This is a genomic window from Pseudomonas sp. FP603, from assembly GCF_030687415.1.
GTDB lineage: Bacteria > Pseudomonadota > Gammaproteobacteria > Pseudomonadales > Pseudomonadaceae > Aquipseudomonas > Aquipseudomonas wuhanensis.
In genome coordinates, this window is the sequence record NZ_CP117431.1 from 5,909,155 (window position 1) to 5,966,668 (window position 57,514).

Consider the following 57,514-nt stretch of genomic DNA (forward strand, 5'->3'; position numbering starts at 1 on the left):
TACATCGACCTGCTCGGCAGCCGCGACTACAGCCAGCTAATGCGCCGCATGAAGCTCAAGGAAGATGAGCTGCGCCAGGTCATCGAACTGGTCCAGAGCCTCAATCCGCGTCCGGGCTCGCAGATCGAGTCCACCGAAGCCGAATACGTTGTTCCGGACGTGATTGTGCGCAAGGACAACGAACGCTGGCTGGTGGAGCTGAATCAGGAGTCGGTGCCACGCCTGCGGGTCAACGCCCAGTACGCCGGTTTCGTGCGTCGTGCCGATACCAGCGCCGATAACACCTTCATGCGCAATCAACTGCAGGAAGCTCGCTGGTTCATCAAGAGTCTGCAAAGCCGCAATGAAACCTTGATGAAAGTCGCCACCCAAATCGTCGAGCATCAGCGCGGCTTTCTTGAATACGGTGACGAAGCCATGAAGCCGTTGGTGCTGCATGACATCGCCGAAGCGGTGGGCATGCATGAATCGACGATTTCACGGGTAACCACGCAAAAATTCATGCATACCCCACGGGGCATCTATGAACTGAAATACTTTTTTTCCAGCCACGTCAGTACCTCCGAAGGCGGTGAATGCTCGTCCACGGCGATCCGCGCGATCATCAAAAAACTGGTTGCCGCGGAAAATCAGAAAAAGCCGTTGAGTGACAGCAAGATCGCTGGTTTACTGGAGGCACAAGGCATTCAGGTGGCTCGCCGCACCGTCGCCAAGTACCGCGAATCCCTCGGGATCGCGCCTTCGAGCGAACGCAAGCGGTTGATGTAGAGCCACGCCACAGCGTTCCAGTGGTAGATCATCTGATCTACCGCTTTATGCACTGGCAACGAAGGAGAAGCTGTATGCAAGTCAACATCAGTGGACACCAACTGGAAGTGACCGAACCCCTGCGCACCTACATCGGCGAAAAACTCGACCGATTGGAGAGGCATTTCGACAAGATCACCAATGTGCAAGTCACGATGAACGTCGAAAAACTGCTGCAGAAGATCGAAGCCACGCTGCATATTCCCGGCGGAGAAGTGGTCGCCAATGCCGAGCATACGGACATGTATGCCGCCATCGACCTGCTGACCGACAAGCTGGATCGCCAACTCAAAAAGCATAAGGAAAAGACCCAGAGCCTCCTCCAGGGCGCGACCGGTCGTTAACATCCCCAACCCATGATCCGACTTGAAACCATCCTGACCCCCGGCCGTTCCCTCGTGAACGTGCCGGGCGGCAGTAAAAAGAAAGCCCTCGAACAGATTGCCAACCTTATCCACAAAGAAGTGCCGGATCTGGCCATGCAGGATGTATTCGAGAGCCTGGTTGCCCGTGAAAAACTCGGTTCCACCGGTTTTGGCAACGGCATCGCCATCCCCCACTGCCGCCTAAAGGGCTGCGACTCGCCCATCAGTGCCTTGATGCACCTGGACGCGCCTATCGATTTCGACGCCATCGACGGAGCCCCGGTTGACCTGCTGTTTGTGCTGCTGGTCCCGGAAGCCGCCACCGACGCACACCTGGAACTGCTGCGCCAGATCGCCAGCATGCTTGATCGCAAGGAAGTGCGCGAAAAACTGCGCAGCGCCCCGAGCAACGAAGCCTTGTACAAGGTTGTCCTGGACGAGCAGAACGGTCACTAATCATGCGCCTGATCATCGTCAGCGGCCGCTCCGGCTCAGGTAAAAGTACCGCCCTCGATGTGCTCGAGGACAACGGCTATTACTGCATCGACAACCTGCCTGCCGGTCTGCTGCCGGAGTTGGCCGAACGCGCGCTGATTCATACCGAACTGGCACAACCGCTGGTGGCCGTGTCCATCGATGCGCGTAACTTGCCAAGCCACCTGTCGCGGTTTCCCGAATTGCTGGAAGAAGTCCGCAGCCGGCATATCCAGTGCGATGTGCTGTACCTGGACGCCGACGAAGAAACCTTGCTCAAACGCTTTTCGGAAACTCGCCGTCGTCACCCGCTCAGTAGCGCCAATCGCTCATTGGCGGAGGCGATAGAGGACGAAACCAACCTGCTCGGGCCTATCGCCGATCTGGCCGACCTCAAGGTCAATACCACCAATCTGAACCTGTATCAGTTACGCGATACCATCAAGCTGCGCCTGCTGAATCAGCCGGAACCGGGCACTGCGTTCCTGGTGGAGTCTTTCGGGTTCAAACGTGGCATGCCGGTGGACGCCGATCTGGTGTTCGACGTGCGCTGCCTGCCCAACCCTTACTGGAAGCCGGAGCTACGGGCACAGTCCGGGCTCGATCAACCGGTGGCCGAGTACCTGGCGGCACAACCTGACGTCGAAGAGATGTTCCAGGACATTTCCTCCTACCTGCTCAAGTGGCTGCCCCGCTTTGCCGCCAGCAACCGCGCCTATGTCACCATTGCCATTGGCTGCACCGGCGGGCATCACCGCTCTGTCTACCTGACCGAACGTCTGGGTCAGGTCCTGCTAAAAACCCTGAAGAACGTCCAGGTCCGCCACCGCGACCTCAGCTAAAGGATTCACATCGCGATGCCTGCTCTGGAAATCGAAATCATCAACAAGCTGGGCCTGCATGCCCGCGCGTCTGCAAAATTCGTTGGCGTCGCCGGTGAGTTCAAGGATTGCACGATCAGGGTGGGACGCACCCCAGAATCCACGGTCGATGGCAAAAGCATCATGGCCATGATGATGCTCGCTGCAGGCAAGGGCACCAAAATCTATATCAGTACCGAAGGCGAAGACGAGCAGAGAGCACTGGATGCGCTGACAGACTTGATCAACCGTTACTTCGACGAAGGCGAATAAACAGCGCGGGCTCTTGTGGCGAGGGAGCTTGCTCCCGCTGGGCTGCGAAGCGGCCCCAAAATTGCCACCCGTGTACGCCAAACATAACCGCATTCGCTGATTTTACGACTGCTCCGCAGCCGAACGGGAGCAAGCTCCCTCGCCACAAAAGCACCTTTTCACTAAGCCTGCACACCTCAAGCAAGCGCGGTATCCATCACCATCATCAGACAAAACCCGATCAGCAGCCCAAGGCTGGCCAGTTTGTCGTGACCATGGCGGCGCGACTCGGGGATGACTTCGTGAGTCACCACCAGCAACATCGCACCAGCCGCCAGTGCCAGCCCCAAAGGCAACAGCAGTTCGGCCAGGCTCACCAGCCAAGCACACAACAGAGCAAAGACCGGCTCGACCAACCCTGACGCAGCACCGATCAGGAACGCCTTGACCCGCGACACCCCTGCTCCCGCCAACACCAACGCAATCACCAGCCCTTCCGGCACATCCTGCAAGGCGATGCCCATGGCCAGGCTGTCGGCGTCAGGCATGCCACCGCCGGCCGAGACGCCGACCGCCATGCCTTCGGGGATGTTGTGGGCGATGATGGCAAACACAAACAGCCAGATCCGCGGCGGAATAACCGGTCGCTCCAGTGTCCCCACGAGCATTTCGGGCGTAGCACCAGAGACCTTGCGATCCACCAGAAACAGCCCGAATGCACCCAGCATGATGCCGAAGCTGATCAGGCCGCTGGCCGCCCAAGGCGTCAGGCCGAGGTTTTCGGCCGCGGCAATGCCCGGCACAATCAGCGAAAACGCCGTCGCCGCGAGCATCACTCCGGCCCCGAAACCCAGCAGCGTATCGCTGACTGCCTGAGGCATCTGCCGAATCACCAGCACCGGCACTGCGCCCAAAGCTGTACCCAAGGCGCAAATCGCCCCGCCTTGCAGGGCACGCTGCAGTTTCGGTTCGAGGTCCAGCCAGCTCAGCCCCTGGGCAGCCAATAACGTCATTCCTGCCAGCAGTAACAGCGATCCCAGTGCGTAACGAAACATCCGTCCACTTCCGGCCGCCAGTGTTTCAGTGCCCATAGTCAGCCCTGGATTGTTTTTATAGAAGATTCAAACCAGCGCAGCCTGATAACGCGCGGCGACTTCAGGCCAATTGATCACGTTGTAGAACGCATTGATGTATTCCGGACGGCGGTTCTGATAGCGCAGGTAATAAGCGTGTTCCCAAACGTCCAGGCCGAGAATCGGCGTATTGCCATTCATCAATGGGCTATCCTGGTTGCCGCTGCTTTCAACGATCAAGGTCTTTTGCGGCGTCACGCTCAACCAGGCCCAACCGCTACCGAAACGGGTCAGCGCAGCTTTGGTGAAGGCTTCCTTGAAGTTGTCGAGACCACCCAGTTGTTCGTCGATCGCCTTGGCCAGCGCGCCTTCAGGCTGGCCACCGCCGTTGGGTGCCATGACTTCCCAGAACAACGAGTGGTTGGCATGCCCACCGCCCTGATTGATCACCGCCGCACGAAGTTTTTCCGGCAATTGCTGGGCAGCCGCCACCAGTTTTTCCACGGGCCATTCAGCAAATTCAGTGCCTTCTACCGCAGCGTTGAGGTTGTTGATGTAGGTCTGGTGATGTTTGGTGTAGTGGATTTCCATGGTCTGCGCATCGATGTGCGGTTCCAGGGCATCGTAGGCGTACGGCAAGGCAGGCAAGGTAAAAGCCATTTCAATGAACTCCATGTTGTAAGGGCGCAGGCTGATGCGAGGGCGACGCGGTGTCGGTGTGCAACAAACGGTGGGTGCGCGGATACTCGCCGTGATCGCTGATGAAATTCAGCAGTTCGACATAGGTTTTGCTGCTCTGGCGCAGCGCGGCCTCACGCAAAGCCGGCGCCAGTCGCGGGTTCTGCATGGTCTGCAACAGTCGTTGATGGATCGCGCACAAGTACTCGGCGCTCTCCTCCGGCTGGTTCAGACGCAAGTGCAGGTCCGCCAGGTTATGGTGGGAAATCACGCAAGCCGCCACCGCTTCGTCGGCATCCGCCCAGCGCTCGAACAACACTTGTGCCAGGGCCAATGCCTGCAAATAAGCCTCGCGGGCATCGACCAGCTCGCCCAGCATGAAACAGCGATTTGCTCTTTCGATCGTGCGTTTCCAGTGCTCCATGGTGAGCCTCCAAAGCGGTAGCAGTGATTAAACGCCGCCTGCGGTGAGCTTCTCTGGGTTGAGCAATTCTTCCAGTTGGCTACGCGTCAGGTCGGTGTGTTCCAGGGCGACATCGATCACCGGCCGGCCCTGCTGATAAGCCTTCTTGGCAATCTCAGCGGCTTTTTGGTAACCAATAATCGGATTGAGTGCAGTGACCAGAATCGGATTGCGCGACAGCGCTTCCTTGAGCCGGGCCTCGTTGACCTTGAAACTGGCGATAGCCTTGTCGCCCAGCAGACGGCTGACATTGGCCAGCAACTCGATACTGCTCAGCAGGTTCTGGGCGATGATCGGCAGCATGACATTCAGCTCGAAATTGCCCGACTGACCGGCAACGGTGATCACCGTATCGTTGCCGATCACCTGAGCGGCGACCATCGCGGCAGCTTCCGGGATCACCGGATTGACCTTGCCGGGCATGATCGACGAGCCCGGCTGCAAGGCTTCGAGTTCGATTTCACCGAGCCCGGCCAACGGGCCGGAATTCATCCAGCGCAGGTCGTTGGCGATTTTCATCAAGGAAACCGCTGTGGCCTTGAGCTGCCCTGAAACGCTGACCGCCGTGTCCTGCGAACCGATCAGCGCAAACAGGTCCTTGCCCGGCGTGAACTGAACCTGAGTCAGTTGGCTGAGTTGTTGGCTGAAACGCGCCGCAAACTCCGGATGGGCATTGATCCCGGTACCCACCGCCGTGCCGCCCTGGGCCAGGGATTGCAGGCTCGGCAGCAGATCCTGCAAGTGACCGATATTGGCCTTGAGCTGTTGCGCCCAACCATTGAGCACCTGACTCATGCGCACCGGCATGGCGTCCATCAAATGGGTACGCCCGGTTTTGACGAATGGATGAACCTGCTCGGCCTTGTGCTCGATCACCTGCACCAGATGCACCAGCGCCGGCAGCAACTGCTCATGCAAGCTCAATGCGGCGCTGACATGGATGGTGGTGGGGATGATGTCGTTGCTGCTTTGGCCGCAATTGACGTGATCGTTGGGATTCACCGGCTCGCCCAACAAGCGGCTGGCCAGGGTGGCGATCACTTCATTGGCGTTCATGTTGGAGCTGGTGCCGGAACCGGTCTGGAAGATATCCACCGGGAAGTGCTGCATGAAGTCGCCTTCGAGCAGGCCTTGAGCCGCGTCGACGATCGCCTTGCCCTGGGATTCGCTGATCTGTTTGAGCTCGACGTTGGCTCGGGCGGCAGCAGCCTTGGCCAGAATCAGCGCCCGGATGAACTGCATGGGCATCGGTTTGCCGCTGATCGGGAAGTTATCCACTGCGCGTTGGGTTTGCGCGCCGTAAAGCGCGTCTATCGGGACTTGCAACTCGCCCATACTGTCGCGTTCGATACGTGTGTTATTCATCAGGAGATCCTTGCACCAGTTCTATGAGAGGAATCGAAGGTTGCAACTCGCAGGTCGCCAGTTGCCAGGCGTAGCTTTGCCAGCGCTTGAGGCGGCAACCGCAGAGTGATTGCCGTTCGAGATCGCGCAACGGCCGCCAGGCCTGGTCGAGACACAGGCTGCGCCAGTGCCAGGGCAGTGCGACGTCGGTGGCAGTGTCGAGCAATAAACGGAAGGAGGTTTCGGCGATGGTCCAGGGAGAGGTGGCCGTGCAACACGCCAGATACCGGCCCTCGGCCAGGTAATGTTCGATCAGGCGCGGCTCGTCAGGGTCCATGGCGCAACGGATCTGGCGACTCATCCAACGCCAGCTTTCGAGGTAAGGCTGCTCGTGCAAGGCAGAACTCATGATCCGGGCTCATTCGGTAATGAGATTTATTATTAGATGATAATGAGAACCAAAACAAGCATGACAAGCCAGGGATCCCATTGTGGGAGCGGGCTTGCTCGCGAAAGCGGTGTACCAGCCGCCGCAGATGTCGAATGTGATGGCCTCTTCGCGAGCAAGCCCGCTCCCACAGGATCGGTGTTGCGGCCAATAAAAAAGGCGCGCCATCCGATGGATGGCGCACCTTTTTGTGCAGCGACCGGGGTTAGCTACCCGCCACTGTCATCCGCTCGATCAACACCGAACCGGTGCGAATGTTGCTGCGCAACTCCAGGTCATTACCGACCGCAATGATCTGCTTGAACATGTCGCGCATGTTGCCGGCGATGGTCACTTCCTGGACCGCGAACTGGATTTCGCCGTTCTCGACCCAGAAACCCGCCGCGCCACGGGAGTAATCGCCAGTGACCATGTTCAGGCCCTGCCCCATCAGTTCGGTGACCAGCAGGCCACGGCCCATGCGGCGCAGCAAGGCTGCCTGATCTTCATCGCCATGGGTGACGAACAGGTTGTGCACGCCGCCGGCGTTGGCGGTGCTCGGCATGCCTAGTTTGCGGCCGGAGTAGGTGCCGAGTATGTAGGACACCAACTCGCCCTTCTCCACGAATGGCTTGGCGTAAGTCGCCAGGCCATCGCCGTCGAAGGCCGAACTTCCCAGAGCGCGCATCAGGTGCGGACGTTCATCGATGGTCAACCATTCCGGGAACAATTTCTGCCCCAGAGTGCCTTCGAGGAACGACGATTTGCGATACAGGCTGCCGCCGGAGATCGCCGACAGGAAACTGCCGAACAAGCCACCGGCCAGTTCCGCGGAAAACAACACCGGCACTTCGCAGGTCGGTACCGGACGCGCGCCCAGACGGCTCGCCGCCCGTTGCGCGGCGCGTTGGCCGATGCTCTGCGCAGAGGCCAGCAAATTGCCCTGACGGTTCACGTCGTACCAGTAATCGCGCTGCATCTGGCCATCGGCTTCGGCGATCATCACGCAGCTGAGGCTGTGACGAGTCGACGCGTATCCGCCGATAAAACCGTGGCTATTACCGTAAACCCGACAGCCCTGGTGAGTGCTGAGGGTGGTGCCGTCGGCGTTCTTGATCCGGCTGTCGGTGGCAAACGCCGACGCTTCACAGGCCAGGGCCTGCTCGATGGCTTGCTCCGGGGTAATGCCCCATTCGTGGAACAGGTCGAAATCCTGCAGATCCTTGGCCATCAACGCGGCATCCGCCAGGCCCGAGGCTTCGTCTTCGGAGGTGTGCTTGGCAATGGCCAGCGCGGCGGCGACGGTTTCGCGAATCGCTTCCGAACCGCTGGCCGAGGTGCTGGCCGAGCCTTTGCGCTGCCCCACATACAAGGTGATACCAAAACCCTGATCGCGATTGAACTCAACGGTTTCGACTTCGCGCTGACGCACCGTGGTCGACAGGCCCTGCTCCAGCGACACGGCCACTTCACAGGCACTGGCGCCCTGGCGCTTGGCTTCAGCGATGATCTGCTCGACTTGTTCTTGCAGTGCCGGCAACGCTTGTGGGCCGACGCTTTCAACTGCACTCATGCTGTTCTCCACTCAAATTCTGCTTTCGGCTGGGGCCTTCGAGCGACCGGGCCGGACAAGCGGCCCCCGACTGGTTATCATGGCGGCGTTTCTTTGCGGACGGCCACCATGGTTGATTCTTACGACGACTCCCTCGATACGGGAGAAAAAAGCAAATCCCAGGTTAAACGCGAGCTGCATGCTCTGGTTGACCTCGGCGAGCGCCTTACAACGCTCAAGCCTGACTTGCTGGCAAAACTGCCATTGACCGACGCTTTGCGCCGGGCTCTGGGCGATGCCTCCAAACACACCGCGAATATCGCGCGTAAACGGCACCTTATGTTCATCGGCAAACTGATGCGCGATCAGGACACTGACGCCATTCTGACTCTGCTCGATCAACTGGATGCCTCCACTCGGCAGTACAACGAACGTTTCCATGGCCTGGAACGCTGGCGCGATCGCTTGATCGCGGGCGACGATGCGGTCCTGGAGAAGTTCGTGCTCGACTACCCGGAAGCTGATCGTCAGCAATTGCGCTCCCTGATCCGTCAGGCCCAGCACGAACTGGCGACCAACAAGCCGCCGGCCTCGAGCCGTAAAATCTTCAAGTACATCCGTGAGCTGGACGAGACTCAACGCGGTTTGCGTTAAGTCCCGAATCGGGTGAGTTGCCAAGCGGCTCACCCGAAGCTCCATCCCTTCTTACGATCCTGTGCCACCCACAGTGATCGCATCGATTTTCAGCGTTGGCTGGCCGACACCCACCGGCACCGACTGCCCATCCTTGCCACACGTTCCCACACCGCTGTCCAGCGCCAGATCATTACCGACCATCGACACCTTGCTCATGGCTTCCGGCCCGTTGCCGATCAACGTCGCGCCTTTGACCGGGGCAGTAATCTTGCCGTCTTCGATCAGGTACGCCTCGCTGGTGGAGAACACAAACTTGCCACTGGTGATGTCCACCTGACCGCCGCCGAGGTTGGCGCAGTAGATGCCGCGCTTCACCGAGGCGATGATTTCCGCCGGATCGCTTTCGCCCGCCAGCATGTAGGTGTTGGTCATACGCGGCATTGGTAGGTGCGCGTAGGATTCGCGACGACCATTACCGGTTCGGGCCACGCCCATCAAGCGTGCGTTGAGCTTGTCCTGCATATAGCCTTTGAGTACGCCGTTTTCGATCAGCGTGGTGCACTCGGTCGGCGTGCCTTCATCATCGACGCTCAGCGAACCACGGCGCCCGGCGAGCGTACCGTCATCGACGATGGTGCAGAGCTTCGAGGCAACCATCTCGCCCATGCGCCCGCTGTAGGCCGAACTGCCCTTGCGGTTGAAATCGCCTTCCAGGCCATGACCGACAGCTTCGTGCAGCAATACGCCGGACCAACCGGAACCCAACACCACCGGCAACGTACCGGCCGGGGCCGGGATCGCTTCCAGATTCACCAGCGCCTGGCGCAACGCTTCGCGGGCATAGCCCATGGCACGGTCGTCGCTGAGGAAATAGCGGTAATCGGTACGACCGCCACCGCCATGACCGCCGCGCTCACGACGGCCATTCTGCTCGACGATCACGCTGACGTTGAAACGCACCAACGGTCGCACATCCGCCGTCAGCCCGCCGTCGGTGGAAGCAATCAAAATCCGTTCCCAGACCCCGGCCATGCTCACGGTGACTTGCTGGATACGCGGGTCGAGGGCACGAGTCGCCACGTCGATACGCTTGAGCAGCTCGACTTTCTCGGCACGGCTCATCACTTCCAGCGGGTTGTCCGGCCCGTACAACTGGGCGACATCCTGGGTGGTGAACGCCTGCACACTGCCATTCTGCCCGGCCCGGGAGATCGAGCGGGCTGCACGGGCCGCCGCGCCCAGCGCTTCGAGGGTGATCGCATTGCTGTAGGCGAAACCGGTCTTTTCACCCGATTGCGCACGCACGCCGACACCCTGGTCGAGGTTGAAGCTGCCTTCCTTGACGATCCCGTCTTCCAGTGCCCAGGACTCGGAAATCTGCCCCTGGAAATACAGGTCGGCGGCATCGATGCCCGGGCCGGCCAGATCGCCGAGCACACCTTGCAGGCTCTCGATCGTTACGCCGCCGGGCGCCAGGAGGTGTTCACTGACGGAGGACAACAACTCGCTCATATGCTTTACGCCTTAAATTCATCGTTCTGAGGCAGGTCGCTGGGCGCCCTGCGAGAAAAAGCGCCGGTGAGTGGACACCGGCATCCGCGTCCTGATGGACGCCTGTTCGCTGCTGTCGCGTTCGGCCAGCAGCACGGCCTCGCCTTGATCCTGTTGTGCCAGCACACGCCCCCATGGGTCGACAATGGCGGCATGACCAAAGGTTTCTCGTGGCCCCGGATGCGTCCCACCTTGGGCGGCCGCGAGCATGTAGCACTGAGTCTCGATGGCTCGCGCGCGAATCAGCACGTCCCAATGGGCCGCGCCGGTCACCGCGGTAAAGGCCGACGGTGCGGTGATCAACTCCGCGCCAGCCGCACGCAGTTCGCTGTACAGCTCCGGGAAACGCAGGTCATAACACACCGTCAGGCCGACTCGACCGACAGGAGTGTCGGCAATTACCACACCACTGCCATAAGCATAGTCATCGGATTCTCGATAACGCCCGCGATTGTCCGCTACGTCCACGTCGAACAGGTGCAGCTTGTCATACCGTGCAACGGTTTCGCCCTGGTCATCGACCAGCAACGAGCAGGCATGCACTTTGGCCGTCGGTTGATCCACCGGCGGCAACGGCAATGTGCCTGCCACTATCCATAACTTGAGGTCGCGGGCGGTCTGTTTCAACCACGGCAGGATCGGGCCTTCGCCCATAGCTTCGGCGCGGCCGATGTCGGCAATGTCGCGACGGCCCATGGCAGCGAAGTTTTCCGGCAGTACGGCAAGCCGCGCGCCACCGGTCGCCGCCTGCTCAAGCAGACGACGGGCCTGGGCCAGATTGGCCAGCACGTCGCTCTGGCTGACCATTTGAATCACCGCTACAGACATGGCCATTTCCTTTTTTGTGATTGCGCACTGCCGCAGGTCAACGACGTGCCCTTGTAGCAGCTGGCGAAGCCTGCGTTCGGCTGCGCAGCAGTCGTAAATCCGCAATACACAGTTTGCCTGAAGGACCGCGGCATCCGATTTTACGACTGCTGCGCAGCCGAACGCAGCCTGCGGCAGCTGCTACAGGAAACGTGGCGGCTACAAAAAACCCTTTGGTCATGCTACTCCATAGGCCCAAAGAGTGCTTTTTCAAAAGAATTCAAAAAGGCTTGTCGAAGGTGATTTTCGGTTCTTTCCATGGGCCTTTGACGGTGTATTTGACGCTGGCAAAGCGCGCCACGCGGTCACCAATCAGTTTATCGATCAGGAACAGCGCCCCGCCGACGGCCGGTGCACCGACAATCAGCGCGGCGATCGGCAGATTGTTGGTCACCGGCAAGGTCACCAGCAACTTCGCATCGACCTGATCACCCACCAGGTCCAGCGTGCCGTTGAGCTCCACATTGCTCGACGGACCGGTCAGCAGAATGGGTTCACGGGTCACGTAGACCCCGTTACTGGCGACCAGCAGGCCTTTGACCCGGTCATAGCTCAAGCCTTTGCCGAACAGGTCGGAAAAGTCCAGGCGCAAGCGGCGGCCGATGGAGTTGAAGTTGAGCAAGCCGAATACCCGCAGCGCCTGAGCACCGCCCTCGACTTCAATGAACTGACCTTTATTCAGCGACGCATCAAGACTGCCGGAGAAGCGTTTGGTCGCCAGCCACGCCGGAGAGCCAGGCCATCGACCGTCGACATCCATGTGAAACTCTTCGCTGGTGACGCTCGGCGCAAAACCCCAACCCTTGAGCACGTCGGCAAGGTTCTTGCCACTGACCCGGCCCTTGTACCAACTGCTGGAGTTACCCGGCACGCCTTCCCAGCCACCGCTGCCCCGCAAGAGGATGCCCTTGAGGCCCAGATCAAGGGCATTGAAAGCGACGCCCTTGGCGGTCGGCCGGACTTTCAGATACCAGGCGCCCACCAGATCCGGCCCCTGGAACAGCTGATTGATGGTGATATCCAGCGCCGGGATCTTCGTCGGGTCCACGGTGGCCAGTGGATCCGGCGAATTCTCGTCAGCCAGCGCCGTAGGGTCTCGTGCCGGCAAACGTACGTATTGCAGATTGGCCGCAATCGGTGCGGCTTTCGCATCGGGAATACCGATGCTGCCCTTGGCCTGCTGACTGTCGAGTTGCAAGGCCCACGCGGCCGGTTTACGCGTCAACTGCACCGAGGCCTGATCGAGGGTGGTGCCGAAACCAGTGAGTTTTCCAACCTTCAAATCCGCACTACTGAGCAACTGTTTGGCACTGCCGCCCGGATCCTGGCCCGCATACTTGCTCACCAGATCCTGCCAGGGGGCAACATCCAGCTCGGACAGCACACCGCGCACGCGCAAGCCTTTGGCGCCGGGCAACACGGCATTGCCGCCACCGAGAAGCAACTCGCCGCGACCGTCGGCGAAATTGCCGGTCGGTGCCGCAAACGTGAAGTTCGCCAGCTCACCGTAGTTGACCCAGTAACGCCGCTCCGGGCCTTGCAGGGTCATGCGGAACACGGTATCGCGCCCAACATCGGCCGCCATGCCGAACGGTGCCGGCAAATCTACCGCCACGCCCTTGAGATTGGAGCTGACCATCAATTGACTGTCGGCGCCATCAAGGTTCAGTTGCAGCTGATAAGGGATCGTCCCCGTCACCGGCAATGGCTGAGTGACATTCAGCCATTCAGTGAGTTTTTTGACCTCGACCTCACTCGCCGCGGCGATCCGAGTGTTGAGCTTGCCTGGGCTGCCTTCAGCGAAGATCTGTGCGGTCACTGGCTTGTCGAACGCTCGCGCCGTGATCTTTTGCCCGCTCAGCCCCTTGGTGCTGTCGAAACGGAAATCGCCCTTGAGTTGCGTCAGTTCCAGGGTGGGCTCGCGCAGCTTCAAACGAGCTTTTGCGGTCTTGAAGTCGACGAGGATTTTCGGCTGCTCGCCTTTGACCAGCGGGATATCCAGCTTGAGCTTGCCTTGCAAATCGCCCTCGCCTTCCCAACCGGCGAAGGTGTCGGCGGTGCCGATCGGCGCTTCCTGCAGAATCTTCAGGCCATCGCCCAATCCGCCAGCGAACGCGCCGTCGAGGAACAGATGAGGGCTCTGCCCGGCAGGTGCACGGGGAATATTGACGTAGACGTCGCTGACTTGGGTGTCGAGCAATTGGCCCTTGCTCGCGAGAATCCGCACACCGCTGTCTTCGATGAACACATCGCCGCTGACCTTGCTGACATGCGGCCAGCCCGGCTGAAACGCCAGCTCGGCATCGTGAACCTTGAAAAACAGACTGATGCTGCGAGCCGTTTCGGCGGCGCCGTGGTTCAGCGAACCCTGATACTGGAAGAAGCCTTCATCCACCGCGCCTTTGAGAATCGCGGTGCGCAACCATTCGTCCAGCCCCGGGCTGAGAACCGTCGGCAGGTACTTGGCGGTGTAGCGACCGTCGCCGTCGACCAGGCCGACCCGCAGGTCCATGTAGTCTTCCTGGGTGTGATCGAAATGCAGGCGGATCAGGAAGTCGCCGGCAATCTTGCCCTCCTCGCCCAGTACCTTCAGGTACGGCGCGATCAGGGTGAAACCTTCTTTGTCGAGTTTCCAGGTCAACCGGGCGTTGGCCTGAATGTACTGCCATGGCTTGGCGAAAATCGGGTCCAGGTGCAGGGAGAAATCCTTGCTGTCCATGCGCAGCTCGCCCTGCCCGAGGTCGCCGCTGATGCTGCCACTGACATTTCGCACCGCTGGTGCACCGCGATAAGCATCGAAGCCGACCTTTTCCAGATTGGCGGCAAAGCTGAATTTGCTGTCATCGGTAGCGGCTGGGCGGAAGTCGATCAACACGTTGCGTAAAACCCCGGTGACCTTGAGCCGCTCGACCGCCGTGGCGATCCCTTCGGGCAGTGGGCCCAGTGCATTCAGCAGTGGAGTGAGCGGTGTGAGATCGAGACGGTCGGCTTGCACATGCAAGAGCTCCGGCACCGTATCGGTCGCGGCAGTTTGTTGAAATTGCAGTTTCGATTCCCAGCGGGTGTCCCCCAGGCTCATGGCCAGAGAGTCCAGGGTTACCAGGACGCCGGTGGAACTGCGCTGGAAATACCCGTTCAGCGCCAGATTATTGATCTGGATCGGCTTGCGCTCGGCATAGGCGCCCTTGAGTTGCGGTGCGTTCAAACGAATCGCGGCGCGTTGCACGGTGCCCTTGCTCCAGTTCATCCAGAACTCGCCACCGGCCTTGATCTCGGAAAAATTCCATTGCTGGGTCAGGCGCTCGGGCAACCATTTCGACCAATCGCTTTGCGGCAGGCTCAGGTAAGCGTCCGCTTCACCATCCTTCCATTGGGCTGCGCGCAAACGGGTGCGCAGGCTCACCGCAACCGGCTGGCCGTCGGGCAGCGTCAGGCGGGCATCGAGCCGCTGGCGGGATGGACCGGTTTTCAGGTTCAGGCCGACGTAGGTCAGGGTTAGCGGCGACTCTCCCAACGGCTGCAAGGTGATCTGGCTGTCGAGCACCGACAGTTGCTGGACCATCTGCATGCGATTGAGCAACTGCTCCGGGTTCAGCGGCTGGTCCTGCTGCACCGGCAAACCTTCCAGCGCCCAATGACCATCCTCACCTTCCTTGAGGCTGATCTTCAGACCGTTGAGTTCCAGGTGTGCGATGCGCACTTCGCGCGCCAGCAGGCTGGCCCAGAGATCCGGCACCGCGCGCACCTGATCCAGGCGCAAGGCATTGGAACCCTCGCCAACCATCACGTCATGGGCCAGCAGAACCGGGGCGAAGCCGCTCCAGTTGCCTTCCAGCTTGCCGATCTGCAGGGGCATGCCCAAGGCATCGCTGGCTTTGTCTTCGACGTCAGTACGGTACTCGGCCACCAGCGGCGTCAACTCTCGGCCGAGGCTGACGAACAGCGCCATCAGCACCAAAACCAACGCACACAGGCCCAGACCCCAGCGGGTCAGTGCGGCCAAAATGCGTGTCAGACGGTCCATGTCAGTTGGCTCCCATGGCAAAAATACTGCAAAAAGCTGAGGCCAGCCGTTCTAGTGGAGTTGAAACACAACGATTCAGAGCAACACCACGTCGTATTGTTCCTGGGAATACATGGTTTCCACCTGGAACCGAATGGTGCGCCCGATAAAACCTTCGAGCTCGGCGACGTTGCCCGACTCTTCGTCGAGCAAACGGTCGACCACTTTCTGATTCGCCAGCACCCGATAGCCTTCAGCCTGATAGGCCCGGGCCTCACGCAGGATTTCGCGGAAGATCTCGTAGCACACGGTTTCCGGCGTCTTGAGCTTGCCGCGACCCTGGCAACTGCTGCACGGCTCGCACAGCACTTGCTCAAGACTTTCACGGGTGCGCTTGCGGGTCATCTGCACCAGGCCCAACTCGGTAATGCCAATGATGTTGGTCTTGGCGTGATCGCGTTCCAGTTGCTTCTCGAGCGTGCGCAACACCTGACGCTGATGCTCTTCATCTTCCATGTCGATGAAGTCGATGATGATGATCCCGCCCAGGTTACGCAGGCGCAACTGACGGGCAATGGCGGTGGCGGCTTCGAGGTTGGTCTTGAAGATGGTTTCTTCGAGGTTGCGATGACCGACAAAAGCGCCGGTATTGACGTCGATGGTGCTCATGGCTTCCGCCGGATCGACCACCAGATAGCCGCCGGACTTGAGCGGCACCTTGCGTTCCAGGGCTTTCTGGATTTCGTCTTCGACGCCATACAGGTCAAAGATCGGCCGTTCGCCAGGGTAATGCTCCAGGCGGTCGGCAATTTCCGGCATCAGTTCGGCGACGAACTGCGTGGTTTTCTGGAAGGTTTCCCGGGAGTCGATGCGGATCTTCTCGATCTTCGGGCTCACCAGGTCACGCAAGGTGCGCAGCGCCAGGCCAAGGTCTTCGTAAATAACACTCGGCGCGCTGATGGTCTTGATCTGTTCGTTGATCTGGTCCCAGAGCCTGCGCAGGTAGCGGATGTCCATGAGGATTTCATCGGCCCCGGCACCTTCGGCCGCGGTACGCAAAATGAAACCGCCGGCTTCCTTGATGCCTTCTTTGGCCACGCAGTCGGTGACCACCTGCTTGAGGCGTTCGCGCTCGGCTTCGTCCTCGATCTTCAGGGAAATGCCGACGTGGGCGGTGCGCGGCATGTACACCAGATAGCGAGATGGAATCGACAATTGCGTCGTCAGGCGCGCGCCTTTGGAGCCGATAGGGTCCTTGGTGACTTGCACCACCAGGCTCTGACCTTCATGAACCAGCGCGCTGATGCTCTCCACCGCCGGGCCTTCGCGCAGGGAAATTTCCGAGGCATGAATGAACGCGGCGCGGTCCAGTCCGATATCGACGAAGGCCGCCTGCATGCCCGGCAATACCCGCACGACCTTGCCTTTATAGATGTTGCCGACGATCCCGCGCTTTTGTGTGCGCTCGACGTGGACCTCTTGCAGGACACCGTTTTCGACCACCGCCACGCGCGATTCCATCGGCGTGATGTTGATCAGGATCTCTTCACTCATGGCAGGGTCTCGTTCAGGCATGTTCACGATAATGGCCGCATCTTGTCAGTACGACGCTCAACGCGCGTTAAAGGTTTGCCAACAGGGTATGCCGAAATGGCCGAGTAGCTCGCAGGTTTCGCACAGCGGCAATCCGACCACCGCCGAATAACTGCCGTTGAGCCCGGCGACGAACACCGCGCCCAGCCCTTGAATCCCATAACCGCCAGCCTTGTCCCGGGGTTCGCCGCTGGCCCAGTAGGCTGGCGCTTCGTCGCGGTCAATGTGGCGAAAACGCACCAGGCTGCGCACCACCAAAGACTCGCAGCGCTCGCCATCGCGCACCGCAATCGCTGTCAGCACTTCATGTTCGCGCCCGGACAACAGCATAAGCATGGCGCATGCGTCGGCTTCGTCCACCGGCTTGCCGAGAATTTTCCCGTCCAGCACCACGGCGGTATCGGCGCCCAGCACGCAGAAATCCGCGTCGGACACGACCGTGCCGTGCCCGACCTCGGCCTTGCCGCGCGCCAGACGCTCGACATAGGCCGATGGGGATTCTTCAGATAAAGGGGTTTCATCGATGTCCGCGCTGATGACGGAGAACGACACGCCGATCTGCGTGAGCAGTTCACGCCGACGCGGCGAGCCTGAGGCGAGGTACAGCTGCTTCATCAAGACATCTCCCTGCTTGGCGCCCTGTCTCACAAATACTGTTCCTTTTTGGCGAGACAGGGCACCGGTGCGGGCACATGCCTGACCGAATTAATTGATTTTGTAGCGTCGACGCAAACCGCGCAAACCGTAGCTGATCCATGGCCAGAGCAACGCGCTGACCAGTGCCGGCAACACCAGCGCCAAGGTCGGCTGACGATTGCCGGTCAGGGCGCTCAACCACAACTGAACCAGTTGGGCGAGGCCGAAGATCACCAGGATCACCAGGCTCTGTTGCCACATCGGGAACATACGCAGGCGCTGTTGCAACGACAGCACCAGGAAGGTAATGAGCGTGAGGATCAACGCGTTCTGGCCCAGCAGCGTGCCATACAACACGTCTTCGGCCAGCCCCAGGCACCAGGCGGTCGCCATGCCGACTTTCTGCGGCAGGGCCAACGCCCAAAAGGCCAATAGCAAGGCCAGCCACAGAGGACGCAGGATTTCCATGAACTGCGGCAGCGGTGAAACGCTGAGCAACATGCCGATGGCGAAAGTCAGCCAGACCATCCAGCCGTTTCGGGAGGAAGTTGCACCGCCCATTATTCTGTTCCCCCAGTGGTGGCCGGCGCAGCGACAGGCGGTTTGGCAACAGGCTTCACTGCCGCGGGTTTGGCCGCGGGTGGCTTGGCGGTGGCAGGCTTGACCGGGGCCACTGCGGCAGGTGCAGTAGCCGGAGTAGCCGGAGCTGCAGCGGCAGCCGGTATCACCGACACGGCCGGTTTCGGCACAGTTGCAGGGATGATCGGCCCGCCACCCTGTCGGTCCAGAGCCTCTTGAGCCTGGGCGGCTTCGTTGGCGCGCTCCTCGGCTGTGCGACCGTCGCTGAACACAAGCAGCAGATAACGACTGCGGTTCAACGCAGCCGTCGGCACCGCACGGACGATGGCAAATGGCTGACCGGAATCGTGGATCACTTCCTTGACCGTCGCCACCGGATAACCCGCCGGGAAACGCTGGCCGAGGCCAGAGCTGACCAACAGATCGCCTTCTTTAATATCGGCGGTATCGGCCACATGACGCAACTCGAGGCGTTCCGGGTTACCGGTGCCGCTGGCAATCGCCCTCAGACCGTTACGGTTCACCTGCACCGGAATGCTGTGGGTGGTGTCGGTCAGCAATAGCACGCGAGAGGTGTACGGCATCAAGTCCACCACCTGTCCCATCAGGCCGCGGGCATCGAGCACCGGCTGACCAAGGACCACACCGTCGCGCTCACCTTTATTGATGATGATGCGATGGGTAAAGGGGTTGGGGTCCATGCCAATCAACTCGGCCACTTCGACCTTTTCGTTGACCAGCGCAGAAGAGTTGAGCAACTCGCGCAGCCGAACGTTCTGCTCGGTGAGGGCGGCCAGCTTTTGCATGCGGCCCTGCAACAGCAGGTTTTCGGTTTTGAGTTTTTCGTTTTCGGCGACCAACTCGGTCCGGCTGCCAAATTGGCTGGCCACACCTTGCCATAACCGCTGCGGCAGGTCGGTGATCCAGTAAGACTGCATCAGCACCAGCGACATTTGGCTACGCACTGGCTTGAGCAGTGTGAAGCGGGCATCGACCACCATCAGCGCAACCGATAGCACGGCCAGCACCAACAAGCGCACGCCCAGTGAGGGGCCTTTGGTGAAAAGCGGTTTAATAAGCCGCTCCTCCCAGGCAAATGTTCTCTTTATTCATACGGCATCAAACCGGCCTGGATGCAGACTGACAGAAGATAAACGCCAACAGGCAGCACTGCAAAGTGCTGCCTGCGGGCTCACCAACATAGATGCATCGGGTGAGATCACTCGCTCGACAGCAGGTCCATGGTGTGTTTATCCATCATTTCCAATGCACGGCCACCACCGCGAGCAACGCAGGTCAGCGGGTCTTCGGCGACGATCACCGGCAGACCGGTTTCCTGGGCCAGCAACTTGTCGAGGTCGCGCAGCAAGGCGCCACCACCGGTCAGTACCAGGCCACGTTCGGCGATATCCGACGCCAGCTCCGGAGGCGATTGCTCCAGCGCACTTTTCACAGCCTGAACGATGGTGGCCAAGGACTCTTGCAGAGCTTCCAGCACTTCATTGGAGTTCAGGGTGAATGCGCGTGGAACGCCTTCGGCCAGGTTACGGCCACGAACGTCGACTTCACGAACTTCGCCGCCCGGGTAGGCCGTACCGATTTCCTGTTTGATGCGCTCGGCGGTGGATTCGCCGATCAGGCTGCCGTAGTTGCGACGCACGTAGGTGATGATCGCTTCGTCGAAGCGGTCGCCGCCAACCCGTACGGATTCGGCGTAAACCACACCGTTGAGGGAGATCAGCGCGATTTCAGTGGTACCGCCACCGATATCGACAACCATCGAACCGCGAGCTTCTTCAACCGGCAGGCCGGCACCGATTGCAGCAGCCATCGGCTCTTCGATCAGGAACACTTCACGAGCACCGGCACCAAGAGCCGATTCACGGATGGCACGACGCTCAACCTGGGTGGATTTGCATGGAACGCAGATCAGCACACGAGGGCTAGGCTGCAGAAAGCTGTTTTCGTGGACCTTGTTGATAAAGTACTGCAGCATTTTTTCGCAGACGCTGAAGTCGGCGATCACACCGTCCTTCATCGGACGAATGGCAGCAATGTTGCCCGGCGTACGGCCGAGCATACGCTTGGCCTCGGTGCCGACAGCAACGACACTTTTCTGGTTACCGTGTGTCCGAATAGCCACAACCGATGGCTCATTCAGGACGATTCCGCGCTCGCGCACGTAAATAAGGGTGTTGGCAGTGCCCAGGTCAATGGAAAGATCGCTGGAAAACATGCCACGCAGTTTCTTGAACATGGGAAAGGGACCCTAGGCAACGCGTGGGTAAAAAAGTGCGGCAAACTCTAACAACGACAGGGATTTTGGGCAAGGCGCCAATATGTTAAATTGGCTGCTTTTCTGTGCACCAAGCACCACAATCGCGGCCCTGAGACCGTAGATATGCGGTAGTGTTCCGACAATCTAACACACGGACGCGGTCCGTTTTGTTTTCCACTGGAGAATCCCATGGCGCTTGAACGCTCCGACGTGGAAAAAATCGCTCATCTGGCCTGCCTTGGCCTCAATGATGCCGATCTTCCACACATCACTTCGGCCCTGAACAGCATTCTCGGGCTGGTCGACGAAATGCAAGCGGTCAATACCGACGGTATCGAGCCGCTGGCCCACCCACTGGAAGCCAGCCAGCGCCTGCGTGCAGACGTCGTGACCGAGACCAATCATCGCGAGGCCTATCAGTCCATCGCACCAGCGGTCGAAAACGGCCTGTACCTGGTTCCGAAAGTCATCGACTAAAGGGAAAGAGCCTGCAATGCATCAATTGACTCTGGCCGAGATCGCCCGCGGACTCGCCGATAAAAAGTTTTCTTCCGAAGAGCTGACCAAAGTCCTGCTGGCGCGCATCGCCCAGCTCGACCCGCAGCTCAACAGCTTCATCAGCCTCACCGAAGACCTGGCGCTGCAGCAGGCGAAAGCCGCTGACGCTCGTCGGGCCAACGGTGAGAGCGGCGCCCTGCTCGGCGCGCCGATCGCGCACAAAGACCTGTTCTGCACCCAGGGCATCCGCACCAGCTGCGGCTCGAAGATGCTCGACAACTTCAAAGCGCCGTACAACGCCACCGTGGTCGCCAAACTGGCTGCTGCCGGGGCCGTGACCCTGGGCAAGACCAACATGGACGAATTCGCCATGGGGTCGGCCAACGAGTCGAGTTACTACGGCGCGGTGAAAAACCCGTGGAACCTGGAATACGTTCCGGGCGGCTCGTCTGGCGGTTCGGCTGCTGCGGTAGCCGCTCGTCTGCTGCCGGCTGCGACTGGCACCGACACCGGCGGTTCGATTCGTCAGCCCGCCGCGCTGACCAACCTCACCGGCCTGAAACCGACGTACGGTCGTGTTTCGCGCTGGGGCATGATCGCCTACGCGTCCAGCCTCGATCAGGGCGGCCCACTGGCCCGCACCGCCGAAGACTGCGCGATCCTGCTGCAAGGCATGGCCGGGTTCGACCCGCAGGACTCCACCAGCATCGACGAGCCCGTGCCTGATTACAGCGCCGGCCTCAACGGTTCGCTGCAAGGCCTGCGCATCGGCGTGCCGAAGGAATACTTCAGCGCAGGTCTCGACCCGCGCATCGCCGACCTGGTCATGGCCAGCGTTGAAGAGCTGAAAAAGCTCGGCGCCGTGGTCAAGGAAATCAGCCTGCCGAACATGCAGCACGCAATCCCTGCGTACTACGTGATCGCCCCGGCGGAAGCGTCTTCCAACCTGTCGCGTTTCGACGGCGTGCGTTTCGGCTATCGCTGCGCAGACCCGAAAAACCTGGAAGACCTGTACAAGCGTTCCCGTGGCGAAGGTTTCGGCCCGGAAGTGCAGCGCCGGATCATGGTCGGCGCCTACGCGCTGTCGGCCGGTTACTACGACGCCTACTACCTGAAGGCGCAGAAAATCCGTCGCCTGATCAAGAACGACTTCATGGCGGCCTTCAATGAGGTCGACATCATCCTCGGCCCAACCACGCCGAACCCGGCCTGGAAGCTCGGCGCCAAGAACAGCGACCCGGTCGCTGAGTACCTGGAAGACGTCTACACCATCACCGCCAACCTCGCCGGTCTGCCGGGCTTGTCCATGCCTGCAGGTTTTGTCGATGGCCTGCCGGTCGGCGTGCAGTTGCTCGCCCCGTATTTCCAGGAAGGCCGCCTGTTGAACGTTGCCCATAAGTATCAGCAGAACACTGACTGGCACACCCGCACCCCAACCGGCTTCTGAGGAGAAACACATGCAATGGGAAGTCGTGATCGGGCTGGAGATTCATACCCAGCTCACCACCCGGTCGAAAATCTTTTCCGGAAGTTCCACCACTTTCGGTTCCGAGCCGAACACCCAGGCCAGCCTGGTTGACCTCGGCATGCCCGGCGTACTACCGGTGCTGAACCAGGAAGCGGTGCGCATGGCGGTGATGTTCGGTCTCGCCATCGATGCCGAGATTGGCCAGCACAACGTGTTCGCCCGTAAAAACTATTTTTACCCGGACCTGCCCAAGGGCTACCAGATCAGCCAGATGGAATTGCCGATCGTCGGCAAGGGCCACCTGGACATCGCCATGGAAGACGGCACGATCAAACGTGTCGGTGTCACCCGTGCGCACCTGGAAGAAGACGCCGGTAAAAGCCTTCACGAAGAGTTCAACGGTGCCACCGGCATCGACCTGAACCGCGCCGGCACGCCGCTGCTGGAAATCGTTTCCGAGCCGGACATGCGTAGCGCCAAGGAAGCCGTGGCTTACGTCAAGGCGATCCACGCGCTGGTACGCTACCTCGGCATCTGCGACGGCAACATGGCCGAAGGCTCGCTGCGTTGCGACTGCAACGTGTCGATCCGTCCGAAAGGCCAGGTTGAATTCGGCACGCGCTGCGAGATCAAGAACGTCAACTCGTTCCGCTTCATCGAGAAGGCGATCAACACTGAAGTGCAACGCCAGATCGAGCTGATCGAAGACGGCGGCAAGGTGATCCAGCAGACTCGTCTGTACGATCCCAACAAGGACGAAACCCGTCCGATGCGCAGCAAAGAGGAAGCCAACGACTACCGTTACTTCCCCGATCCGGACCTGCTGCCGGTGGTCATCGAGGACTCGTTCCTCAACGACGTGCGCGCCACCCTGCCGGAACTGCCACCGCAGAAACGCGAGCGCTTCCAGGCGCAGTTCGGTCTGTCGGTCTACGACGCCAGCGTCCTGGCCACCAGCCGCGAGCAAGCCGATTACTTCGAGAAAGTCGTGAACATCAGTGGCGACGCCAAACTGGCGGCCAACTGGGTCATGGTTGAACTGGGCAGCCTGTTGAACAAGCAAGGCCTGGACATCGACCAGTCGCCGGTTTCAGCCGAGCAACTGGGCGGCATGCTGTTGCGCATCAAGGACAACACCATCTCCGGCAAAATCGCCAAGGTGGTGTTTGAAGCCATGGCCAACGGTGAAGGCAGCGCCGACGAGATCATCGACAAGCGCGGCCTCAAGCAAGTGACCGACACCGGCGCAATCTCGGCGGTGCTGGACGAGATGCTCGCGGCCAATGCCGAACAGGTCGAACAGTACCGCGCGGCAGACGAAGCCAAACGCGGCAAGATGTTCGGCTTCTTCGTCGGCCAGGCCATGAAAGCCTCCAAAGGCAAGGCCAACCCGCAACAGGTCAACGAACTGCTTAAAAGCAAGCTCGAAGGCTGATGCGAATGGAGCCAGCATTCAAACCTGGCTCCATTCCCTGTGGGAGCGGGCTTTTGTGGCGAGGGGGCTTGCCCCCTCGCCACAAAAGCCCGCTCTCACATTTGTATCCGGGATACCTTCTATGAAACGTCTGCTCAGCGCCTGCGCCCTGCTCTCTCTGCTGGCCGGTTGTGCCAGTACCGATACCGTCGATCCACACGGTTACGACAAGACCGGCACGGCTTCGTATTACGGTGCCAAGCATCATGGCAAACGCACCGCCAGCGGCGAGCGTTTCAACCAGCATGGCCTGACCGCCGCCCATCGCCAGTTGCCGTTCGGCACCCGGGTGAAGATTACCAACCTGAATAACGACAGATCCTGCGTGGTACGCATCAACGACCGTGGGCCGTACTCCCGTGGGCGCCTGATCGACGTGTCCCGTGAAGCGGCCGAACGGTTGGGCATGCTGCGCAGTGGCACCGCGAAAGTTCGCGTGCAAGCCCTCGACGACTGATTAGACGGAGCGCTGACTATTTTCGGACTGGCCGATTTACCCCTGATCAGCGTGATTGAATTGTTCAGCGGTCTGTTTTTACTGATCGCCGGCGCCGAACTGATGGTACGCGCCGCCGTACGTCTGGCCGCGCGACTGCATGTGCGGCCGCTGATCATCGGCCTGACCATCGTGGCCCTCGGCAGCAGCGCACCGCAGATGGCGGTCAGCCTGCAAGCCACCCTGGCGCAAAACGCCGACATTGCCGTCGGCAGCGTGATCGGCAGCAGCATCTTCAACATCCTCGTCACCCTAGGGCTCTCGGCGCTGATAATTCCGCTGCGGGTTTCGCGGCAATTGGTGCGCCTGGATATTCCATTGATGATCGGCGCCAGCCTGCTGGTGTTCGTACTGGCGTGGAATGAAGAACTGACTCGGGCCGACGGCGTGATGCTGCTGATAGCGCTGGCACTGTATCTGGGCTTGCTGCTGCGTCAGTCACGGCACTCGGCCCGTCCGCCATCGGCGGCTCATGAAGCGCCGCAGGCACCGTGGTTCAGCAGCCTGCTAATGATCGTCGCCGGTCTGGCGATGCTGGTGTTCGCCGGGCACTTGCTGCTCGGCGCCGCAGTGGCGGTCGCGACCGACCTGGGCTTGTCGGAGCGGATCATCGGTCTGACCATCGTTGCCGTCAGCACGTCCCTGCCGGAGTTGGCCACTTCGTTGATCGCCGCGTTGCGCGGTCAGCGGGACATCGCGGTGGGCAACGTGATCGGCAGCAACCTGCTCAACCTCCTGGGTGTACTCGGGCTGACCGCATTGATCGCGCCGTCGCCGCTGTCAGTCTCGCCGAACGCCCTGGATTTCGACCTGCCGGTAATGCTTGGTGTCGCGGTGCTGTGCCTGCCCGTGTTCTATTCCGGCTACCGGGTGACGCGCGCCGAAGGTCTGCTGTTTTTGGGTTTGTACCTGGCCTATGGACTGCACGTGGTGTCGTTCACCACCGGCATGCCGCTGGCCGGCAAGCTTGAACACCTGATGCTGTTTTTCGTCCTGCCGGCGCTGGGGGCGTTTTTGCTGTTCACGTCGCTGCGCGCCTGGCGTCGCCAACACCATAAGAGGGAATTGCCATGAGCACTGATAACAAGCCTGGGGTTGAAGTCCGCCGCCAAGTAATGGGCGACGCCTTCGTCGACCGCGCCTTGGGCAACGCCACTGAGTTCACCCAACCGTTGCAGGACTTCGTCAATGAACACGCCTGGGGCGGTGTGTGGAATCGCGAAGGTCTGCCGCTGAAAACCCGCAGCCTGATCACCCTCGCCGCGCTGACCGCCTTGAAGTGCCCGCAAGAATTGAAAGGCCATGTGCGTGGCGCGCTGAACAACGGCTGCACCGTGGAAGAAATTCGCGAGGCGCTGCTGCATTGCGCGGTGTATGCCGGCGTGCCGGCGGCGATTGATGCGTTTCGGGCGGCGCAGGAAGTGATCGACAGCTACCAAAAGCCCGAGTAACAAGCAGACATTTGTGCTGGCAGGACTATCGCCATCGCGGGCAAGCCCGCTCCCCTACAGGGGATCTCCTTTATTGCACAAATTGTGTGAACACCAAAGATCACTGTGGGAGCGGGCTTGCCCGCGATGAGGCCCTGGAAGCCACCGCAAATGCCGAGGCTAAATCCACCCACCCCACTGCAACAAAAAAATCCCGACGTTGGTGGTGACCGCCGCCATCAGCGTGGTAATCACGATGATCGCCGCCGCCAGTTCATGATTACCGTTGGCCTGCCGGGCCATGACAAAACTGGCCGCTGCAGTCGGGCTGCCGAAGTACAGAAACAGAATCCCCAATTCCGCCCCGCGAAAACCCCAGAGCCAGGCGCCAAGCGTCGCCAGCACCGGCAGGCCGATCATCTTCATCAGGCTTGAACTGAGCGCCGTCGGCCCGCTTTTGCGCATCGCCGCCAGCGACAACGTGCCACCGATGCAGATCAATGCCAATGGCAAAGTGGTTTGTGCCAGGTACTGGCCGGACGTCTCCAGCCACCCCGGCAAACCGATCTTGAAATACGCAAACGGCGCCGCCGCAAACACGCTGATGATCAACGGGTTGACCATCACGCTTTTGCAGATACTCCACGGGTCAGACTTGATCACCGGGCTGTAGACCGCCAGTACGATGGTCGAAAGCGTGTTGTAAAACAGGATCACCAACGCTGCAAGAATGGCCCCGAGGGAAATCCCGTAGTCGCCGTACATACTCGCCGCCAGGGCCAGACCGATAACGCCGTTGTTGCCACGGAAAGCGCCTTGGGTATAGATGCCTCGGTCTTCCCGCGGGCATTTCCAGATCGCCCAGCCCCAGGCAATCGCAAAGCACGCCAGCGTCGCGACCGAGAAGTAGATCAGCAGCGCCGGTTGCAGCGCGGCATGCAGGTCGGCATGCAAGATGCCCAGAAACAGCAACGCCGGCATGGTGACGTTGAACACCAGGGCCGACGCGGTATGAATGAAGTTGTCGTTGATCCAGTCGATGCGCTTGAGCAGCGCCCCCAGAAACAGCATGGCAAACACCGGCGCGGTGATGTTCAGGGTTTCGAGGAAGATAGCCAGCATGCCGGGGGAACCTTGGGTGGGCGTCGTTAGGGGGCTAATGATAAGCCACCATGTCCCCTGCCGTCTGGTAGATCGCCATCGCGGGCAAGCCCGCTCCCACAGGGTGCTTCTTTGTTGCACAAATTGTGTGAACCCCGAAGATCACTGTGGGAGCGGGCTTGCCCGCGACGAACGATAACGCCGTCTTACGTGATAGGCGCCGGGTTGAACAAGGTGATGTCGTTATGCAGCTTATGCTGCTCCGCCCACGTCTGTTTCTTGCCGCTGGCCACGTCCAGGTAGTAGTGGAACAATTCCCAGCCGAGGTCCTCGATCGAAGCTCGCCCGGTCGCAATCCGCCCGGCATCAATGTCGATCAGGTCCGGCCAGCGTTGCGCCAATTCGGTCCGGGTCGACACCTTCACCACCGGTGCCATCGCCAACCCATAAGGCGTACCCCGCCCGGTGGTGAACACATGCAGGTTCATCCCCGCCGCCAACTGCAACGTCCCGCAGACAAAATCACTGGCCGGGGTCGCGCAGAAAATCAGCCCTTTGCGCTTAAAGCGCTCGCCAGGGCCGAGCACCCCATTGATCGCGCTACTGCCGGATTTAACGATCGAGCCCAGGGACTTCTCGACAATATTCGACAACCCGCCCTTCTTGTTCCCCGGTGTGGTATTGGCACTGCGATCCGCTTCACCCTTGGCCAGGTAACGGTCGTACCAGTCCATTTCCCGCACCAGTTCCTGAGCCACTTCCTCGGTTTCGGCACGGGACGTCAGCAGGTAAATCGCATCACGCACTTCAGTGACTTCGGAAAACATCACCGTCGCCCCCGCCCGCAACAACAGGTCTGAGGCATAGCCGAGCGCCGGGTTGGCAGTGATGCCAGAGAACGCATCGCTGCCACCGCACTGCATGCCGAGGATCAGCTCGGACGCCGGCACGGTTTCCCGGCGGCGCAGATCGAGCTTCTTCAAGCGGGTTTCAGCCAGCGCCATGATCTGCTCGATCATCTCGGTGAAACCGTGGCTGGAATCCTGCAGGCGGTACAACCACGGCTCGCTCAAATCCACCGAACTGTCGTTCTCGTGCATCACCTGCCCGGCCTGCAACTTCTCGCAGCCCAGGCTAATCACCAGCGCTTCACCACCCAGGTTCGGGTTGCGCGCCAGGTTGCGCACGGTGCGAATCGGGATGTACGCGTCGGTGGCGGTGATCGCCACGCCGCAGCCGTAACTGTGGGTCAGCGCCACCACGTCATCGACGTTCGGGTACTTGGGCAGCAACTCGTCCTTGATGCGTTTCACCGCATGGTCCAGCACCCCGGTAACGCACTGCACGGTGGTGGTGATGCCCAGAATGTTGCGCGTGCCGACGGTGCCGTCGGCGTTGCGATAACCCTCGAAGGTGAAGCCTTCCAGCGGTGCCTGCGCGGTCGGCACTTCGGTGGACAGCGGCAGGCTGTCCAGCGGTGGTGCGGTGGGCATGCGCAGTTGATCTTCCTTGACCCAGCTGCCACGCGGAATCGGCTGCAATGCGTAACCGATGGTCTGGCCGTAACGAATCACCTGGCCGCCTTCGGGAATGTCCTCGAGAGTGACCTTGTGGCTCTGCGGCACAAAATCCACGGTGACCAGGCCATCGGGGAATTCAGTGCCGGCCGGCACGCCCTGATCGTTGACTACGATCACCACATTGTCCCGCTCGTGCAGGCGGATGTAGCGCGGCGAGTCGGAATGTTCAATCAACTGCATGACGCCGCTCCTCAGGAATGCGCTTCAGATAACTTATTGTTGGTTTCAGGACCGCTGACAGGCGGCTCTTTGAGGACCACACGCTTGATCGGGCCAACGATCACCAGATAGCTGAAGACTGCTACCAGCGCGTTGCAACCGACGAACACCAGCGCCCATTTGAACGAGCCGGTGGAGCTGATGATGTAACCGATAACGATCGGCGTGGTGATCGACGCGATGTTGCCGAAGGTGTTGAACAGACCACCGCTGAGACCCGCGATCTGTTTCGGCGAGGTGTCGGACACCACCGCCCAGCCCAACGCACCCACGCCTTTGCCGAAGAACGCCAGGGCCATGAAGCCGACGACCATCCATTCAACGTCCACATAGTTGCAAGCCACGATGCTACTGGAAACCAGCAAGCCAGCGATGATCGGCGCCTTGCGGGCGAACGTCAGCGAGTGACCTTTGCGCAGCAGGTAATCGGAAATCACCCCGCCAAGCACACCACCGATAAACCCGCAGATTGCCGGCAGCGAGGCAATGAAACCGGCCTTGAGGATGGTCATGCCGCGCTCCTGCACCAGATACACCGGGAACCAGGTGAGGAAGAAGTAAGTGATGCCGTTGATGCAGTATTGGCCCAGATACACGCCGAGCATCATGCGGTTGGTGAGCAGTTGGCGGATGTAGTCCCACTTCGGACCGTCGCCCTTTTTGCCTTTGCCTTTGCCTTTGTCCTGGTCCATGTCGACCATGCCGCCGTTGTCGGCGATGTGTTTGAACTCGGCGTCGTTGATCATCGGGTGTTGGCGCGGGCTGTAGATCACCTTCAGCCAGATCCCCGAGAAGACGATGCCGATCACGCCCATGACGATGAACACATGCTGCCAGCCGAAGCTATAGACGATCCAGCCCATCAGCGGCGCGAACAACACGGTGGCGAAATATTGCGCCGAGTTGAAGATCGCCGAGGCGGTACCGCGTTCAGCGGTCGGGAACCAGGCCGCCACGATGCGTGCGTTACCGGGGAAGGATGGCGCTTCGGCCAGGCCCACCAAAAAGCGCAGCATGAACAGCGCGACGACGGCGGTGGAAAGCCCGAATTCACCGACATAGCCTTGCAGCACGGTGAACAGCGACCAGGTGAAGATGCTCAGGGCGTAGATTTTTTTTGAACCGAAACGGTCCAGCAGCCAGCCACCGGGAATTTGCCCGGCCACGTAGGCCCAACCGAATGCGGAAAAGATATAGCCGAGGGTGACCGCGTCGATGCCGAGGTCTTTTTGCAGGCTGGAGCCGGCGATTGCGATGGTGGCCCGGTCGGCATAGTTGATCGTGGTCACCAGAAACAGCATGAGCAGGATCAAATAGCGGACGTGAGTCGGCTTGGTCGATTGCATTGTAGATGTACTCCCACTGATTATTTTTATGCGGGTAATAACAATTTTTTTGTCGTATCTGGCTTTTGTGGGAGCCGGGCTTGCCCGCGATGCAGGCACCACGCAGTGTCAGTCTCAACGCGGTGATGCTATCGCAGGCAAGCCAGCTCCCACAGGTACTGCGGTGTATCAGGAACCGATGTAGGCAGTTTTTACGACCGTGTAGAACTCTTGCGCATAGCGACCTTGCTCACGTGATCCATAGGATGAACCTTTACGCCCACCGAACGGAACGTGGTAATCCACGCCGGCGGTCGGCAGGTTGACCATCACCATCCCGGCCTGGGAGTGGCGTTTGAAGTGGTTAGCGTACTTCAACGACGTGGTAGCGATGCCCGCCGACAGGCCGAACTCGGTGTCGTTGGCCATTTCCAGCGCCGCCTCGTAATCAGCCACGCGAACGATATTGGCCACCGGGCCGAAGATCTCTTCGCGGCTGATGCGCATCGCAGCTTCGCTGTCGGCAAACAGCGTCGGGGCGAGGAAGTAGCCTTCCGTGTCGCAGGTCACCAGACCACCGCCACTGACCAGACGCGCACCTTCGGACTGGCCGATGTCGATGTACTTCATGTCTTGTTCAAGCTGAGCTTGGGAAACCACCGGACCGATATCGGTACCACTTTTCAGCGCGTGACCGACCTTGATCGACTTCATGCGCTCGGCCATGGCTTCGACGAACTGGTCGTGAATCCCGGCGGTGACGATGAAGCGGCTCGACGCGGTGCAACGCTGGCCGGTGGAATAGAACGCGCTCTGTACCGACAGCTCGACCGCTTGCTTGAGGTCGGCGTCATCCAGAATGATCTGCGGGTTCTTGCCGCCCATTTCCAGCTGAACCTTGGCCTGGCGCGATACGCAGCTGACAGCGATCTGACGACCCACGCCCACGGAACCGGTGAAGCTGATGCCGTCGACTTTCGGGCTCTGCACCAGCGCATCGCCAACCACGCGACCGCTGCCCATCACCAGGTTGAACACGCCGGCCGGGAAGCCTGCGCGAGAGATGATTTCCGCCAGCGCCCAGGCGCAACCCGGCACCAGATCAGCAGGCTTCAGCACGACGCAGTTGCCGTAGGCCAGGGCCGGAGCGATTTTCCACGCAGGGATCGCAATCGGGAAATTCCACGGGGTGATCAGTCCGACCACACCCAACGCTTCGCGAGTGACTTCAACGTTCACACCCGGACGCACCGACGGCAGGTAATCGCCGGACAGGCGCAGGCATTCACCGGCGAAGAACTTGAAAATATTACCGGCGCGAGTCACTTCGCCGATGGCTTCGGGCAGGGTCTTGCCTTCTTCCCGGGCCAGCAAAGTGCCGAGCTCTTCGCGACGAGCGAGGATTTCAGTACCGACTTTATCCAGTGAATCGTGACGCGCCTGAATGCCCGAAGTGGACCAGGCCGGGAACGCGGCGCGAGCGGCGTCGATGGCGGCGTGGACCTGAGCCAGATCGGCCTTGGCGTAGTCGCCGATGGTATCGGTCAGCTCGGACGGGTTGATGTTGGCGCAGTAATCACTGCCCGCCACCCATTCGCCGTTGATGTAGTTATCGAAACGCTTTGTATCTGCCACGGGCTGCCCCTTTTAAAAGAAGTCCTCACGCAAAAAGCCGCTGATTGCTCAGCGGCCCAGGTTTTATCGAGTGTTATTGCGCACCTTGCTTGTCGATCAGCGCGGCGAGCATTTCGTACTCTTCGCCCGTCAGATCGGTCAACGGCGCACGCACAGGACCTGCGTCGAAGCCTGCGATTTTCGCCCCGGCCTTGACGATGCTCACGGCGTAACCGGCCTTGCGGTTACGGATGTCCAGGTACGGCAGGAAGAAGTCGTCGATGATCTTGCCGACAGTGGCGTGATCTTCACGAGCGATGGCGTGATAGAAATCCATCGCGGTTTTCGGGATGAAGTTGAACACCGCCGAGGAGTAAACCGGTACGCCCAAAGCCTTGTAGGCCGCGGCGTAGACTTCGGCGGTCGGCAGACCACCCAGGTAGCTGAAGCGATCACCGAGGCGGCGACGGATCGACACCATCAACTCGATATCGCCCAGGCCATCCTTGTAACCAATCAGGTTCGGGCAGCGCTCGGCCAGACGTTCCAGCAAAGGAGCGGTCAGGCGGCAGACGTTGCGGTTGTAAACCACCACGCCAATTTTTACCGATTTGCATACCGCTTCAACGTGGTCGGCAACACCGTCCTGGCTGGCTTCGGTCAGGTAGTGCGGCAGCAGCAACAGGCCTTTGGCGCCCAGACGCTCGGCTTCCTGAGCGTATTCGATAGCTTGACGAGTCGAACCGCCAACACCGGCCAGGATCGGCACGCTGGTAGCGCAGGTGTCGACGGCAGTCTTGATGATTTCCGAATATTCGCTGGCCGCCAGAGAGAAGAACTCACCGGTGCCGCCCGCGGCGAACAATGCCGAGGCGCCGTATGGGGCCAGCCATTCGAGACGCTTGATGTAGCCCGCGCGATGGAAATCGCCCTGAGCATTGAAGTCGGTGACCGGGAACGACAGCAGGCCGGAAGAGAGGATGGACTTCAGTTCTTGTGGATTCATTATTCGAACACCCTGGTAGCAACGTTTGTGTGAGAAAACTGTTCAGCTTTCGCCGAAGTTGTAGGTCATCGTACAACTTAAAATACAACCGTCAACAGCATTTCATCGCGGACCTCAACATTTGCGTCGGAAAAAGTAATTCCTTGACGTAGGAAAGTTCTCATCTATGATCCAGATAACTGTATATACATACAGTTAAATTTGACTCTACCTACGACATATCAAGGAGCTAGAAATGTCAGGTCTACACGCACAATCGAAGGAAAATACCCGACAGGTCATTGCCGATCTGGATGATCTTTTTACCGGGCACGGCATCGCCTTTTCTGGCAATGGCGACACGCTTAAGCTCACCGCCGGCAGCCATCACGGCCCCAAACATCAGCATCAAGGCCTGCCGCCGACGCCACCAAAAAATGCGCTGAAAGGCGCGCCCCAGTTGAGGTTTGAGGGTGCAGAACATACCGCTATCGGCGACAGCACCCTGCTGCGTTTCGTCAAGGATGCACCTGCCATACCGGCCTCACAGGTGGAGTTGCACCTGCCCAATGGCCTGGCATTGACCTATGGGCAAGTGATTGCACTGGGGGGTGATTTTTATGGAATTCCCGATCAACCGATCTGCGAAGGCGCAACAGCGGCGGACCGAATCCAGCGTTTTACCAACGCCTTCAACTCCCTGGCGGTACTGCCGGCCTCAAACGCCGAGGCGAAGTTGATCCTCGGCGTCATGCAGAAGGAAATCGCCGCCATCAATCAAGCGATCAGGGACGGTAAACAGCCGCATGAGGCTTATGACGCCTTGGGTGATACGTTGTCGGAAGAGTGGAACAAAATCACCGGCGGCGGCAGCTTCGTCTCGGCACTGTTCCCTTTGGGGCGTTATCTGAAACTGGCCGCCAACAATGCCGACCACTTTGCCGAATGGGCGTTGCTGGCTTACATCGCCGGGCACACGGCAGCGCTGCAACATGCGGTGCTGGCCCACAACAGCGGCGATGAAAAGCAGTTGGAGCAGGCCTATGCGATGAACGCTTTTGCCGATCACTACCTGACCGACCTGTATTCCGCCGGTCACCTGCGAGTACCGCGCAAACAGTTGGCGGCGGTGGTCACGCCCAGTGATCTCGGTTCGTTGATTACCCGTTTCATGCACGATGAAGACAGCAAGTTCGGCCTCAACGTGAGCAATGGCAACGGCGATCGCTGGCACGCCTACGGCGACAAGCGCTACTTCGACGCCATCGACAGCGCCAATCGCGCTCAGGTGAATCAAGCGGTTCAGGTGTCGGCGGATGAAGTGTTCGCGGCGTACCTCGGTGGCACCGCTCCATCGGCCGGCAGCTTCGCTGCTTTGAAAAGACTGCCCGACCTGCAAGCAGTACTGAACCCGGCAGGCAATTTCTCGCCACTGTTCAAGGTCGAGGGCAACAAGGTGTTGCGGCGCAAGGACGTCAACAACTTGAACGATACCGCCACCGTTGATGATTGGTGGGGTTGGAGCACTTACCTGCTGCTCAAGGACTACCAACCAACCGGCGCGCTGAATTCAGCGGCCAATGCCTGATAAGGAGATCACTGATGACTATCAAACTGAAACTGGAACTGGCTTCGGGGCAATCGCTGAAAGGTGCGCCGCTGGAATTGCTGTCGAAGGGCTTGCCGATTGCCCGGGCGGTTGTGGATGAACGCGGGCATGCGGTTTTCGATGCCAAACCTGGGGCTGCTGAGTTGGCGGTGAGGGTGGATCGGGGAATTTTGAAGACAATCTGAAAGATTAATTGATGGCTACTGACCCCATCGCGGGCAAGCCCGGCTCCCACAGGTTCTGTATGTGTTCACACTATTGTGATCGACACAAAACCTGTGGGAGCCGGGCTTACCCGCGATGGCTATCTGTCAGGCAAGAAATCACCTCAATCAGAAAACCTGAACCCGCTTCATGCACCTGATGCTCTGCCTCACACTTTGCGACCGCCCAGGCGGGAGTCTTGTTCTGAAATGCCCACACATGCCATTCGTCGAAACTGTTATTTCTAACAGTAGCCCGCTCCCTGCTGCCTCAGCCTAAATGGCTCAGGAGTTAACGAACCGGCTCCGTCAACGTTGCATGCAAAATCGCGTTTATTAAACGGTTCGATTCATTGTTAAAGGGATTTTGATCATGACTGCACAACTGAAAACTTTATCTGCTCCACAGCTTCGAGAAGCCATCAAAAGCGTGCTTTTCGTTGATAACCTGATAGATCCGGCACATGGTGAGGTTCCGCCGTATGCAAATGCGACTGTAGGGGACAAAGTCGAATTTACGGTACAAACCTCTACCGGCAACTCCTGGACACACTTGATCATACTGACCCAAGCCTTAGTCGGAAGCCTTATCGTTTTCGATATCCCGAAAAACATCTTCGAAAAGAACCTGACCCCAGACGCTACCGCCACACTGCGGTACAGCGTGACCAGTGCATCCGGTAACACGGCTCTCTCTCCTGACCTGCTCGTGAAACTAGAAAAATAAGACATAATCAACGCTGCGCCTGCGCCTCTTCATGGGCCTGGCGCAACCGCTCGCGACTATTCGTCAGATGCAACCGCATCGCGGCCCGCGCCGCATCGGAATCCTGGCGGGCAATTGCGTCGTAAATCTCTTCATGCTCGCGACTCAGACGACTCATGTAGTGCTGTTGATCATCATGGGCCAGACGCGCGGAATTAAGGCGCGTGCGCGGAATGATGCTGGTACCCAGGTGGGTCATGATGTCGGTGAAGTAGCGGTTGCCGGTGGCCAGAGCGATTTGCAGGTGGAACTGGAAATCCGAAGCCACCGCATCGCTGGCGTGGGAGGCGCTTTCATTCAGCGCGTCCAGCGCCGCTCGCATCAACGCCAACTGCTCAGGGCTGCGACGTTGCGCGGCAAGGCCGGCGGATTCCACTTCCAGGCTGATGCGCAATTCCAGAATCGCCAGCACATCGCGCAGGGTGACCACGGTGGCCGGGTCGATACGGAAACCGCTTGGGCTGGGGGTATCGAGCACGAAGGTGCCGATGCCGTGACGGGTTTCCACTTGCCCGGCGGCCTGCAAACGGGAAATCGCTTCGCGCACCACGGTGCGGCTGACGCCATGGGCATCCATGATCGCCGATTCGGTGGGCAGCTTGTCGCCACGCTTGAGCTGACCGTCGCGGATCTGCTCGGATAACACCGTGACCAATTCCTGTGCGAGGCTGCGCCGCTTGCGAGGGAGGCGAGGTGCGTCGATCGGGTTTTCCATGGTGAACGTCTGTCTCGAAAATTCGGCTGAATCCGCATCATAGCTCAACACGGTTGTACGATCACCGTTGACCTGTGGGAGCGTGGCTTGCCCGCGATGAACGATAACGCGGTTCGTCAGGTAAACCGCATTAAGGCCATCGCGGGCAAGCCACGCTCCCACAGGTTCAGGCGGTCACGGTTTGGTCCACCAGATGGCCATTCTCGATGCGCACATGCCGAGGATGGAAACGTTTCAGGCTACTGCGATGCCCGACGCTGACAATGCTCAAGCCCGGCAATTCATCGATCAACGCCTGATACAACGACGCCTCATCCTCTTCGTCCATCGCCGAAGTCGCTTCGTCCATGTACAGCCATTGCGGCGCATAAAGCAGCGCACGGGCGAAGGCCAAACGTTGCTGCTCACCGGGCGAAAGCATGCGCTGCCAGTGATTGGCTTCATCCAGACGCGAAACCAGGTGCGGCAAGCGGCAGGTTTCCAGCACGTGGGCATAACGCTCGCGCGGGTAGGTGTCGCCGGGTTGTGGATAACTCAGCGCCTCGCGCAAGGTGCCAATCGGCAAATAGGGTTTTTGCGGCAGGAACAGATAACGCCCTGTTGGCAGGCGGATGCTGCCGTGGCCGGCCGGCCAAAGGTGCCCCATCGCCCGCAGCAACGTCGATTTGCCGCTGCCGGAACGACCGCTGAGCATGACGCGCTCGCCCTCCTCCACCGTCATGTCGGCGTTAGTCAGCAGATGACGACCGTCAGCGAGGTCGAGGCCAAGGTTATGCACCTTCAACGCATCACCTTGATTCTGGACGTCAATGGCTGGTGCACGCTCTTCATTGTCGGTCATGGCCTGACGGAAACTCAGCAGTCGATCACAGGTGGCGCGCCAGGAGGCAAGGCTCTGGTACGCACTGATAAACCAGCTGAAACTTTCCTGCACGTTGCCGAACGCCGAGCTGATTTGCATCAGCTCGCCAAGTTCGATCTTGCCGGACAAGTAACGCGGCGAAGCGACTATGAACGGAAAGATGATGGCAGCCTGACTGTAACCGGCGGTGAAGAAAGTCAGTCGTTTGGACACCTTCATGATGTCCCAGAAGTTATGCCAGACCATCCCGAAGCGACTGTTCAAGCGACGATTTTCATTGGGCTCGCCGTTGTACAGCGCAATGCTCTCGGCATTTTCGCGAATCCGCACCATAGAGAAACGCAGGTCGGCTTCGAAACGTTGTTGCTGGTTATTCAGGCCGATCAAACGGCGGCCGATCAGATGCGTCAGCCAGCTACCGATCACGGCATAGACCAGCACACACCAGAACATGTAGCCGGGAATGGTAAAACCCCATACTTCGATACTGCCCGACACGCCCCACAAAATGATCGAGAACGACACCAGGCGCTGACAATGTTGCGAAGCAAACCAATGCCCAGCTCCAGGGTGTTCGAGGTGAAGTTGTTGAGGTCTTCGGAAATCCGCTGGTCCGGGTTATCGGTGTAACCGCCCTGTTCCAGCTGGTAGTAATTCTTGTTGCCGAGCCAGCGGGCGAAATGCTTTTCCGTGAGCCATGCCCGCCAACGGATGGTCAGCATCTGGGTCAGGTAGAGCCGGTAGACGGCACCGACAATCGCCACCGCCGCAATCCCGCAGAAATACAGAATCAGCCGCCAGAACGCGGCCTCATCCTTTTGCTGCAGCGCATTGTAAAAATCCTTGTACCAGGTGTTGAACCACACCGAGATGCCCACGCTGATCAGTGACAACGCAATCACCGCGATCAGCAGCGTCCAGGCCTTGCCCTTCTCTTCACTGCGCCAGTAAGGCGTGATCATCGCCCAGACTTTGCGAAAAAACTGCCCGCGCACAGCATCGTTGACCGCGGAATACTCAGCGTTCTGATTCATGGATAAGGCTCGATAAAGAAAAGAACACACACGAGCCGATCATAAATGATCGGTTCGTGTTATCGCGAGGGCTGGCGATAATCGTTCAGCGTCCGTTCAGCGACGGACCGGGCGCTTCTGCAGTTTGCGCTGCAGCGTGCGGCGGTGCATGCCCAGGGCGCGGGCGGTGGCGGAGATGTTGCCTTCGTGCTCGGTCAATACGCGCTGGATGTGCTCCCACTGGAGACGGTCCACCGACATCGGGTTCTCCGGCACCAGGGTGTCGAGGTCGGCGTGCTCGGAGAGCAACGCGGCCAGCACGTCATCGGCGTCCGCCGGTTTGCACAGGTAATTGCAGGCGCCGCGCTTGATCGCCTCGACGGCGGTGGCAATGCTCGAGTAACCGGTGAGGATCACCACGCGCATGTCCGGATCGAGTTCGAGCAGCTTGGGCAGCAACACCAGGCCTGAGTCGCCGTCCATCTTCAGGTCCAGCGCGGCGTAATCCGGGATGTCCGCCTGGGCGATGATCAGGCCTTCTTCGGCGGAACCTGCGGTACTCACGCGAAAACCACGGCGGGCCATGGCGCGGGCCATTACGCGGGTGAAGGTTGCGTCGTCGTCTACCAGCAGCAAATGCGGCAGTTCTTCGCCTTCGACTTGGATCTCGTCACTCATGTTCGTCTCCTCGGGCGACACGGGGCAAGCGCAGCTCGGTGAGCGTGCCGCCTTCCTCATGACTGTAGAGTTTCACTGAGCCGCCGGCGCGTGTCACGCTGGCCTTGCTCAAAAACAGGCCCAGGCCGAAACCTTTGCCCTTGGTGGTAAAAAACGGTTTGCCAATCTGCTCGGCAATGGCCAGTGGCACACCGGCGCCATGGTCGCGAATGCTGATGGTCAGGTCCTCGGCATTCCAGTCCAGCGTCACTTGCAAGCCTTCGGGGCAGGCATCGGCGGCGTTGTTCAGCAAATTCAGCAGGGCCTGGGTCAGGTCCGGCGGCGGCGCCATGCGCGGCACGGTCCCCTGGCCCAGGCGCTGGAAGCGGTAGCTGGCTTCAGGGCGCATCAGGTGCCAGCGGTTGAGCGCTTCGTCGAGCCAGTCGGTGACATCCTGCATTTCCACCGCCATGCGACGGTTGGCTTCCGCCGCCCGAACCAACTGCTGCAAGGTCTCCTTGCAGAGTTTGACCTGATCCTGCAATACGCTCAAATCGTCCTGCAACAGCGGGTCGGGATGGTCCTGACGCATTTCCTTGAGCAACACGCTCATGGTTGCCAGCGGCGTGCCCAGTTCATGGGCGGCACCGGCAGCCTGAGTCGCGACGGCCAGCAATTGCTGGTCGCGCAGGCCCTCTTCGCGACGGATTGCGCGCAGCTCTTCCTGACGGCGCAGCTCTTCAGCCATGCGGGCGGCGAAGAACGTGATGACCGCTGCCGCCAGGGCAAAGCTCAGCCACATGCCGTAGATCTGCAGGTTCTCCCGGGCGATCGGGAACGTTTCCAGCGGGTAGAACCGCGCCAGCAGCAACGTATAAAGCGCCAAGGCAATACCCGACAGAATTACCGAATAGCGCCACGGCAAGGTAACGGCAGCGATAGTCAGCGGCACCAGATAATAAGAGACGAACGGATTGGTCGAGCCGCCGGAAAAGTACAGCAAGGCGCTGTGGATAAACAGGTCGCAGGCCAGTTGCAGGGCATATTCGAGCTCAGTCACCGGCCACGAGGTGCGTAGACGCACCGCCGTGAACGCGCACAGCAGCGTCGAACAACCCAGGGTCATTGCCAGTTGCACCCACGGCAACGGCAGCAGGTCGAACCAGTAGGCCAGGCCTACGGAACCGGCCTGCGCGGCCAGCACCAGCGTGCGGATGAAAGTCAGCCGCCAGAGGTTCTGGCGAGTGGCGGAAGTGATTTGAACGGGGGCGAGCATGAGCTCTCCTGATGAGCGCTCCAGGCGGATCGCACGGAGTATAACCAAGCCACGGGCCTGAGAGGCGAAAGTGCGGCAAACGACCACATGGCGGAAAGGATTGTGGCGTCTATAAGGCCGCCATCGCGGGCAAGCCACGCTCCCACATTGGAATGCGTCCCCTGTGGGAGCGTGGCTTGCCCGCGATTGACCGCGCAGCGGTCACCTGTGGTCGATCTGTATAGAAGTTGTAACTGTGCGAACCGGATCATTGAAGCTAGAGTCTGATGGTTTCACGCAGGTTCGGACCTTAACCCCTGCGCACCGTCCAAGGAGCTTTTCATGCACACATTGCGCCGCAGCGCCGCCCTTCTTGCCTTAAGCGTTGGCACCGTCGCCAGCCTCCCGGCCCTGGCCGTCGACGAGCTGCATTACAACCAGATCTCCCTGCGCGCCGAAGTCAGCCAGGAAGTGGCCCGCGACCTGATGATCGTGACCCTCTACACCGAAGAGCAAAACACCGACCCGGCCAAACTCGCCGCCGACGTCAGCACCACCATGAACAAAGCACTGGCCCAGGCTAAAGAAGTCAAAGACATCACCCTGCGCCAGGGCAGCCGCAACAGCTACCCGATCTACGACACCAAAGGCCAGAAAATCACCGGCTGGCGTGAGCGCGCCGAACTGCGCCTGGAAAGCTCGGACTTCGCCGCCCTCTCCAAACTCACCGGCGAACTGCTCACCGACCTGAAAATGGGCGGCATGGACTTCGCCATCGCCACCCCAACCCGTAAAGCCAGTGAGGACGCCCTGCTCAAAGAAGCCGTGACCGCCTTCAAGTCCCGCGCCCAACTGGCCACCGACGCCCTGGGCGGCAAGAGCTACAAAATCGTCAACCTGAACCTCAACAGCAACGGTTATCCACAACCGTACATGCGTGGGCCGATGATGATGAAATCCGCGGCCATGGATTCAGCGCCGGTGACCCCGGAAGTTGAAGCGGGCACCAGCCAGGTCAGCATGACGGCGGATGGGGCGATTGAAGTGTTGATGCCTTGATTCGATAAGCCTGTATAAAGAACGGCGATCACCGAAGTGATCGCCGTTTTTTTTGCGCCAGAAGAATCTGGTTGTGACTGTCGGCTTACTGGTGAAAGCACGGACGTCATCGCAGTGATTCAGAATTAAGTCTGCGGATCGACGTTATCCAACGCCCGATTCACCGCCAATTCCGCCAGCATGATGATCTGTTGAATCGCCAACACGGTGTTGTGCTGCGGGCCGATCAGGTTCGTGGCGAAATCACTGGCCAGGACACTGGCCGAGGCCAATGACTCGCAGGCTTGTGCCAGGAGACTTTCGGTGTCCATGTCAGGGGCAACCAAGTACATCGTGCTGGGGCGACGAGGTCGTGCGGCGTAAGGCTTGGGAGGATTGAGGTAGTAGTCAAGCGCGCGCTTTGTGGCTTCGCGGTCTTTGAGTAGCTCTTCGGCGCGCAAGACTTCGGCGATTGGGTTGGTTTTTTTAAAGTTCGAATCAGAATTATCATCGTCCATTTGCAGCTCCTAATCACAATTGGAGCCAGCACTTGCCATTATGGTCGTGAGGGCTTTCGCCCTACTGATTTCAGGTTTCCACTCCTGGTCGCTGGTTTTGCAGCGACAGCCAAAGACTAGAGAGCCCGCTTCCGACGGACAACCTGAAAAATGCGTGGGAAAGGTCTGAGTTCTGATACATCCGTTAAACATTCAAAAGCGGAACGCGGAGCGTCCCTGGCGGCATTCCCACGCGGGAGCGTGGGAACGATCATTGAGCATCAGCTCTGGATAGATTTATGGGAAGCTCTGATAGCATCAATCGCCTCTTGAGTGAGCGTCATGACAGTCGTTGTGCTTACTTCAATCCGACTGATGATGTCTGCTCTCGGACCTTGCTTCCAATCAGTACTTGAGTAAAAAAGATCTTGAGAGGCTTGGCGATGATTCTCGCTCTCGTAGGAGCGAATTAAGTGATAACTGTCATCGTCATGCAAAGAGCCGCCATAAGAAACAACATCCATACCCGCCTTTAAGTGAAGCGGAACGCTTACTTCCCGCATTATTCGATGGAAATCCAATCCTGATCCCGGTTTCAAGGTGTACATCAGGATTTCAACAATTCGAGTCATTCCAAATCTTCCATGTGGGATTTCAGTTCCTGCCTAAGGATATGTGCTGGCTGATCTGCCGCCTTCGCGGGCAAGCCTCGCCCCCGATCAACTATGCCCAGATAGAGGGGTCCCCCTCAAAAAACGATATTTCCGCCCGCCCCGCCAACAACGCTACCCTCAGGAAAACACCGCCGCCACGCCCTCGGGGACTCCATGGAAAGAACCACCGTCAAACCACTCCTGCTCGCTCTCGCCCTCGCCACAACCGCATCACTGGCACAAACCGCCCAAGCCGCCACCACCCTGGTCTACTGCTCCGAAGCCAGCCCCGCCGGCTTCGACCCCAGCCAATACACCAGCGGCACCGACTTCGACGCCTCCGCCGAAACCGTCTTCAACCGCCTCACCCAATTCAAACGCGGCGGCACCGAAGCCGAACCCGGTCTGGCTACTGGCTGGGAAGTGTCCAAGGACGGTCTCAGCTACACCTTCCACCTGCGCGACGGCGTGAAATTCCACACCACCGACTACTTCACCCCGACCCGCGACTTCAACGCCGACGACGTCTTGCTCACCTTCCAGCGCCTGCTCGATCCGCAGAATGCCTTCCGTAAAGCCTACCCCGCCGAGTCGCCGTACTTCACCGATATGGGCCTGAACACCACGATCAAAAGCATCGACAAACTCGACGACCACACCGTGCGCTTCAGCCTGAACAACGTCGACGCCGCGTTCGTGCAAAACCTCGCCATGAGCTTCGCCTCGGTGCAGTCCGCCGAATACGCCGCACAACTGTTAAAGGAAGGCAAAGCCGCCGACCTCAACCAGAAACCGGTCGGCACCGGCCCCTTCGTGTTCAAGCGCTATCAAAAGGACTCGCAGATCCGCTACGCCGCCAACAAGGCTTACTGGAAACCCGAGGACGTGAAACTCGACAGCCTGATTTTCTCGATCACCCCCGACGCCGCCGTGCGCTTGCAGAAGCTCAAGGCCGGCGAGTGTCAGGTCAGCGGCTACCCGCGCCCGGCAGACATCGAAGTGATGGAGAAAGACCCGAATCTGCGAGTCCTCAAGCAAGCCGGTTTCAACCTCGGCTTCCTCGCCTACAACGTGACCCATCCGCCGCTGGACCAGCTCAAGGTCCGTCAGGCCCTGGACATGGCCATCGATAAACCGGCGATCATCAAAGCGGTCTACCAGAGTGCCGGGCAACTGGCGCAGAACGCCCTCCCCCCGGCGCAATGGTCCTACGACCCGAGTATCAAAGACGCCCCGCACGACCCGACCAAAGCTCGCGCGCTACTGAAAGAAGCAGGGGTTGCGCCCGGTACCACCATCGATTTGTGGGCCATGACCGTGCAACGTGCCTCCAACCCCAACGCGCGGATGTCGGCACAGATGATCCAGCAGGATTGGGAGAAAGTCGGCATCAAGGCCAACATCGTCAGCTATGAATGGGGCGAATACATCAAGCGCGCCAAGAATGGTGAGCACGACGCGATGATCTACGGCTGGACCGGCGACAACGGTGACCCGGACAACTGGCTCGGTGTGCTGTACAGCTGCGCTGCGGTGAAAGGCAGCAACTACGCCAAATGGTGCGACCCCGCCTACGACAAGCTGGTGCAACAAGCCAAGGTGTCCACGGACAAACAGCAGCGGGTCAACTTGTACCAACACGCACAGCAAATCCTTAAGCAACAAGTGCCGATTACACCGATTGCGAACTCGACGGTGTTCCAGCCCCTGCGCAAGGAAGTCAGCGACTTCAAGATCAGCCCGTTCGGCCTTACTCCCTTCTATGGAGTGGGTATAAATAAGTAACACCAGGCTCCAACCGGGTGCACCAAACGCCCCGGTTGCGCCTTGTCGGTGCGTGATTTGCACCGTAAAAAACCTGCGCAAACGGTCAAATGCGCCAGCATTTATACAAATGCGACATTAAGGTACGTTCGTACCACTGTTTAAGGCTTGGAGCCATTCAGGATCTTGCATTGGGTATGGCCCCTGCATAAGTATCCGCAGGTCGACTCACGAGGTCGTCCTCTAATTCCAAAAATGACAACAAATCATGAGGCCACCATGCTTAAACACGCGGTCATTCCGTTTTTAGTCGGCGCAAGCCTGTTAGCCAGCGCACCTTTCGCCCACGCGGCGACTAACCTGGTGTTCTGCTCCGAAGGGAGCCCGGCCGGTTTCGATCCTGGTCAGTACACCACCGGAACCGACTTCGACGCCTCTGCAGAAACCATGTTCAACCGCCTGACCCAGTTCGAGCGCGGCGGCACCGCCGTTGTTCCTGGCCTGGCGACCAAGTGGGACATTTCCGATGACGGCCTGACTTACACCTTCCATCTGCGTGAAGGCGTCAAGTTCCACACCACCCCGTACTTCAAGCCGACTCGTGAGTTCAACGCCGACGACGTGCTGTTCACCTTTAATCGCATGATTAACAAGGATGACCCGTTCCGTAAGGCGTACCCGACTGAATTCCCGTACTTCACCGACATGGGGATGGACACCAACATCACCAAGATCGATAAAGTCGACGACCACACCGTCAAGTTCACCCTCAAAGAAGTTGATGCCGCGTTCATTCAGAACATGGCCATGAGTTTCGCCTCGGTCCAGTCCGCCGAGTACGCTGCCCATCTGCTCAAGGAAGGCAAAGCCGCCGACATCAACCAGAAGCCGGTCGGTACTGGCCCGTTTGTATTCAAGAGCTACCAGAAAGACTCCAACATCCGCTACACCGGGAACAAGGACTACTGGAAGCCTGACGACGTGAAGATCGACAACCTGATCTTCGCCATCACCACCGACCCATCGGTGCGTATTCAGAAGTTGAAGAAGAACGAGTGTCAGATCACCCTGTTCCCTCGTCCCGCCGATCTGAAGGCGCTGAAGGAAGACAAAACCCTGAAGGTGCCTGACCAGGCCGGTTTCAACCTGGGTTACATCGCCTACAACGTGATGGACAAGATCAAGGGCAGCGATCAGCCGAACCCAATGGCTCAGTTGAAAGTGCGTCAGGCACTGGACATGGCCGTCAACAAACAGCAGATCATCGACTCGGTTTACCAGGGCGCCGGACAACTGGCAGTCAACGCCATGCCACCGACCCAATGGTCTTATGACACCACCATCAAGGATGCTCCGTACAACCCTGAGAAAGCCAAAGAGCTGCTCAAGGAAGCCGGCATCAAGGAAGGCACCGAGATCAACCTGTGGGCGATGCCGGTGCAACGTCCCTATAACCCGAACGCCAAGCTGATGGCCGAAATGCTGCAGTCCGACTGGGCCAAGATCGGGATCAAAGCCAAGATCGTGACCTATGAGTGGGGCGAGTACATCAAGCGCTCCAAAGGCGGCGAAAACGGCGCGATGCTGATTGGCTGGAGCGGCGACAACGGTGACCCGGACAACTGGCTCAACGTACTGTTCGGCTGCGACTCGTTGCAGGGCAACAACTTCTCCAAATGGTGCGACAAGAAATTCGACGGCATCGTCAAGGAAGCCAAGCGCACTACCGATCAGGCCAAGCGCACCGAACTGTACAAACAGGCGCAACACGTCCTCAAAGATGCTGTTCCAATGACACCTATCGCTCACTCGACGGTGTTCCAACCCATGCGCAACAACGTGCAGGACTTCAAGATCAGCCCGTTTGGCTTGAACTCCTTCTACGGCGTCAGCGTCAGCAAATAAGGTTTTGCAACGGCGACGTTATTCACGTCGCCGTTGCTTTATCTGCCGAGAAAGTAGGAATTCACTGACAGCCAAATCCACTGCGTACCACAGCAGAGATTTAGGACGCGTCGCCTTTTCCTACGAGTCTTTCAGACTCTACACATTTACTGCCAGACCCACGGCTCATACCGTCGGGATCTGACCAGTTCATGCGTGGGTTCTCGGTTTGCTGCATGCAATGGTTTGAGATCAATGAAGCCCCACGTCCCCGGACGGGATAACGGCTCATTGCACAACACTAAAAAGAGGGAGCGTCATGCGCCATACCTTGGTTTTATCCGCATTGCTGGGCACCGGCCTGCTGGCCGTCACTTCCATTAGCCAGGCCGCCAATAACAGCCTGGTGTTCTGCTCCGAAGGCAGCCCGGCGGGCTTCGACACCGCGCAATACACCACGGCGACCGATAACGACGCCGCCGAGCCGCTGTACAACCGATTGGCAGAGTTTGAAAAAGGCGCCACCAACGTTGTACCGGGCTTGGCAACGAGCTGGGATATTTCCGAGGACGGCCTCAAGTACACCTTTCACCTGCGCGAAGGGGTGAAATTTCACACCACCAAGTACTTCACACCGACCCGCGATTTCAACGCCGATGACGTGCTGTTCACGTTCAATCGCATGCTTGATCCGCAGCAACCCTTCCGAAAGGCTTACCCAACCGAGTTCCCGTATTTCAACGGGATGAGCCTGAACAAGAACATCGCCAAGGTCGAGAAGACCGGGCCGCTCACCGTGGTGATGACGCTCAACAGCGTCGACGCCGCATTCATCCAGAACATCGCCATGAGCTTCGCCGCGATCCTTTCCGCCGAATACGCCGACCAGTTGCTGGCCTCCGGCAAGCCGAGCGACATCAACCAGAAGCCGATCGGCACTGGCCCGTTCGTGTTCAAGAGCTACCAGAAAGATTCCAACATCCGTTACAGCGGCAACAAGCAGTACTGGGACCCGAGCCGGGTCAAGCTCGACAACCTGATTTTCGCCATCAACACCGACGCCTCGGTGCGCGTGCAGAAACTCAAGGCCAACGAATGCCAGATCACCCTGCACCCGCGCCCGGCCGACGTAACCGCGCTGAAAAACGATCCGAAACTGCAACTGATCGAGAAGCCCGGCTTCAACCTTGGTTACATCGCCTATAACGTGCGGCACAAACCGTTCGATCAGCTCGAAGTGCGCCAGGCGCTGGACATGGCGGTGAACAAGCAAGGCATTCTCAACGCCGTCTATCAAGGCGCTGGCCAACTGGCGGTCAACGCCATGCCACCGACCCAATGGTCCTACGACGAAACAGTTAAAGACGCCGCCTACAACCCGGAAAAAGCCAAGGAGCTGCTCAAGGCTGCCGGCGTCAAGGAAGGCACCGAAATCACCCTCTGGGCCATGCCGGTTCAGCGTCCGTACAACCCCAACGCCAAGTTGATGGCCGAAATGCTCCAGGCGGATTGGGCGAAGATCGGCCTCAAGGTCAAGATCGTCAGCTACGAATGGGGCGAGTACATCAAGCGCACCAAGAACGGCGAGCACGATATCAGCCTGATCGGCTGGACCGGTGACAATGGCGATCCGGACAACTGGCTCGGCACGCTTTACAGCTGCGATGCCATTGGCGGCAACAACTACTCCATGTGGTGTGATCCGGCTTACGACAAGCTGATCAAGCAAGCCAAGGTCGTCACAGACCGTGACCAGCGCACCGTGCTCTACAAACAGGCGCAGCAGTACCTCAAGCAGCAGGTGCCGATCACGCCGGTCGCCCACTCGACGGTCAATCAGCCGTTGAGCGCCAAAGTCGAAGGATTCAAGGTGAGTCCTTTCGGTCGTAATGTGTTCTCGGGCGTCAGCCTGGACCAATAACCGTGTAATCAGAAACGCTGGGGGCGAATTTCGCCCTCGCGCAAGCGTGTTGCCGTAATTCGTCAATCCGGCCTACAGCAAACGTTTGCGAAGTCTGTATGAGTTCAAAACCAAATAACCGGATCACCAAAAAAGACCGGGATTAAAAAAGTAAATAAGGAGCTTCACCCATGAAACTGAGCAGCACCGCGTTATTGGCCTTGGCCATCAGCAGCATCACCGCCACGGCATACGCAGAACCTGCAAGTCAGGAGTTTGTCCCTACCACATTGGCCGGCAGTAGCGCCCAAAGCGAGGCCAAAGGCTTTATCGATGGACAAAGCCTGGGCGGCACAACGCGTAACTGGTATGCCAACGAACTGAAACGTCGTGACGACACCTTCAGCTACAAGAAAAACAGCGTGAAGAACGATCCGACCGCCCCTAGGACCCCGACACCACGTCGTATCAACTGGGTTCAGGGCACCATCGTCAATTACACCTCGGGCTTCACCCAGGGCACCGTTGGCGTCAGCACCGAAGTCGCCCTCTACAACGCCATCGTTCTGGACCGTGATCGCAAGGATATTGCAGGCGGCTCCAACCGCACCCTGGCAGACTCCAACGGCGATGCCGTCGACCAGTGGAGCAAACTGGGTCTGGCCAACGCCAAGTTCCGTGTATCGAACACCACCTTGACCGCCGGTCGTCAGAACTTCAGCACGCCGATCGTCGACGTCATCGGCAACCGTGCACTGCCTTCGAGCTTTGAAGGTATCAGCCTGCACAGCGAAGAATTCAACAACATGTCGTTCGACCTGGCCGGTTTCGACCGCGTTTCGCCACGTACCGAACAGAGTCTGTCGAAGTTCCGCAGCGAGTACTCCGCCACCGGCGTTGAAACCGACAAGGTCTACACCGCAGGCGTGAACTACCAGCCGTTCAAAAGCCTGAAAACCAGCCTGTACGGCGCCAACGTCGAAGACTTCTGGAACCAGTACTACTTCGGCGCCACCCACGAGCTGGGTGACAGCCAGGTGCTGAGTCTGACCACCGGCCTGAACTACTACAAAACCGTCGACGAAGGCAAAAAGTTGATGGGTGAGATCGACAACGACACCTACTCGCTGTCGCTGGGCCTGGCTCACCAGGCTCACAGTCTGACCTTCTCGTACCAGGAAGTGAACGGCGACACCTATTTCGACTACCTGCACGAAACCAACGGCATCTACCTGGCCAACTCCTTGCTGTCGGACTTCAACGGCCCGAACGAGAAATCCTTCCAGATTGCCTACGGTCTGAACATGGCCGAATACGGCGTTCCAGGCCTGAAATTCAACATCTACCAGGCACGCGGCTGGGGCATTGACGGTACTCACTACCGCGGCACGGCTTACACCGATCCGGGCGCCAAGCGCGGCGACCTGAGCCTGATGGACGGCGAAACCCACTACGAATACGGCATCGGTGCGTCCTACGCCGTGCAGAGCGGCCCACTCAAGGCCACCGCCATCCGCGCGACGTACACCACTCACCGCGCCAGCGAAAACCAGGCTGACGGCAACATCAACGAGTTCCGTCTTGTGACCACCATCCCGTTCAACATTTTGTAAAACGCATGCCTGCGGCTGACTCATGATGAGTCGGCCGCCTGGCTTTTCTGTTCACCGATTGCAGAGGGCTCTAGATGAAAATGCTTCCCCTACGAGCGGCCATCGCCGCCGCGTTGCTGAGTGCCGCTGTTGGCGTCTCGGCCAAACCCTTGGTGGTCTGTACCGAAGCCAGCCCGGAAGGCTTCGATATGGTCCAGTACACGACTGCAGTCACCGGCGATGCGGTGTCCGAAACCATTTTCAATCGTCTGGTGGGCTTCAAGCCAGGCACCACTGAAGTGATCCCGGCATTGGCCGAGTCGTGGGAGATCAGCGACGACGGTCTGACCTACACGTTCCACCTGCGCCAAGGCGTCAAGTTTCACACCACCGACTATTTCAAGCCGACCCGCGACATGAACGCCGACGACGTGGTCTGGAGCTTCCAGCGTCAGCTGGACCCGAAACACCCATGGCACAAACTGTCGAGCGTGGGCTTCCCGTACTTTGAAAGCATGGGCTTCAAAGAGCTGCTCAAAAGCGTCGAGAAGGTCGACGACAATACGGTCAAATTCACCCTGACCCGCCGTGAAGCGCCGTTCCTGGCCGACATCGCCATGGCCTTCTCCTCGATCTACTCTGCCGAGTACGCCGATCAGTTGCTCAAGGCCAACAAGGCCGGCGATCTGAACAACAAACCAATCGGCACCGGCCCGTTCGTTTTCCAGCGTTACGCCAAGGACGCTCAGGTCCGTTTCAAGGCCAACCCGGACTACTTCGGTGGCAAGCCCCCGGCTGATCCGCTCATATTCGCGATCACCATCGACAACAACGTGCGCCTGCAAAAACTGAAGGCCGACGAATGCCAGATCGCGCTGTATCCCAAACCCGATGATGTCCCTAGCATCAAGGCCGACCAGAACCTGAAGGTCGACGAACTGGCCGCAATGACCACCAGCTACACCGCGATGAATACCAGCCGCAAGTACATGAGCGATGTACGCGTACGCAAGGCGATAAACATTGCATTCGACAAGCAGACTTACGTCACTAGTTTGTACGGCAAGGGCAACGCCGTCATTGGTACCGTTCCCTATCCTCCGACCCTGCTAGGCTTCAACGACAAACTGAAAAACCCACCGCGAGACCTTGGTAAGGCCCGTGAACTTCTCAAGGAAGCGGGTGTACCGGAAGGTACCGTGCTGACGCTGTTTACCCGCAACGGCGGCGGCCCCACCAACCCTAATCCACTGCTGGGCGCGCAAATGATGCAGTCGGATCTGGCGCAGATCGGGATCAAGCTCGACATCCGTGTCATGGAATGGGGAGAAATGCTCAAACGCGCCAAGAATGGCGAACACGACCTGGTATCGGCAGGCTGGGCCGGCGATAACGGCGACCCGGACAACTTTCTTACGCCGAACCTGAGTTGCGACGCAGCGAAAAACGGCGAAAACTACGCCCGGTGGTGCAACAAGGAATTCCAGGACTTGATCGACAAGGCTCGCGGCGGCACTGAACCGGCTGCCAGGGCGGCGCTCTACGAACAAGCGCAGGAAGTTTTCGACAAGGACCAGCCATGGATTCCCATGGCCTATCCGAAAATGTTCACGGCAATGCGCAAAAACGTCGAGGGTTACCACCAGAGTCCTCTGACAACCAATAACTTCGCCACCACCCAGGTGAAGTAGATAAGAAACGCCCGGCATCGCTGACCCCAGCGCTGCCGGGCACGCCTAACCGGCTGATGAGGTACCACACAAGATGTTTAGTTTTATTGCCCGCCGATTGGGGTTACTGATCCCCACGTTCTTCGGCATCACCTTGCTGACTTTCGCGTTGATTCGCATGATTCCAGGCGACCCCGTGGAAGTAATGATGGGCGAACGTAGAGTCGACCCCGAAATGCATGCTCAGGCAATGGAACGCCTAGGTCTGAACAAACCCCTGTATGCCCAATACCTGGATTACATCGGCAAGTTGGCCCACGGCGATCTCGGCGAATCCCTGCGTACCCGTGAAAGCGTCTGGACCGAGTTCAGCTCTCTCTTCCCCGCGACCCTGGAACTGTCCATGGCCGCCCTGTTGTTCGCCGGCATCCTGGGCCTTCTGGCCGGGGTGATTGCGGCACTCAAGCGAGGATCCCTGTTCGACCACGGGGTGATGGGAGTCTCCCTGGCGGGATACTCGATGCCGATCTTCTGGTGGGGCCTGATCCTGATCATGTTCTTCTCGGTGAGCCTGGGCTGGACGCCGGTGTCCGGGCGGATCGACCTGCTCTACGACATCGAGCCGCGCACCGGCTTCATGCTGATCGATACGCTGCTGGCCGATGACGTCGGGGCGTTCTTCGATGCCCTGCATCACCTGATCCTGCCGGCCATCGTGCTCGGCACCATTCCGCTGGCGGTGATCGCGCGAATGACCCGTTCGTCGATGCTCGAAGTACTGCGTGAAGACTACATCCGTACCGCCAAAGCCAAGGGCCTGTCGCCATCGCGGGTGGTGTTCGTTCACGGCCTGCGTAACGCACTGATTCCGGTACTGACCGTGGTCGGCCTGCAAGTCGGCACGCTGCTGGCCGGTGCGGTCCTGACCGAAACCATTTTCTCCTGGCCCGGCATCGGCAAATGGCTGATCGAAGCCATTGGCGCACGGGACTATCCCGTGGTGCAGAACGGCATCCTGTTAATCGCCTGCCTGGTGATTCTGGTCAACTTCGTAGTGGACATCCTCTACGGCTTTGCCAACCCACGCATCCGTCATCAGCGCTGAGATCAAGACCATGACCACTCTCACTACACCGGTAGCAGTCGATCAAAGCCTGCTGTATCCGTCCCCGTATAAAGAATTCTGGCACGCGTTCTCCAGGAACAAAGGCGCCGTCGCCGGCCTGATGTTCATGCTGCTGGTGATTTTCTGCGCGATCTTCGCCCCATGGGTCGCACCGCATAACCCAAGCGAGCAGTACCGCGACTTCCTGCTGACCCCGCCGTCCTGGCTGGAAGGCGGGCAAATCCAGTTCCTGCTCGGCACCGATGAACTGGGTCGCGACCTGCTGTCGCGGCTGATCAACGGTTCGCGCCTGTCCCTGCTGATCGGCTTGTCGTCGGTGGTGATGTCGCTGATTCCGGGCATCCTTTTGGGTCTGTTCGCCGGGTTCTTCCCGCGCGTGCTCGGCCCGACCATCATGCGTCTGATGGACATCATGCTGGCCCTGCCGTCCCTGCTGCTGGCCGTGGCGATTGTCGCCATCCTCGGCCCTGGCCTGATCAACACCATTATTGCCATCGCCGTGGTTTCGTTGCCGTCCTATGTTCGTCTGACCCGCGCTGCGGTGATGGGCGAACTGAACCGCGACTACGTGACCGCCGCGCGCCTGGCCGGTGCCGGTCTGCCACGCCTGATGTTCGTCACCGTGCTGCCCAACTGCATGGCGCCGCTGATCGTTCAGGCCACCCTGAGTTTCTCCTCGGCGATTCTCGATGCCGCGGCACTGGGCTTCCTCGGCCTTGGCGTACAACCGCCAACGCCTGAGTGGGGCACCATGCTGGCTTCGGCTCGTGACTACATCGAACGCGCCTGGTGGGTGGTGAGCTTGCCTGGTTTGACCATTTTGCTCAGCGTGCTGGCAATCAACTTGATGGGCGACGGCCTGCGCGATGCGCTGGACCCGAAACTCAAGAACGCCGCCTGAGGAGATTCAAATGTCACTGTTAGAAATCAAGAATCTCAACGTTCGCTTCGGCGACGCCAACGCCGTTCCGGTGGTCGACGGTCTCGACATTACCGTGGAAAAAGGCGAAGTACTGGCCATCGTCGGCGAATCGGGTTCCGGCAAGTCCGTGACCATGATGGCGCTGATGGGCCTGATCGAGCATCCGGGGATCGTCACTGCCGATGCCCTGAATTTCGACGGCAAGAACATGCTCAAGCTCAGCAACCGTCAACGTCGGCAAATCGTCGGCAAAGACCTGGCCATGGTGTTTCAGGACCCGATGACCGCGCTGAATCCGAGCTACACCGTCGGTTTCCAGATTGAAGAAGTGCTGCGCCTGCACCTGAAAATGTCCAGAAAGGACGCCCGCAAGCGTGCCATCGAGCTGCTGGAAAAAGTGGAAATCCCAGGCGCTGCCAGCCGGATGGACGCCTACCCGCATCAACTCTCCGGCGGTATGAGCCAGCGTGTTGCAATCGCCATGGCGATTGCCGGCGAACCGAAACTGCTGATCGCCGACGAACCGACCACCGCGCTGGACGTAACGATTCAGGCGCAGATCATGGACCTGCTGCTGGCCCTGCAAAAAGAGCAGGACATGGGCCTGGTGCTGATCACCCACGACCTCGCGGTCGTCGCCGAAACCGCCCAGCGCGTGTGCGTGATGTATGCCGGCCAAGCGGTTGAAGTCGGTCAGGTGCCACAACTGTTCGACATTCCGGCGCACCCGTACAGCGAGGCACTGCTCAAGGCCATTCCGGAACACAGCCTGGGTGCCGCGCGCCTGTCGACACTGCCAGGCATCGTTCCCGGTCGTTACGACCGCCCGCAAGGCTGCCTGTTGTCGCCGCGCTGCCCCTACGTGCAGGACAACTGCCGCACCCAGCGTCCGGCCCTTGACCCGAAAAGCAACAGCCTCGCCCGTTGCTTCTACCCGTTGAATCAGGAGGTGGCGTAATGGCCGTCGTACTTACCGCCCGCAACCTGACCCGCCACTATGAAGTGTCCCGTGGCCTGTTCAAGGGGCATGCGACCGTGCGCGCCCTCAACGGCGTGTCGTTCGAACTGGAAGCCGGCAAAACCCTCGCCGTTGTGGGCGAATCGGGCTGCGGCAAATCCACCCTGGCCCGCGCCTTGACCCTGATCGAAGAGCCGTCCTCCGGCTCCTTGAAAATCGCCGGGCAGGAAGTCGCCGGCGCCGACAAGGCCCAACGCAAGCAACTGCGCAAAGACGTGCAGATGGTGTTCCAGAGCCCGTACGCGTCGCTGAACCCACGGCAGAAAGTCGGTGATCAACTGGCTGAGCCGCTGCTGATCAACACCAATCTCAGCGCCTCGGAACGTCGCGAGAAAGTCCAGGCGATGATGAAGCAGGTGGGCTTGCGTCCCGAGCACTACCAGCGCTATCCGCATATGTTCTCCGGCGGTCAGCGCCAGCGGATTGCCCTGGCCCGCGCGATGATGCTGCAACCGAAAGTGCTGGTCGCGGACGAACCGACCTCGGCGCTGGACGTGTCGATTCAGGCGCAGGTGCTCAACCTGTTCATGGATTTGCAGCAAGAGTTCAACACCGCCTACGTGTTCATCTCCCACAACCTGGCCGTGGTGCGTCACGTCGCCGATCATGTGATGGTGATGTACCTCGGTCGCCCGGTGGAAATGGGCCCGAAAGAGGACATCTACACTCGCCCTCTGCACCCGTACACCCAGGCGCTGTTGTCGGCCACCCCGACCATTCACCCGGACCCGAACAAGCCGAAAATCAAGATCGTCGGTGAGTTGCCGAACCCGCTGAACCCGCCGTCCGGCTGCGCCTTCCACAAGCGATGCCCGTACGCGACCGAGCGCTGCACCACAGAAGAACCGCTCTTGCGCCTGGTCGACACCCGCCAGGTGGCTTGTCACTACGCCGAGCAATTCCTCGACGGCGCGGCATAAAAAAACGCGCCTCGGATTTCGGGGCGCGCTTTTACCGAGTTGACCAGACCCCTTCCGCCAGACTGCGCATCAGTCCGGCAGGAGGGGTTTTCTTTGGTCTGTCATTTACGTTTGCGTCTCTTCCTCTTCCTCGTCCTCATCGGCGTCTGGGTCGTCTTCGTCTGATTCGGTCGCAGCGATCATCAGCTCGCTGTGCACGCCTTGCCCGTTCAAGGCCTGTTTTTCATGGTCCTGACATTCTGCCCACGCCACCGCCGACGTGCCGAGGGACAGCAGCACCAACACCTTAAGCAACAACACAATGCGTTGAAAAATACTCATAGCCGATTCCATCCTTTATGGGGGTGACGCATGGATGCCTGAAAGGTACTGAGTGAAATTTAGTTCCGATTGACCGGGTTCTCCAGATGGGACGCTACCGGGTAGCAGAAAATGCCGTTGGCGGAGAGATTGGTTTCGAATAAGGGTTATATCCAAACCCACTAACAATGATGCCCCCTGCTCGCGATGGCGGACAGCCAGTCGACACATGTCTGAATGCCAGACCGCTATCGCGAGCAGGCTCGCTCCCACAGGGAAATAGTGGTCAATAAAAAAGCCCCGATACTTACGCATCGGGGCTTTGGGTGTTACGGCTCAGCGCTTAGTGATGCTCACGCGTCGCACGGAATTTCACATCCGGCCAGCGCTCTTCCATCAGCGCCAGGTTGACCCGTGTCGGGGCCAGGTAGGTCAGGTGACCGCCGCCGTCGACAGCGAGGTTTTCCACGGCCTTGACCCGGAACTCCTCAAACTTCTTCTTATCATCGCAATCGATCCAGCGCGCGGAATAAACGGTGATCGGCTCATACGAGCACTCGACCTTGTATTCCTCTTTCAAACGGCTGGCGACCACATCGAACTGCAGCACACCGACGGCGCCGAGGATGATGTCGTTGCTGCGCTCGGGGAAGAACACCTGGGTGGCGCCTTCTTCGGCCAGTTGCTGCAAGCCCTGCCGCAGTTGCTTGGATTTCAGCGGATCACGCAGACGCACGCGACGGAACAGTTCCGGGGCGAAGTGCGGGATACCGGTGAAGCCCAGGACTTCGCCTTCGGTGAAGGTGTCGCCGATCTGGATGGTGCCGTGGTTATGCAAACCGATGATGTCGCCGGCAAACGCTTCTTCCAGTTGCTCACGCTCGGAGGAGAAGAAGGTCAGCGCATCGCCGATCCGCACGTCTTTGCCGGTGCGCACGTGGCGCATTTTCATGCCTTTTTCGTACTTGCCGGAGCAAATACGCATGAAGGCGATGCGGTCGCGGTGTTTGGGGTCCATGTTCGCCTGGATCTTGAACACGAAGCCTGAGAACTTCTCTTCCACTGGTTCCACGGTGCGCTCGTTGGCGACACGGGCCAGCGGTTTCGGCGCCCAGTTGACCACGGCGTCGAGCACGTGATCGACACCGAAGTTGCCCAGAGCGGTACCGAAGAACACCGGTGTCAGTTGGCCGTCGAGGAATTCCTGTTGATTGAATTCGTGGCAGGCGCCCTGCACCAGTTCCAGCTGATCAACGAAGCGATCGTACTCGTCGCCCAAGTGCGCGCGGGCCTCATCGGAGTCGAGCTTCTCGATGATTTTCACATCGGTACGCTCATGGCCGTGGCCGGCGGTGTAGACGATGATGTAGTCGTCGGCGAGGTGATAAACGCCCTTGAAGTCGCGGTAGCAACCGATCGGCCAGGTGATCGGCGCCGCCTTGATCTTCAGGACCGCTTCGATTTCGTCGAGCAGTTCGATCGGGTCGCGAATGTCACGGTCGAGTTTGTTGATGAAGCTGACGATCGGCGTGTCACGCAAACGGCAGACGTCCATCAGGGCGATGGTCCGTGGTTCTACACCCTTACCGCCGTCGAGGACCATCAATGCCGAGTCCACCGCTGTCAGGGTGCGGTAGGTATCTTCGGAGAAGTCTTCGTGGCCCGGGGTGTCGAGCAGGTTGATCATGTGATCGCGATACGGGAACTGCATGACCGACGTGGTAATGGAAATACCCCGTTGTTTTTCCATTTCCATCCAGTCGGAGGTGGCATGGCGGTCGGATTTTCGAGATTTCACCGTGCCCGCAATCGCAATCGCCTTGCCCATCAGCAAGAGCTTCTCGGTGATGGTGGTCTTACCGGCATCGGGGTGGGAAATAATGGCGAAAGTGCGGCGTTTCGCGACTTCGGCGGCCTGTTTGGTCATGGGAAATCGCCTGGCAGGTGATTCAAAAAAGGGCCGCGATTATAGCCCAACTTCATCGAAGAACCGAACCGTTGAGCACATTAGGAGTGGCCAAATGCTGCTTCCGATGGGAACCTTTCGGAGCGTGGAGGCGTCCACTCCCCTGTTACGGCCATTCGTCAGGGTTGAAAAATCAGCAAGTTAGCCTGACGAGGCTGCGCTTATGGCTCGATTTCAGGCCGTTTTACCGGCACTGATAGAGCTGCTTTTCGCGAACACTGACTTCGGCAGCCAGGAATGGCATTGCCACACGAAGCGGTGTCCGCCGACTGAAAAAAGGAGTCCGCCTGTGGCTATTCGCTATGGCAAAGGGCTGACAGGAGGTGCGGTTGTCGTCGCCCTTCTGGCCCTGCTGGTCCACTGGATTGGCATCAACACGATCGAACAGTACCGCGACGATTTGTTGTTTTACCTGCAAGCTCATCTGATTCTCGTCCTCGTTTCCATGCTGGCCGCCCTTGTAGTGGGCATCCCCGCCGGCATCTTCCTCAGCCGCCCGACCATGGTTGGACGCGCCGAACGCTTCATGCAGATCTTCAACATCGGCAACACAGTG

General features: G+C 59.3%; 52 protein-coding genes and 1 pseudogene (2 of these 53 running past the window's edge). 26 read left to right on the plus strand and 27 right to left on the minus strand.

The window, feature by feature from the left end; all coding sequences use genetic code 11:
• From PSH65_RS27395 to PSH65_RS27415, 5 genes are all read left to right on the plus strand, one after another.
• Window positions 1–768 carry the 3' portion of an RNA polymerase factor sigma-54 gene (locus PSH65_RS27395; protein ID WP_052965570.1) on the plus strand. It extends 726 nt beyond the left edge of the window, so only the last 768 of its 1,494 coding nucleotides appear in the window; its start codon lies beyond the left edge, outside the window; the stop codon is at window positions 766–768.
• Between the two features lie 74 nt (window positions 769–842).
• A complete protein-coding gene (hpf, locus tag PSH65_RS27400; RefSeq protein WP_003178005.1) occupies window positions 843–1,151 on the plus strand; it encodes a ribosome hibernation-promoting factor, HPF/YfiA family in 309 nt (102 codons plus the stop codon).
• 12 nt (window positions 1,152–1,163) lie between these two features.
• Complete coding sequence (ptsN, locus tag PSH65_RS27405; RefSeq protein WP_305423518.1) at window positions 1,164–1,628, plus strand: PTS IIA-like nitrogen regulatory protein PtsN; 465 nt, start codon at window positions 1,164–1,166, stop codon at window positions 1,626–1,628.
• A 2-nt stretch (window positions 1,629–1,630) separates the two neighbouring features.
• On the plus strand, window positions 1,631–2,488 hold the full coding sequence (gene rapZ, locus PSH65_RS27410; protein WP_305423520.1) for an RNase adapter RapZ: 858 nt from the start codon (window positions 1,631–1,633) through the stop codon (window positions 2,486–2,488).
• A gap of 15 nt (window positions 2,489–2,503) precedes the next feature.
• On the plus strand, window positions 2,504–2,779 hold the full coding sequence (locus PSH65_RS27415) for an HPr family phosphocarrier protein (RefSeq protein WP_008037392.1): 276 nt from the start codon (window positions 2,504–2,506) through the stop codon (window positions 2,777–2,779).
• 176 nt (window positions 2,780–2,955) lie between these two features.
• Here PSH65_RS27415 and PSH65_RS27420 read toward each other — a convergent pair whose 3' ends face one another.
• The 6 genes from PSH65_RS27420 to pmbA all read right to left on the minus strand — a co-directional run bounded on the left by PSH65_RS27420 (window position 2,956) and on the right by pmbA (window position 8,316).
• Window positions 2,956–3,849 (minus strand): ZIP family metal transporter, encoded by an 894-nt coding sequence (locus PSH65_RS27420; protein ID WP_305423523.1) that lies wholly within the window; start codon window positions 3,847–3,849, stop codon window positions 2,956–2,958.
• A gap of 30 nt (window positions 3,850–3,879) precedes the next feature.
• Window positions 3,880–4,491, minus strand: coding sequence for a superoxide dismutase (locus PSH65_RS27425; protein ID WP_305423525.1), 612 nt, complete (start codon window positions 4,489–4,491; stop codon window positions 3,880–3,882).
• A gap of 1 nt (window position 4,492) precedes the next feature.
• Window positions 4,493–4,933 carry a hypothetical protein gene (locus tag PSH65_RS27430; protein ID WP_095055119.1) on the minus strand — a complete coding sequence of 147 codons (441 nt, stop codon included), beginning with the start codon at window positions 4,931–4,933 and terminating at the stop codon, window positions 4,493–4,495.
• Between the two features lie 27 nt (window positions 4,934–4,960).
• The gene (locus tag PSH65_RS27435; RefSeq protein ID WP_305423526.1) at window positions 4,961–6,337 is read right to left on the minus strand and encodes an aspartate ammonia-lyase; all 1,377 of its coding nucleotides are present in this window, start codon (window positions 6,335–6,337) and stop codon (window positions 4,961–4,963) included.
• Window positions 6,330–6,725: a FagA protein gene (locus PSH65_RS27440; RefSeq protein WP_305423527.1), complete on the minus strand. Its 396-nt coding sequence runs from the start codon at window positions 6,723–6,725 to the stop codon at window positions 6,330–6,332. The genes PSH65_RS27435 and PSH65_RS27440 overlap by 8 nt, the downstream gene beginning before the upstream one ends.
• Window positions 6,726–6,969: 244 nt before the next feature.
• The gene (gene pmbA / locus PSH65_RS27445) at window positions 6,970–8,316 is read right to left on the minus strand and encodes a metalloprotease PmbA (RefSeq protein WP_305423528.1); all 1,347 of its coding nucleotides are present in this window, start codon (window positions 8,314–8,316) and stop codon (window positions 6,970–6,972) included.
• A gap of 108 nt (window positions 8,317–8,424) precedes the next feature.
• Here pmbA and yjgA point away from each other — a divergent pair, with 108 nt between their 5' ends.
• The gene (gene yjgA / locus PSH65_RS27450) at window positions 8,425–8,949 is read left to right on the plus strand and encodes a ribosome biogenesis factor YjgA (protein ID WP_150582315.1); all 525 of its coding nucleotides are present in this window, start codon (window positions 8,425–8,427) and stop codon (window positions 8,947–8,949) included.
• 51 nt (window positions 8,950–9,000) lie between these two features.
• Here the strand turns inward: yjgA and tldD are convergent, their stop codons facing one another.
• From tldD to mreB, 8 genes are all read right to left on the minus strand, one after another.
• Window positions 9,001–10,443 (minus strand): metalloprotease TldD, encoded by a 1,443-nt coding sequence (gene tldD / locus PSH65_RS27455; protein ID WP_305423531.1) that lies wholly within the window; start codon window positions 10,441–10,443, stop codon window positions 9,001–9,003.
• 18 nt (window positions 10,444–10,461) lie between these two features.
• Window positions 10,462–11,310, minus strand: coding sequence for a carbon-nitrogen hydrolase family protein (locus PSH65_RS27460; protein WP_305423533.1), 849 nt, complete (start codon window positions 11,308–11,310; stop codon window positions 10,462–10,464).
• A gap of 259 nt (window positions 11,311–11,569) precedes the next feature.
• On the minus strand, window positions 11,570–15,373 hold the full coding sequence (locus tag PSH65_RS27465; RefSeq protein ID WP_305423535.1) for a YhdP family protein: 3,804 nt from the start codon (window positions 15,371–15,373) through the stop codon (window positions 11,570–11,572).
• A gap of 75 nt (window positions 15,374–15,448) precedes the next feature.
• Window positions 15,449–16,906, minus strand: a complete 1,458-nt coding sequence (gene rng / locus PSH65_RS27470; protein WP_008008603.1) for a ribonuclease G — start codon at window positions 16,904–16,906, stop codon at window positions 15,449–15,451.
• Between the two features lie 57 nt (window positions 16,907–16,963).
• On the minus strand, window positions 16,964–17,560 hold the full coding sequence (locus PSH65_RS27475) for a nucleoside triphosphate pyrophosphatase (protein ID WP_305423537.1): 597 nt from the start codon (window positions 17,558–17,560) through the stop codon (window positions 16,964–16,966).
• A gap of 90 nt (window positions 17,561–17,650) precedes the next feature.
• Window positions 17,651–18,142: a rod shape-determining protein MreD gene (mreD, locus tag PSH65_RS27480; protein ID WP_305423539.1), complete on the minus strand. Its 492-nt coding sequence runs from the start codon at window positions 18,140–18,142 to the stop codon at window positions 17,651–17,653.
• Entirely contained in the window at window positions 18,142–19,200 is a 1,059-nt protein-coding gene (gene mreC, locus PSH65_RS27485) for a rod shape-determining protein MreC (protein WP_305423540.1), read from the minus strand. Before mreC ends, mreD begins: the two co-directional genes overlap by 1 nt.
• Window positions 19,201–19,379: 179 nt before the next feature.
• On the minus strand, window positions 19,380–20,417 hold the full coding sequence (mreB, locus tag PSH65_RS27490; protein WP_002555108.1) for a rod shape-determining protein MreB: 1,038 nt from the start codon (window positions 20,415–20,417) through the stop codon (window positions 19,380–19,382).
• Window positions 20,418–20,627: 210 nt separating this feature from the next.
• Here mreB and gatC point away from each other — a divergent pair, with 210 nt between their 5' ends.
• The 6 genes from gatC (at window position 20,628) to PSH65_RS27520 (ending at window position 25,825) form a co-directional block, all read left to right on the plus strand.
• Window positions 20,628–20,915, plus strand: a complete 288-nt coding sequence (gene gatC, locus PSH65_RS27495; protein WP_007901429.1) for an Asp-tRNA(Asn)/Glu-tRNA(Gln) amidotransferase subunit GatC — start codon at window positions 20,628–20,630, stop codon at window positions 20,913–20,915.
• 16 nt (window positions 20,916–20,931) lie between these two features.
• Entirely contained in the window at window positions 20,932–22,383 is a 1,452-nt protein-coding gene (gatA, locus tag PSH65_RS27500) for an Asp-tRNA(Asn)/Glu-tRNA(Gln) amidotransferase subunit GatA (RefSeq protein WP_305423542.1), read from the plus strand.
• 10 nt (window positions 22,384–22,393) lie between these two features.
• Window positions 22,394–23,839 carry an Asp-tRNA(Asn)/Glu-tRNA(Gln) amidotransferase subunit GatB gene (gene gatB / locus PSH65_RS27505; RefSeq protein WP_305423543.1) on the plus strand — a complete coding sequence of 482 codons (1,446 nt, stop codon included), beginning with the start codon at window positions 22,394–22,396 and terminating at the stop codon, window positions 23,837–23,839.
• 121 nt (window positions 23,840–23,960) lie between these two features.
• Window positions 23,961–24,335, plus strand: coding sequence for a septal ring lytic transglycosylase RlpA family protein (locus tag PSH65_RS27510; protein WP_305423544.1), 375 nt, complete (start codon window positions 23,961–23,963; stop codon window positions 24,333–24,335).
• 51 nt (window positions 24,336–24,386) lie between these two features.
• Window positions 24,387–25,448 (plus strand): calcium/sodium antiporter, encoded by a 1,062-nt coding sequence (locus tag PSH65_RS27515; RefSeq protein WP_305423545.1) that lies wholly within the window; start codon window positions 24,387–24,389, stop codon window positions 25,446–25,448.
• Complete coding sequence (locus PSH65_RS27520) at window positions 25,445–25,825, plus strand: carboxymuconolactone decarboxylase family protein (protein ID WP_305423547.1); 381 nt, start codon at window positions 25,445–25,447, stop codon at window positions 25,823–25,825. Before PSH65_RS27515 ends, PSH65_RS27520 begins: the two co-directional genes overlap by 4 nt.
• Before the next feature lie 159 nt (window positions 25,826–25,984).
• Here the strand turns inward: PSH65_RS27520 and PSH65_RS27525 are convergent, their stop codons facing one another.
• The 5 genes from PSH65_RS27525 to kdgD all read right to left on the minus strand — a co-directional run bounded on the left by PSH65_RS27525 (window position 25,985) and on the right by kdgD (window position 32,649).
• On the minus strand, window positions 25,985–26,926 hold the full coding sequence (locus tag PSH65_RS27525; RefSeq protein WP_305423548.1) for an AEC family transporter: 942 nt from the start codon (window positions 26,924–26,926) through the stop codon (window positions 25,985–25,987).
• Between the two features lie 185 nt (window positions 26,927–27,111).
• Complete coding sequence (garD, locus tag PSH65_RS27530; RefSeq protein ID WP_305423549.1) at window positions 27,112–28,665, minus strand: galactarate dehydratase; 1,554 nt, start codon at window positions 28,663–28,665, stop codon at window positions 27,112–27,114.
• Window positions 28,666–28,676: 11 nt separating this feature from the next.
• The gene (locus PSH65_RS27535) at window positions 28,677–30,050 is read right to left on the minus strand and encodes an MFS transporter (RefSeq protein ID WP_305423550.1); all 1,374 of its coding nucleotides are present in this window, start codon (window positions 30,048–30,050) and stop codon (window positions 28,677–28,679) included.
• 168 nt (window positions 30,051–30,218) lie between these two features.
• Window positions 30,219–31,664, minus strand: a complete 1,446-nt coding sequence (locus PSH65_RS27540) for an aldehyde dehydrogenase family protein (RefSeq protein WP_305423551.1) — start codon at window positions 31,662–31,664, stop codon at window positions 30,219–30,221.
• Window positions 31,665–31,737: 73 nt separating this feature from the next.
• Complete coding sequence (gene kdgD, locus PSH65_RS27545) at window positions 31,738–32,649, minus strand: 5-dehydro-4-deoxyglucarate dehydratase (RefSeq protein ID WP_052965597.1); 912 nt, start codon at window positions 32,647–32,649, stop codon at window positions 31,738–31,740.
• 235 nt (window positions 32,650–32,884) lie between these two features.
• On the opposite strand from kdgD, the gene PSH65_RS27550 reads away from it, so the two are divergent.
• The 3 genes from PSH65_RS27550 (at window position 32,885) to PSH65_RS27560 (ending at window position 35,167) form a co-directional block, all read left to right on the plus strand.
• A complete protein-coding gene (locus PSH65_RS27550) occupies window positions 32,885–34,216 on the plus strand; it encodes a phospholipase (protein WP_305423554.1) in 1,332 nt (443 codons plus the stop codon).
• 14 nt (window positions 34,217–34,230) lie between these two features.
• Window positions 34,231–34,422, plus strand: coding sequence for a hypothetical protein (locus tag PSH65_RS27555; protein ID WP_305423556.1), 192 nt, complete (start codon window positions 34,231–34,233; stop codon window positions 34,420–34,422).
• 391 nt (window positions 34,423–34,813) lie between these two features.
• Window positions 34,814–35,167 carry a hypothetical protein gene (locus PSH65_RS27560; protein ID WP_305423558.1) on the plus strand — a complete coding sequence of 118 codons (354 nt, stop codon included), beginning with the start codon at window positions 34,814–34,816 and terminating at the stop codon, window positions 35,165–35,167.
• 7 nt (window positions 35,168–35,174) lie between these two features.
• Here the strand turns inward: PSH65_RS27560 and PSH65_RS27565 are convergent, their stop codons facing one another.
• The 4 genes and pseudogenes from PSH65_RS27565 to PSH65_RS27580 form a co-directional block, all read right to left on the minus strand.
• Window positions 35,175–35,921 carry a FadR/GntR family transcriptional regulator gene (locus tag PSH65_RS27565; protein WP_305423559.1) on the minus strand — a complete coding sequence of 249 codons (747 nt, stop codon included), beginning with the start codon at window positions 35,919–35,921 and terminating at the stop codon, window positions 35,175–35,177.
• A 166-nt stretch (window positions 35,922–36,087) separates the two neighbouring features.
• Window positions 36,088–37,817, minus strand: a pseudogene (locus PSH65_RS27570) (ABC transporter ATP-binding protein/permease).
• A 96-nt stretch (window positions 37,818–37,913) separates the two neighbouring features.
• A complete protein-coding gene (locus tag PSH65_RS27575; RefSeq protein WP_305423561.1) occupies window positions 37,914–38,474 on the minus strand; it encodes a response regulator transcription factor in 561 nt (186 codons plus the stop codon).
• Window positions 38,467–39,729, minus strand: a complete 1,263-nt coding sequence (locus PSH65_RS27580) for an ATP-binding protein (RefSeq protein ID WP_305423562.1) — start codon at window positions 39,727–39,729, stop codon at window positions 38,467–38,469. The genes PSH65_RS27575 and PSH65_RS27580 overlap by 8 nt, the downstream gene beginning before the upstream one ends.
• 321 nt (window positions 39,730–40,050) lie before the next feature.
• On the opposite strand from PSH65_RS27580, the gene PSH65_RS27585 reads away from it, so the two are divergent.
• Window positions 40,051–40,767, plus strand: a complete 717-nt coding sequence (locus tag PSH65_RS27585) for an SIMPL domain-containing protein (RefSeq protein ID WP_305423564.1) — start codon at window positions 40,051–40,053, stop codon at window positions 40,765–40,767.
• 125 nt (window positions 40,768–40,892) lie between these two features.
• On the opposite strand, the gene PSH65_RS27590 is transcribed toward PSH65_RS27585, so the two are convergent.
• Window positions 40,893–41,264, minus strand: coding sequence for a DUF6124 family protein (locus PSH65_RS27590; RefSeq protein ID WP_305423565.1), 372 nt, complete (start codon window positions 41,262–41,264; stop codon window positions 40,893–40,895).
• Window positions 41,265–41,524: 260 nt separating this feature from the next.
• Window positions 41,525–41,875 (minus strand): NIPSNAP family protein, encoded by a 351-nt coding sequence (locus PSH65_RS27595; protein WP_105340048.1) that lies wholly within the window; start codon window positions 41,873–41,875, stop codon window positions 41,525–41,527.
• A gap of 195 nt (window positions 41,876–42,070) precedes the next feature.
• Here PSH65_RS27595 and PSH65_RS27600 point away from each other — a divergent pair, with 195 nt between their 5' ends.
• From PSH65_RS27600 to PSH65_RS27640, 9 genes are all read left to right on the plus strand, one after another.
• On the plus strand, window positions 42,071–43,681 hold the full coding sequence (locus PSH65_RS27600) for an ABC transporter substrate-binding protein (RefSeq protein WP_305423566.1): 1,611 nt from the start codon (window positions 42,071–42,073) through the stop codon (window positions 43,679–43,681).
• Window positions 43,682–43,939: 258 nt separating this feature from the next.
• Complete coding sequence (locus PSH65_RS27605; RefSeq protein WP_305423567.1) at window positions 43,940–45,565, plus strand: ABC transporter substrate-binding protein; 1,626 nt, start codon at window positions 43,940–43,942, stop codon at window positions 45,563–45,565.
• 298 nt (window positions 45,566–45,863) lie between these two features.
• The gene (locus PSH65_RS27610) at window positions 45,864–47,465 is read left to right on the plus strand and encodes an ABC transporter substrate-binding protein (protein ID WP_305423569.1); all 1,602 of its coding nucleotides are present in this window, start codon (window positions 45,864–45,866) and stop codon (window positions 47,463–47,465) included.
• 170 nt (window positions 47,466–47,635) lie between these two features.
• A complete protein-coding gene (locus tag PSH65_RS27615) occupies window positions 47,636–49,057 on the plus strand; it encodes an OprD family porin (protein ID WP_305423570.1) in 1,422 nt (473 codons plus the stop codon).
• Window positions 49,058–49,131: 74 nt separating this feature from the next.
• Window positions 49,132–50,727, plus strand: a complete 1,596-nt coding sequence (locus PSH65_RS27620) for an ABC transporter substrate-binding protein (protein WP_305423571.1) — start codon at window positions 49,132–49,134, stop codon at window positions 50,725–50,727.
• A 73-nt stretch (window positions 50,728–50,800) separates the two neighbouring features.
• Window positions 50,801–51,811, plus strand: coding sequence for an ABC transporter permease subunit (locus PSH65_RS27625; RefSeq protein WP_305423572.1), 1,011 nt, complete (start codon window positions 50,801–50,803; stop codon window positions 51,809–51,811).
• A gap of 10 nt (window positions 51,812–51,821) precedes the next feature.
• The gene (locus PSH65_RS27630) at window positions 51,822–52,733 is read left to right on the plus strand and encodes an ABC transporter permease subunit (RefSeq protein WP_052965615.1); all 912 of its coding nucleotides are present in this window, start codon (window positions 51,822–51,824) and stop codon (window positions 52,731–52,733) included.
• Between the two features lie 10 nt (window positions 52,734–52,743).
• Window positions 52,744–53,712: an ABC transporter ATP-binding protein gene (locus tag PSH65_RS27635; protein WP_305423576.1), complete on the plus strand. Its 969-nt coding sequence runs from the start codon at window positions 52,744–52,746 to the stop codon at window positions 53,710–53,712.
• Window positions 53,712–54,692 carry a peptide ABC transporter ATP-binding protein gene (locus tag PSH65_RS27640; RefSeq protein WP_192346289.1) on the plus strand — a complete coding sequence of 327 codons (981 nt, stop codon included), beginning with the start codon at window positions 53,712–53,714 and terminating at the stop codon, window positions 54,690–54,692. Before PSH65_RS27635 ends, PSH65_RS27640 begins: the two co-directional genes overlap by 1 nt.
• 105 nt (window positions 54,693–54,797) lie before the next feature.
• On the opposite strand, the gene PSH65_RS27645 is transcribed toward PSH65_RS27640, so the two are convergent.
• Both PSH65_RS27645 and PSH65_RS27650 read right to left on the minus strand, forming a co-directional pair.
• Window positions 54,798–55,013, minus strand: a complete 216-nt coding sequence (locus tag PSH65_RS27645) for a hypothetical protein (RefSeq protein ID WP_305423579.1) — start codon at window positions 55,011–55,013, stop codon at window positions 54,798–54,800.
• 322 nt (window positions 55,014–55,335) lie between these two features.
• On the minus strand, window positions 55,336–56,919 hold the full coding sequence (locus PSH65_RS27650) for a peptide chain release factor 3 (RefSeq protein ID WP_123498922.1): 1,584 nt from the start codon (window positions 56,917–56,919) through the stop codon (window positions 55,336–55,338).
• Window positions 56,920–57,247: 328 nt separating this feature from the next.
• Here PSH65_RS27650 and PSH65_RS27655 point away from each other — a divergent pair, with 328 nt between their 5' ends.
• Window positions 57,248–57,514, plus strand: the start of a protein-coding gene (locus PSH65_RS27655) for an ABC transporter permease (RefSeq protein WP_192417399.1). 450 nt of this gene lie beyond the right edge of the window; only the first 267 of its 717 coding nucleotides appear in the window; it begins with the start codon at window positions 57,248–57,250; its stop codon lies beyond the right edge, outside the window.

Excerpts from the sequence above, each read along its gene's own strand:
- PSH65_RS27620 (WP_305423571.1), top strand. The coding sequence starts at position 49,132 with ATGAAAATGCTTCCCCTACGAGCGGCCATCGCCGCCGCGTTGCTGAGT.
- PSH65_RS27605 (WP_305423567.1), top strand. The coding sequence starts at position 43,940 with ATGCTTAAACACGCGGTCATTCCGTTTTTAGTCGGCGCAAGCCTGTTA.
- PSH65_RS27610 (WP_305423569.1), top strand. The coding sequence starts at position 45,864 with ATGCGCCATACCTTGGTTTTATCCGCATTGCTGGGCACCGGCCTGCTG.
- rapZ (WP_305423520.1), top strand. The coding sequence starts at position 1,631 with ATGCGCCTGATCATCGTCAGCGGCCGCTCCGGCTCAGGTAAAAGTACC.
- pmbA (WP_305423528.1), bottom strand. The coding sequence starts at position 8,316 with ATGAGTGCAGTTGAAAGCGTCGGCCCACAAGCGTTGCCGGCACTGCAA.
- PSH65_RS27635 (WP_305423576.1), top strand. The coding sequence starts at position 52,744 with ATGTCACTGTTAGAAATCAAGAATCTCAACGTTCGCTTCGGCGACGCC.
- hpf (WP_003178005.1), top strand. The coding sequence starts at position 843 with ATGCAAGTCAACATCAGTGGACACCAACTGGAAGTGACCGAACCCCTG.
- yjgA (WP_150582315.1), top strand. The coding sequence starts at position 8,425 with ATGGTTGATTCTTACGACGACTCCCTCGATACGGGAGAAAAAAGCAAA.
- PSH65_RS27590 (WP_305423565.1), bottom strand. The coding sequence starts at position 41,264 with ATGGACGATGATAATTCTGATTCGAACTTTAAAAAAACCAACCCAATC.
- PSH65_RS27425 (WP_305423525.1), bottom strand. The coding sequence starts at position 4,491 with ATGGCTTTTACCTTGCCTGCCTTGCCGTACGCCTACGATGCCCTGGAA.
- PSH65_RS27550 (WP_305423554.1), top strand. The coding sequence starts at position 32,885 with ATGTCAGGTCTACACGCACAATCGAAGGAAAATACCCGACAGGTCATT.
- garD (WP_305423549.1), bottom strand. The coding sequence starts at position 28,665 with ATGCAGTTGATTGAACATTCCGACTCGCCGCGCTACATCCGCCTGCAC.
- ptsN (WP_305423518.1), top strand. The coding sequence starts at position 1,164 with ATGATCCGACTTGAAACCATCCTGACCCCCGGCCGTTCCCTCGTGAAC.
- PSH65_RS27640 (WP_192346289.1), top strand. The coding sequence starts at position 53,712 with ATGGCCGTCGTACTTACCGCCCGCAACCTGACCCGCCACTATGAAGTG.
- PSH65_RS27465 (WP_305423535.1), bottom strand. The coding sequence starts at position 15,373 with ATGGACCGTCTGACACGCATTTTGGCCGCACTGACCCGCTGGGGTCTG.
- PSH65_RS27645 (WP_305423579.1), bottom strand. The coding sequence starts at position 55,013 with ATGAGTATTTTTCAACGCATTGTGTTGTTGCTTAAGGTGTTGGTGCTG.
- PSH65_RS27520 (WP_305423547.1), top strand. The coding sequence starts at position 25,445 with ATGAGCACTGATAACAAGCCTGGGGTTGAAGTCCGCCGCCAAGTAATG.
- PSH65_RS27510 (WP_305423544.1), top strand. The coding sequence starts at position 23,961 with ATGAAACGTCTGCTCAGCGCCTGCGCCCTGCTCTCTCTGCTGGCCGGT.
- PSH65_RS27585 (WP_305423564.1), top strand. The coding sequence starts at position 40,051 with ATGCACACATTGCGCCGCAGCGCCGCCCTTCTTGCCTTAAGCGTTGGC.
- gatB (WP_305423543.1), top strand. The coding sequence starts at position 22,394 with ATGCAATGGGAAGTCGTGATCGGGCTGGAGATTCATACCCAGCTCACC.
- PSH65_RS27600 (WP_305423566.1), top strand. The coding sequence starts at position 42,071 with ATGGAAAGAACCACCGTCAAACCACTCCTGCTCGCTCTCGCCCTCGCC.
- PSH65_RS27625 (WP_305423572.1), top strand. The coding sequence starts at position 50,801 with ATGTTTAGTTTTATTGCCCGCCGATTGGGGTTACTGATCCCCACGTTC.
- PSH65_RS27565 (WP_305423559.1), bottom strand. The coding sequence starts at position 35,921 with ATGGAAAACCCGATCGACGCACCTCGCCTCCCTCGCAAGCGGCGCAGC.
- PSH65_RS27555 (WP_305423556.1), top strand. The coding sequence starts at position 34,231 with ATGACTATCAAACTGAAACTGGAACTGGCTTCGGGGCAATCGCTGAAA.
- PSH65_RS27560 (WP_305423558.1), top strand. The coding sequence starts at position 34,814 with ATGACTGCACAACTGAAAACTTTATCTGCTCCACAGCTTCGAGAAGCC.
- PSH65_RS27440 (WP_305423527.1), bottom strand. The coding sequence starts at position 6,725 with ATGAGTTCTGCCTTGCACGAGCAGCCTTACCTCGAAAGCTGGCGTTGG.
- PSH65_RS27460 (WP_305423533.1), bottom strand. The coding sequence starts at position 11,310 with ATGTCTGTAGCGGTGATTCAAATGGTCAGCCAGAGCGACGTGCTGGCC.
- PSH65_RS27630 (WP_052965615.1), top strand. The coding sequence starts at position 51,822 with ATGACCACTCTCACTACACCGGTAGCAGTCGATCAAAGCCTGCTGTAT.
- PSH65_RS27615 (WP_305423570.1), top strand. The coding sequence starts at position 47,636 with ATGAAACTGAGCAGCACCGCGTTATTGGCCTTGGCCATCAGCAGCATC.
- mreD (WP_305423539.1), bottom strand. The coding sequence starts at position 18,142 with ATGGGCGGTGCAACTTCCTCCCGAAACGGCTGGATGGTCTGGCTGACT.
- PSH65_RS27475 (WP_305423537.1), bottom strand. The coding sequence starts at position 17,560 with ATGAAGCAGCTGTACCTCGCCTCAGGCTCGCCGCGTCGGCGTGAACTG.
- PSH65_RS27415 (WP_008037392.1), top strand. The coding sequence starts at position 2,504 with ATGCCTGCTCTGGAAATCGAAATCATCAACAAGCTGGGCCTGCATGCC.
- mreB (WP_002555108.1), bottom strand. The coding sequence starts at position 20,417 with ATGTTCAAGAAACTGCGTGGCATGTTTTCCAGCGATCTTTCCATTGAC.
- PSH65_RS27575 (WP_305423561.1), bottom strand. The coding sequence starts at position 38,474 with ATGAGTGACGAGATCCAAGTCGAAGGCGAAGAACTGCCGCATTTGCTG.
- kdgD (WP_052965597.1), bottom strand. The coding sequence starts at position 32,649 with ATGAATCCACAAGAACTGAAGTCCATCCTCTCTTCCGGCCTGCTGTCG.
- PSH65_RS27650 (WP_123498922.1), bottom strand. The coding sequence starts at position 56,919 with ATGACCAAACAGGCCGCCGAAGTCGCGAAACGCCGCACTTTCGCCATT.
- gatA (WP_305423542.1), top strand. The coding sequence starts at position 20,932 with ATGCATCAATTGACTCTGGCCGAGATCGCCCGCGGACTCGCCGATAAA.
- PSH65_RS27430 (WP_095055119.1), bottom strand. The coding sequence starts at position 4,933 with ATGGAGCACTGGAAACGCACGATCGAAAGAGCAAATCGCTGTTTCATG.
- tldD (WP_305423531.1), bottom strand. The coding sequence starts at position 10,443 with ATGAGCGAGTTGTTGTCCTCCGTCAGTGAACACCTCCTGGCGCCCGGC.
- rng (WP_008008603.1), bottom strand. The coding sequence starts at position 16,906 with ATGAGTGAAGAGATCCTGATCAACATCACGCCGATGGAATCGCGCGTG.
- PSH65_RS27595 (WP_105340048.1), bottom strand. The coding sequence starts at position 41,875 with ATGACTCGAATTGTTGAAATCCTGATGTACACCTTGAAACCGGGATCA.
- PSH65_RS27535 (WP_305423550.1), bottom strand. The coding sequence starts at position 30,050 with ATGCAATCGACCAAGCCGACTCACGTCCGCTATTTGATCCTGCTCATG.
- PSH65_RS27525 (WP_305423548.1), bottom strand. The coding sequence starts at position 26,926 with ATGCTGGCTATCTTCCTCGAAACCCTGAACATCACCGCGCCGGTGTTT.
- gatC (WP_007901429.1), top strand. The coding sequence starts at position 20,628 with ATGGCGCTTGAACGCTCCGACGTGGAAAAAATCGCTCATCTGGCCTGC.
- PSH65_RS27420 (WP_305423523.1), bottom strand. The coding sequence starts at position 3,849 with ATGGGCACTGAAACACTGGCGGCCGGAAGTGGACGGATGTTTCGTTAC.
- PSH65_RS27435 (WP_305423526.1), bottom strand. The coding sequence starts at position 6,337 with ATGAATAACACACGTATCGAACGCGACAGTATGGGCGAGTTGCAAGTC.
- PSH65_RS27580 (WP_305423562.1), bottom strand. The coding sequence starts at position 39,729 with ATGCTCGCCCCCGTTCAAATCACTTCCGCCACTCGCCAGAACCTCTGG.